This window comes from Chitinophaga eiseniae (assembly GCF_900167135.1).
GTDB classification, from domain to species: Bacteria; Bacteroidota; Bacteroidia; order Chitinophagales; family Chitinophagaceae; genus Chitinophaga; species Chitinophaga eiseniae.
In genome coordinates this window covers 1-57,671 of the sequence record NZ_FUWZ01000005.1, presented here as the reverse complement: position 1 = coordinate 57,671, position 57,671 = coordinate 1, and the positions used below count along the sequence as shown (strand labels likewise).

The 57,671-nt window shown below is 49.2% G+C and carries 46 protein-coding genes and 1 tRNA gene (1 of these 47 running past the window's edge); 18 read left to right on the top strand and 29 right to left on the bottom strand.

Annotated features, from left to right (window positions below; genetic code table 11):
• On the top strand, positions 1 to 1,022 hold the 3' portion of the coding sequence (locus tag B5D63_RS26370) for an NADP-dependent isocitrate dehydrogenase (RefSeq protein WP_078671866.1). It extends 205 nt beyond the left edge of the window; only the last 1,022 of its 1,227 coding nucleotides appear in the window; its start codon lies beyond the left edge, outside the window; the stop codon is at positions 1,020 to 1,022.
• A gap of 162 nt (positions 1,023 to 1,184) precedes the next feature.
• Here B5D63_RS26370 and B5D63_RS26365 read toward each other — a convergent pair whose 3' ends face one another.
• The 8 genes from B5D63_RS26365 to B5D63_RS26330 all read right to left on the bottom strand — a co-directional run bounded on the left by B5D63_RS26365 (position 1,185) and on the right by B5D63_RS26330 (position 9,588).
• Positions 1,185 to 2,813: a L,D-transpeptidase family protein gene (locus tag B5D63_RS26365; RefSeq protein ID WP_159456177.1), complete on the bottom strand. Its 1,629-nt coding sequence runs from the start codon at positions 2,811 to 2,813 to the stop codon at positions 1,185 to 1,187.
• Positions 2,814 to 3,113: 300 nt separating this feature from the next.
• Positions 3,114 to 3,683, bottom strand: coding sequence for a helix-turn-helix domain-containing protein (locus B5D63_RS26360; protein ID WP_235021631.1), 570 nt, complete (start codon positions 3,681 to 3,683; stop codon positions 3,114 to 3,116).
• Positions 3,684 to 3,690: 7 nt separating this feature from the next.
• A complete protein-coding gene (locus tag B5D63_RS26355) occupies positions 3,691 to 4,545 on the bottom strand; it encodes a hypothetical protein (protein WP_143313111.1) in 855 nt (284 codons plus the stop codon).
• A 17-nt stretch (positions 4,546 to 4,562) separates the two neighbouring features.
• On the bottom strand, positions 4,563 to 5,108 hold the full coding sequence (locus B5D63_RS26350; RefSeq protein WP_078671863.1) for a heavy-metal-associated domain-containing protein: 546 nt from the start codon (positions 5,106 to 5,108) through the stop codon (positions 4,563 to 4,565).
• An 83-nt stretch (positions 5,109 to 5,191) separates the two neighbouring features.
• Entirely contained in the window at positions 5,192 to 5,587 is a 396-nt protein-coding gene (locus B5D63_RS26345; protein ID WP_078671862.1) for an HYC_CC_PP family protein, read from the bottom strand.
• 83 nt (positions 5,588 to 5,670) lie between these two features.
• Positions 5,671 to 6,687 carry a hypothetical protein gene (locus B5D63_RS26340; protein WP_078671861.1) on the bottom strand — a complete coding sequence of 339 codons (1,017 nt, stop codon included), beginning with the start codon at positions 6,685 to 6,687 and terminating at the stop codon, positions 5,671 to 5,673.
• An 83-nt stretch (positions 6,688 to 6,770) separates the two neighbouring features.
• Positions 6,771 to 8,693 carry a putative porin gene (locus tag B5D63_RS26335; protein WP_159456176.1) on the bottom strand — a complete coding sequence of 641 codons (1,923 nt, stop codon included), beginning with the start codon at positions 8,691 to 8,693 and terminating at the stop codon, positions 6,771 to 6,773.
• Positions 8,694 to 8,766: 73 nt separating this feature from the next.
• On the bottom strand, positions 8,767 to 9,588 hold the full coding sequence (locus tag B5D63_RS26330; protein ID WP_078671859.1) for a purine-nucleoside phosphorylase: 822 nt from the start codon (positions 9,586 to 9,588) through the stop codon (positions 8,767 to 8,769).
• A 129-nt stretch (positions 9,589 to 9,717) separates the two neighbouring features.
• On the opposite strand from B5D63_RS26330, the gene sucC reads away from it, so the two are divergent.
• Positions 9,718 to 10,929, top strand: coding sequence for an ADP-forming succinate--CoA ligase subunit beta (gene sucC, locus B5D63_RS26325; RefSeq protein ID WP_078671858.1), 1,212 nt, complete (start codon positions 9,718 to 9,720; stop codon positions 10,927 to 10,929).
• Positions 10,930 to 11,031: 102 nt separating this feature from the next.
• Here the strand turns inward: sucC and B5D63_RS26320 are convergent, their stop codons facing one another.
• The 4 genes from B5D63_RS26320 to porW all read right to left on the bottom strand — a co-directional run bounded on the left by B5D63_RS26320 (position 11,032) and on the right by porW (position 19,177).
• Positions 11,032 to 12,189, bottom strand: a complete 1,158-nt coding sequence (locus B5D63_RS26320) for a thioredoxin family protein (RefSeq protein WP_078671857.1) — start codon at positions 12,187 to 12,189, stop codon at positions 11,032 to 11,034.
• Positions 12,190 to 12,335: 146 nt separating this feature from the next.
• Positions 12,336 to 13,364, bottom strand: a complete 1,029-nt coding sequence (locus tag B5D63_RS26315) for a S41 family peptidase (RefSeq protein WP_078671856.1) — start codon at positions 13,362 to 13,364, stop codon at positions 12,336 to 12,338.
• Between the two features lie 125 nt (positions 13,365 to 13,489).
• Positions 13,490 to 15,895, bottom strand: a complete 2,406-nt coding sequence (locus B5D63_RS26310; RefSeq protein ID WP_078671855.1) for a transglycosylase domain-containing protein — start codon at positions 15,893 to 15,895, stop codon at positions 13,490 to 13,492.
• Between the two features lie 243 nt (positions 15,896 to 16,138).
• Positions 16,139 to 19,177 carry a type IX secretion system periplasmic lipoprotein PorW/SprE gene (gene porW / locus B5D63_RS26305; RefSeq protein ID WP_159456175.1) on the bottom strand — a complete coding sequence of 1,013 codons (3,039 nt, stop codon included), beginning with the start codon at positions 19,175 to 19,177 and terminating at the stop codon, positions 16,139 to 16,141.
• 336 nt (positions 19,178 to 19,513) lie between these two features.
• Here porW and B5D63_RS26300 point away from each other — a divergent pair, with 336 nt between their 5' ends.
• The 5 genes from B5D63_RS26300 (at position 19,514) to B5D63_RS26280 (ending at position 21,615) form a co-directional block, all read left to right on the top strand.
• Positions 19,514 to 19,798 (top strand): hypothetical protein, encoded by a 285-nt coding sequence (locus tag B5D63_RS26300; protein ID WP_235021630.1) that lies wholly within the window; start codon positions 19,514 to 19,516, stop codon positions 19,796 to 19,798.
• 194 nt (positions 19,799 to 19,992) lie between these two features.
• Complete coding sequence (locus B5D63_RS26295) at positions 19,993 to 20,412, top strand: bactofilin family protein (protein ID WP_078671852.1); 420 nt, start codon at positions 19,993 to 19,995, stop codon at positions 20,410 to 20,412.
• Complete coding sequence (locus tag B5D63_RS26290; RefSeq protein WP_143313110.1) at positions 20,381 to 20,602, top strand: AtpZ/AtpI family protein; 222 nt, start codon at positions 20,381 to 20,383, stop codon at positions 20,600 to 20,602. Before B5D63_RS26295 ends, B5D63_RS26290 begins: the two co-directional genes overlap by 32 nt.
• The gene (locus B5D63_RS26285; protein WP_078671851.1) at positions 20,602 to 20,988 is read left to right on the top strand and encodes a hypothetical protein; all 387 of its coding nucleotides are present in this window, start codon (positions 20,602 to 20,604) and stop codon (positions 20,986 to 20,988) included. The genes B5D63_RS26290 and B5D63_RS26285 overlap by 1 nt, the downstream gene beginning before the upstream one ends.
• 6 nt (positions 20,989 to 20,994) lie before the next feature.
• Positions 20,995 to 21,615: a SprT-like domain-containing protein gene (locus B5D63_RS26280; RefSeq protein ID WP_078671850.1), complete on the top strand. Its 621-nt coding sequence runs from the start codon at positions 20,995 to 20,997 to the stop codon at positions 21,613 to 21,615.
• Here B5D63_RS26280 and B5D63_RS26275 read toward each other — a convergent pair whose 3' ends face one another.
• The 3 genes from B5D63_RS26275 to B5D63_RS26265 form a co-directional block, all read right to left on the bottom strand.
• Positions 21,616 to 22,545, bottom strand: coding sequence for a M20/M25/M40 family metallo-hydrolase (locus B5D63_RS26275; protein WP_078671849.1), 930 nt, complete (start codon positions 22,543 to 22,545; stop codon positions 21,616 to 21,618).
• Positions 22,546 to 22,620: 75 nt separating this feature from the next.
• Positions 22,621 to 24,465: a membrane protein insertase YidC gene (gene yidC / locus B5D63_RS26270; protein ID WP_078671848.1), complete on the bottom strand. Its 1,845-nt coding sequence runs from the start codon at positions 24,463 to 24,465 to the stop codon at positions 22,621 to 22,623.
• Between the two features lie 239 nt (positions 24,466 to 24,704).
• On the bottom strand, positions 24,705 to 26,357 hold the full coding sequence (locus tag B5D63_RS26265; RefSeq protein WP_078671847.1) for a CTP synthase: 1,653 nt from the start codon (positions 26,355 to 26,357) through the stop codon (positions 24,705 to 24,707).
• Positions 26,358 to 26,695: 338 nt separating this feature from the next.
• Here B5D63_RS26265 and B5D63_RS26260 point away from each other — a divergent pair, with 338 nt between their 5' ends.
• A complete protein-coding gene (locus tag B5D63_RS26260; RefSeq protein WP_078671846.1) occupies positions 26,696 to 27,214 on the top strand; it encodes an acyl-CoA thioesterase in 519 nt (172 codons plus the stop codon).
• A 137-nt stretch (positions 27,215 to 27,351) separates the two neighbouring features.
• Here B5D63_RS26260 and B5D63_RS26255 read toward each other — a convergent pair whose 3' ends face one another.
• The gene (locus B5D63_RS26255; RefSeq protein WP_078671845.1) at positions 27,352 to 28,038 is read right to left on the bottom strand and encodes an HD domain-containing protein; all 687 of its coding nucleotides are present in this window, start codon (positions 28,036 to 28,038) and stop codon (positions 27,352 to 27,354) included.
• 53 nt (positions 28,039 to 28,091) lie between these two features.
• On the opposite strand from B5D63_RS26255, the gene B5D63_RS26250 reads away from it, so the two are divergent.
• Entirely contained in the window at positions 28,092 to 28,433 is a 342-nt protein-coding gene (locus tag B5D63_RS26250; RefSeq protein WP_078671844.1) for a DUF488 domain-containing protein, read from the top strand.
• Here the strand turns inward: B5D63_RS26250 and B5D63_RS26245 are convergent, their stop codons facing one another.
• Genes B5D63_RS26245 through B5D63_RS26235 form a run of 3 tightly spaced genes read right to left on the bottom strand, consistent with a single transcriptional unit; the run spans position 28,434 to position 31,939 of the window.
• Positions 28,434 to 29,024, bottom strand: a complete 591-nt coding sequence (locus tag B5D63_RS26245; RefSeq protein ID WP_235021629.1) for a precorrin-2 dehydrogenase/sirohydrochlorin ferrochelatase family protein — start codon at positions 29,022 to 29,024, stop codon at positions 28,434 to 28,436.
• Positions 29,024 to 29,800: a uroporphyrinogen-III C-methyltransferase gene (gene cobA, locus B5D63_RS26240; RefSeq protein ID WP_078671842.1), complete on the bottom strand. Its 777-nt coding sequence runs from the start codon at positions 29,798 to 29,800 to the stop codon at positions 29,024 to 29,026. Before cobA ends, B5D63_RS26245 begins: the two co-directional genes overlap by 1 nt.
• Before the next feature lie 27 nt (positions 29,801 to 29,827).
• A complete protein-coding gene (locus B5D63_RS26235) occupies positions 29,828 to 31,939 on the bottom strand; it encodes a HEPN domain-containing protein (protein WP_078671841.1) in 2,112 nt (703 codons plus the stop codon).
• Between the two features lie 661 nt (positions 31,940 to 32,600).
• Here B5D63_RS26235 and hxpB point away from each other — a divergent pair.
• From hxpB to B5D63_RS26220, 3 genes are all read left to right on the top strand, one after another.
• On the top strand, positions 32,601 to 33,263 hold the full coding sequence (gene hxpB, locus B5D63_RS26230) for a hexitol phosphatase HxpB (protein ID WP_078671840.1): 663 nt from the start codon (positions 32,601 to 32,603) through the stop codon (positions 33,261 to 33,263).
• Positions 33,264 to 33,279: 16 nt separating this feature from the next.
• Positions 33,280 to 34,041: a cyclase family protein gene (locus B5D63_RS26225; RefSeq protein ID WP_078671839.1), complete on the top strand. Its 762-nt coding sequence runs from the start codon at positions 33,280 to 33,282 to the stop codon at positions 34,039 to 34,041.
• Positions 34,042 to 34,272: 231 nt separating this feature from the next.
• On the top strand, positions 34,273 to 35,730 hold the full coding sequence (locus tag B5D63_RS26220) for a LamG-like jellyroll fold domain-containing protein (protein WP_159456173.1): 1,458 nt from the start codon (positions 34,273 to 34,275) through the stop codon (positions 35,728 to 35,730).
• A 67-nt stretch (positions 35,731 to 35,797) separates the two neighbouring features.
• On the opposite strand, the gene rpsA is transcribed toward B5D63_RS26220, so the two are convergent.
• Positions 35,798 to 37,693 (bottom strand): 30S ribosomal protein S1, encoded by a 1,896-nt coding sequence (gene rpsA / locus B5D63_RS26215; protein WP_078671837.1) that lies wholly within the window; start codon positions 37,691 to 37,693, stop codon positions 35,798 to 35,800.
• Between the two features lie 413 nt (positions 37,694 to 38,106).
• Between rpsA and B5D63_RS26210 the strand changes: the two genes are divergently transcribed.
• Positions 38,107 to 38,907 (top strand): rhomboid family protein, encoded by an 801-nt coding sequence (locus B5D63_RS26210; RefSeq protein ID WP_159456172.1) that lies wholly within the window; start codon positions 38,107 to 38,109, stop codon positions 38,905 to 38,907.
• A 34-nt stretch (positions 38,908 to 38,941) separates the two neighbouring features.
• Positions 38,942 to 40,165 (top strand): 4-hydroxy-3-methylbut-2-enyl diphosphate reductase, encoded by a 1,224-nt coding sequence (locus B5D63_RS26205; RefSeq protein ID WP_078671835.1) that lies wholly within the window; start codon positions 38,942 to 38,944, stop codon positions 40,163 to 40,165.
• A 312-nt stretch (positions 40,166 to 40,477) separates the two neighbouring features.
• On the opposite strand, the gene B5D63_RS26200 is transcribed toward B5D63_RS26205, so the two are convergent.
• From B5D63_RS26200 to B5D63_RS26170, 7 genes are all read right to left on the bottom strand, one after another.
• The gene (locus B5D63_RS26200) at positions 40,478 to 41,245 is read right to left on the bottom strand and encodes a LytR/AlgR family response regulator transcription factor (RefSeq protein WP_078671834.1); all 768 of its coding nucleotides are present in this window, start codon (positions 41,243 to 41,245) and stop codon (positions 40,478 to 40,480) included.
• A 49-nt stretch (positions 41,246 to 41,294) separates the two neighbouring features.
• Positions 41,295 to 43,244, bottom strand: a complete 1,950-nt coding sequence (locus tag B5D63_RS26195; protein WP_078671833.1) for a tetratricopeptide repeat-containing sensor histidine kinase — start codon at positions 43,242 to 43,244, stop codon at positions 41,295 to 41,297.
• A 635-nt stretch (positions 43,245 to 43,879) separates the two neighbouring features.
• Positions 43,880 to 44,569 (bottom strand): (d)CMP kinase, encoded by a 690-nt coding sequence (gene cmk, locus B5D63_RS26190; protein ID WP_078671832.1) that lies wholly within the window; start codon positions 44,567 to 44,569, stop codon positions 43,880 to 43,882.
• Between the two features lie 74 nt (positions 44,570 to 44,643).
• Positions 44,644 to 46,227, bottom strand: coding sequence for a T9SS type A sorting domain-containing protein (locus B5D63_RS26185; RefSeq protein ID WP_078671831.1), 1,584 nt, complete (start codon positions 46,225 to 46,227; stop codon positions 44,644 to 44,646).
• A 9-nt stretch (positions 46,228 to 46,236) separates the two neighbouring features.
• Positions 46,237 to 48,210: a hypothetical protein gene (locus B5D63_RS26180; RefSeq protein WP_143313109.1), complete on the bottom strand. Its 1,974-nt coding sequence runs from the start codon at positions 48,208 to 48,210 to the stop codon at positions 46,237 to 46,239.
• 97 nt (positions 48,211 to 48,307) lie between these two features.
• Positions 48,308 to 49,981: a hypothetical protein gene (locus B5D63_RS26175; RefSeq protein WP_078671829.1), complete on the bottom strand. Its 1,674-nt coding sequence runs from the start codon at positions 49,979 to 49,981 to the stop codon at positions 48,308 to 48,310.
• A 798-nt stretch (positions 49,982 to 50,779) separates the two neighbouring features.
• The gene (locus tag B5D63_RS26170) at positions 50,780 to 53,314 is read right to left on the bottom strand and encodes an ATP-dependent Clp protease ATP-binding subunit (protein WP_078671828.1); all 2,535 of its coding nucleotides are present in this window, start codon (positions 53,312 to 53,314) and stop codon (positions 50,780 to 50,782) included.
• Between the two features lie 307 nt (positions 53,315 to 53,621).
• Here B5D63_RS26170 and B5D63_RS26165 point away from each other — a divergent pair, with 307 nt between their 5' ends.
• Positions 53,622 to 53,996 (top strand): STAS domain-containing protein, encoded by a 375-nt coding sequence (locus B5D63_RS26165; RefSeq protein WP_078671827.1) that lies wholly within the window; start codon positions 53,622 to 53,624, stop codon positions 53,994 to 53,996.
• A 73-nt stretch (positions 53,997 to 54,069) separates the two neighbouring features.
• A complete protein-coding gene (locus B5D63_RS26160) occupies positions 54,070 to 54,978 on the top strand; it encodes a ribonuclease Z (RefSeq protein ID WP_078671826.1) in 909 nt (302 codons plus the stop codon).
• 60 nt (positions 54,979 to 55,038) lie between these two features.
• Here the strand turns inward: B5D63_RS26160 and dapA are convergent, their stop codons facing one another.
• Together dapA and B5D63_RS26150 are read right to left on the bottom strand one after the other, a co-directional pair.
• A complete protein-coding gene (gene dapA, locus B5D63_RS26155) occupies positions 55,039 to 55,914 on the bottom strand; it encodes a 4-hydroxy-tetrahydrodipicolinate synthase (protein ID WP_078671825.1) in 876 nt (291 codons plus the stop codon).
• Between the two features lie 82 nt (positions 55,915 to 55,996).
• Entirely contained in the window at positions 55,997 to 56,950 is a 954-nt protein-coding gene (locus B5D63_RS26150) for an acetyl-CoA carboxylase carboxyltransferase subunit alpha (RefSeq protein WP_078671824.1), read from the bottom strand.
• A gap of 170 nt (positions 56,951 to 57,120) precedes the next feature.
• On the opposite strand from B5D63_RS26150, the gene B5D63_RS26145 reads away from it, so the two are divergent.
• Positions 57,121 to 57,194 (top strand) — tRNA-Asp (locus B5D63_RS26145).
• A 162-nt stretch (positions 57,195 to 57,356) separates the two neighbouring features.
• A partial coding sequence (locus B5D63_RS26140) for an ISAon1 family transposase N-terminal region protein (RefSeq protein ID WP_235021628.1) occupies positions 57,357 to 57,671 on the top strand: 315 nt, incomplete at its 3' end.

The following is a 57,671-nucleotide window of genomic DNA, read 5'->3' as shown; positions in this document are numbered from 1 at the left end:
TAGGTATTAAATGCGCCACCATCACCCCTGATGAAGCCCGCGTAAAAGAATTTAACCTGAAACAAATGTGGAAATCACCGAACGGCACTATCCGTAACATCCTGGATGGTACTGTGTTCCGTGAACCCATCGTGATGAAAAACGTGCCACGCCTCGTGCCTAACTGGACTGCTCCTATCTGCATCGGCCGTCACGCTTTCGGAGACCAATACCGCGCTACCGACTTTGTGACCAAAGGCAAAGGCAAACTCACCATCAAATTTGAAGGTGAAAACGGTGAAGTGATCGAACACGAAGTGTACAACTTCAAAGGCGACGGCGTTGCATTGGCCATGTACAACACCGACGAGTCTATCAAAGGCTTCGCACGCGCTTGTTTCAACCAGGCCCTGATGAAAAAATGGCCGCTGTACCTGAGCACCAAAAACACCATCCTGAAAAAATATGATGGTCGTTTCAAAGATATTTTCGAAGAAATCTACCAGCAGGAATTTAAAACTGCTTTCGATGCTGCAGGCCTCACCTACGAGCACCGCCTCATCGATGACATGGTGGCTTCTGCCCTGAAATGGAACGGTAACTTCGTATGGGCTTGTAAGAACTACGATGGCGACGTTCAGTCCGACACCGTAGCACAAGGCTTCGGCTCCCTCGGCCTCATGACTTCCACCCTCGTTACGCCGGATGGCAAAACCATGGAAGCAGAAGCAGCTCACGGCACCGTTACCCGCCACTACCGCGACCACCAGGCCGGTAAACCTACCTCCACCAACCCTATCGCTTCCATCTTCGCATGGACCCGCGGTCTGGAATTCCGTGGCAAACTGGACAGCAACCAGGAACTGATCAACTTCTGTCAGGCACTGGAACAGGTTTGTATCGAAACAGTGGAAAGCGGTAAAATGACCAAAGATCTCGCAGTTTGTATCCACGGCAACAAAGTGGAACACGGCAAACACTACCTCTACACAGAAGAATTCCTGGAAGAGCTGGACAAAGCCCTGAAAACCAAACTGGCTTAATCAGCATTTTGGAATTTTTTGATGTACAAATTTTCTGATTTTGTAGATCATCAATAAATAAAAGAAAGGACCGAAGCATTTGATCGCTTCGGTCCTTTCTTTTATCCGCTTATGTTATCAAACAAAATCAAAAAATTTGTACATCAAAAAATCTCCAAATCTCTACAGTCCCATTTGTTTGCGTACTACTTTATCTTCTGCGTAGATATCATCGTAAAACACCAACGTACCTTCTTTTCCTTCTGCCGTGAAATAACGGAGGTAGATCGGGACACGGCGGGTAAGGTCTACCTGCCGCTTCTCTTCCCTGTCAATCCAGGCACGGATACTGTCGCCTCTGTGGTTCGCCGTGTCCGGTGAAGATACGAGGTACTGCGCCAGGCTGTCCCACTGCTGCACCCGTACACAGCCATGGCTCATGGCGCGCATCGAGTTTTTGAACAGCCCGCGGTTGTTGGTATCATGCAGGTATACGCTGTATTTGTTGCGGAAATTGAACTTCATAATACCCAGCGAGTTGTCCAGCCCGTCCATCTGTCGCAGTACATAAGGAAAATGCCCTTTCGACAACTTGCTCCAGTCTATCGTATACGGATCTACGGCGTTGCCGGAAGCATCGATCACTTCCAGGTTTTTGGCGGCCAGGTAACCCACGTCTTTCTTAATAGCCGGCAGCATCTCTTTAAACACAATGCTGTAGGGCACACGCCAGTAGGGGAATAACATGAAGTTGGTCATGTAAGAGTTAAGGATGGGCGTACGGGTGCGCGGTGTGCCCACGATCACGCGCGATTCCAGTTTTACCTCTCCGCTATCCACCACCTGCAGCGTATAGCCGGGCAGGTTAACCATAATATACTGCCTGGGCAGCGTATCCGGGAGTTTGCGCCAGCGGTCGAGGTTTACGGCAGCCTGCATCAACCAGTCATGTGCCGAGCGATTGAGGGCCGTCACGGTCCTTCTGCCGGGCACACCATCCGGATAGATATTAAATTCTTTCTGAAATGCTTTTACGCCGGTCTTTATCAAAGCGCTGTCTATTTCTTTACCGGTGGTGTCCAGGTGGCCGCTCTGCACCAGGCGGTCAACGACCAGCAGGCGGAAAGCAGGTGTATCCGTATAATTGAGCGGTAAGGTGTCCCAGTGGTAACCGGCGTACTTTTCCCTGAAGGTGCGGATGCCCTCTTTCAGCGCTACATAGCCGGGATGCGTAGGTTCCAGGTCATGCAGCAGGGTGGTCACTTCGCCCTGTTCCAGCGCCTGGTGAAGCTTGGCCGTCAGTTGGGCGTTGGTGAACAGGGAATCGGCTTTCAGCGTAACGCTGTCACGTGGTGCTGCTCCGAAACGCAGGTCAGATGCCATTCGCATAAAAGCGTCGGTCAGCATAACATCCATCCGCGCCCACATGGCGGCGTCTTTTTTGGCGGCAGGGTCGTTGCTGAGTTGTTCCCAGGCGGTGTTCAGCGCAGGTTCGTGGTAATGCGCCGGCAGCAGGCCTACATCTTCCGCCTGTTTGATAGCATCTATCATAGTGGCGGCGGCAGCATTCGGCACACCGTCTTTCGACCAGCGGCTGGCATTTTCCTTTTCCTTGTAAAACTCCTGTAAGGCCTCGGGCCGGAAGGCGGGAAGACTGTCTTCCATCAAACCATCATTGTCCTGAATGGCTGACAACCGTTCGGTGATACTCTCTTTTACCACTTCATCCAGCTGCCGGATGTTGGCGACAATCTGTTTCTTTTTGGGGGTTGCGTGCTTCTTTCCATGTCCACAAGCTAACAACAAACACATTCCGGAGCCGCATAACAAACTAAAAATAAGAATCTTGTACTTCATCTGAAAAAATCGATGGGTAAAGATATATAATTTCCATGCCAAAAATAAAAATCCCGGAGCGTCAGCTCCGGGACATTCCGGTCGGCACCAGGTATACCGTTAACGGCAACACTCTTTTTTGGTGAACAGTGACTGTATGAATTTCAACACAGACAATAATACTTTTTTCATCTCCCGTGATTTTTTTAAAGAAGAGGCTGCGGTGTGCAGCAGCCTCTCTTTTCAACTAAAACTAAAACAACTAACTTCTAACAACTATAGTTTATCAAGGGGAATACGCTTGGGTGTTTTCAGTTGTTTGAACTGGCTGGGCGTCAGGCCGGTCACTTTTTTGAACTGCGCCGACAGATGCGCCACGCTGCTGTACCCCATCTTATAACTGATTTCACTTAAACTCAACTCGTTGTAGTCCAGCAGTTCTTTCACCCGTTCAATTTTTTGCTGAATGATATACTGCTCGATGGTCACTCCTTCCATTTCGGAAAAAAGGCTGCTCAGGTAGTGATAGTCCTTTTGCAGCTTGCCGGCCAGCAGGGAAGAGAAATTTTCTCTCATGTCATCCAGCTCTGAATAGTGGACGGTTTCTACAACGATATTTTTGATGGCAGCCACCAGTTGTTGCTTTTTATCGTCTATCAGCAGAAAACCTTCCGCCTGCAAAGCAACTGAAACTGCCTGCAATTGTTGTTCAGTCACCTTTCCATCCACTGTGGCTTTGCCCAGCTGAATGTCGGTAACGGTAAACGGTATGGCTTCCAGCACTGATTTGACCACCTTTATACAGCGCGGACAAACCATATTTTTTATGAACAGATCTGTTTTCACGCAGGTGCTATTTTTTAATATTAAAAATATTATGTTCTATACGTACCAAAAACGAATTGAGCGAATTACGCGCCATGTCTCCGGTGAGCTGGGTACGATAAGAAAGGTCCAACCGGGTAGTACTGTTGAAAATAAATTGTACTGCCGGTGCAATATCCAGATACGATCCCTTTCCTGCTGCGTCTGCATTGGTTTTGCCTAACAGTTCCACATACAGGTTCAGGTTGGTCTGGTTAAAGTTCTTATATCTCACCGGAAGCAACAAATATCCTGCGGACAGGCTATAATTTACGGAATTTTTCGGGAATCCCTCCGGGATATTGTCCTTTATATTGTTCATATAACGGGAATACCCCAACGTAGTTGACAACGCCAGTTTATGCAGCAGCTGTGTGGCGATAACGCCGCCGCTCACGCCGGAAGTAGCGCCTTCCAGGTCCAGGTCCGTATTGGCATACGGCTTTTTGGTAGCGGGCGTTGCCGGCAGATAAGGATTGTCGATCACCGAGCCTTTCACGTAGGCAGCCATTCTGAAGTGGGCATGCTGCTGGTCCAGCGACAGGAAACGGTATTTGGCGTAGATGCTGCCGCCCTCCATTCGGATAGAAGACTGCATCATGTTGGCCGCATAACCGATGGCATGTACCATCAGTTTTTTATTGATGCCCCACATGATTTCCGGCTCAAACCGCATGCCTGTGGTCCCGTCATGCTCCATTTTAAAGAACTTGTTGGTCAGTCGGATACCGAGTGAATTGGCCGCCATATTACTGGCAGGCTCTGTGTTGACATATAATTCCTGTGCTGTTGTTACCTGGCTGAAGGCGAAGCACGCCGCAGCCATGATCAAAAATTTGCGCATATACTGAAACCGAAGGATTAAATAGTGACGTGATAAATCCTTTTGGAAGCCTTGGCGTCGTGCGGTGTGCAGCAGTCGGCCATCACCCCTGTCTTATAACAGGGCATAGTGGTTTCAGTTGAATATTTTTTGAACTGTTTGGCAGAAACAAAATCTTTATCGATCACCGTAATGTCTTTGTCTCCGTTCAGCACCTGGTCTTTCACATGCATAAAATGCAGGGTGCTGCCGGCAAAAGGCACGTGGGCGTCATTTTGTACCTTCACGTCGCTGAAGCTGGCGGTCACCACCAGTTTTCCAACGGAAAAACCGGCATCTTCCACTTTCTGTTTGATGGCGTCGATACTAACCGCCGCATCCTGTTTAAAATGCAGAATGAAAGTGGTATTGTTGAGGTCGGTGTCTATTTTGTCTACAAATGGCAGGGTCTGGAGCGATTCCAGGGTAGCCCGTGAACACATGGCGCAGGTGAGGCCGGAAGCCTGGAGACTGGCTTTTTTATATTGCGCCTGAGCGCCAAAGGAGAGTCCTAATGCTACTAAAATAACGGATAATATTTTCATGATCTGAAGATTATAAATTAAAAAAATACAGCAATACCTATAGCTTTCCGCTACGCGGAAAACAGTAACAGGGGAGCTGTTTATCAGATCAGGAAAACGCAGTTGCGCAGGAAAACAGGTGTAGTAGCGCCTATATCAGGGGGATCATGCGGATAGCTATTATGATGCAGCTGTAAGGCGGACAGAGATGGTGTTTGAAGGATTTTTACCGGCAGCTGCAGGTCGGTAGACACCGGCACATCCTGCTGCAGGGCTTTGGCCGCCTGGTGAGAGGTGGTCACCTTACAGAATTTTGCCTCGTTTTTGCAGCAGTCCATACTTTTTACCGGGCGGCCGCACTTCTTGCACTGGTCTTTATCAGAGACGTTCTGCAGCTTTACGGATGCCAGCTTGCCCATGCAATAATGCACGTTTACCGTAAACCCGCTGGTTAACAGCGTGTAGAGGAAAGCAAAAAATATGGCAAAAAAACGTTTCATGTCAGTGCAAAAATACTACAATAAATTGTTTTTTATAGTGACCACTGTCATTTTCAGGATGCGCCGGTTATTTTAACATTCGGTTAGCGTTTGCCGTTTTTTTGTTTTTCGGGAGATGTCAGCCCTTTTTCCAGTTGCTCCACCCTCGCTTTCAACGCTTTGTTCTCCTCCTGCGACCGGATCATGTGCAACGTCAGTTCCTCCACTTTTTGCAGCAGCAGCCGGTTCATCTCGGCAAGGTCCAGCCCGTTCTCTCCTATCTGTTGTGCAGAAGGTATGCCCGGCAGATGACGGTTGCTGGAAATGAAAGCAGCGGTACTGTCCAGTGAAGGGAGTTTGTAATCCGGATGAAATACGTAATCCGGCCAATCGGCAGCATTTTGGGTGACTTTGACTCTTTTTGCATAGACTTCTCCGTTGACAGACAGCGAAGCCCTGGGATTAAAAGTACCGATGCCTACTTTACCGTCTTTTACGACAACGGCTCCTGTGGTACCTCCCATAACGTATTTAGTGGGAATAGCCGCATCTCCATCTGTATTCAGGACCACATCAGCATCTTTTCCCTGGTAGTAGTCAATCGCTCTGAGGTATATACCGGAAATCTTTGCAACAGCAGATGGTACGGCATCACAGCCCGATACGCGGGCGTCTATACGCCAATATCCGCCATATGGATCAGTATTGGCGATCCCGGCCGCCAGGGCCTGTGCCGCAGTTCCCGGAATTTGTACCAATGCATACCCGCCTTCATGCATTTTTCCATTCCACTTCGACACTTTGAACTGATGTCCGGCCTTGTTTTTCCATGAAAACCAAAACCTGAACTGGATTTCACCGCAGGTCATATTATCAGACCGCGCAATCAATATATAATACTGCCTTACATATCCGGGATTTAATGAGCCGCTAAGTAATTGCTCTATGGTAAGATAGCTCCCCTTCGTGATGGTCTGCCACGAATCGCCACCATTCAGCCAGGCAGCCCCTTCTTCATTACCATAAATTTGCAGGATGTTGTGTTCAATTGGCGCCTGAGCATGTGTGGCTGTTGTAAACACCGCCTGTAACAGGCATACGGCAAGGATAAAACGTTTCATAAAATATAGGATCTGGGTTGAACAATAGTAAATCCGGCGTTTATCTGCACCTTGTATCTGCGCAGATACAAGGTGCAGCCTTATCAGTTAATAAACCACCAGCGCAGTCCCAGCCTGAAGGCGAAGTTATTGTAGGGATACAGCGGGGCGGAGTGATTGTTTTCAGCAAAGAACACGTTCAGGTTTTCTGCGCGCACAAATGCGGAGAAAGACTTGATACGGAAATGGGCAAAAGCGGAAATATCCGGTGCGTTGTATTTAACGCTGGTAGTGTTCTGGTAAACGAACTGTCCGAGCAACGGAGAATAGTCGTCGGCATTATAAGAGGTATTGTAGCGAAACTCCAGTCCTGTCATCAGGTTCAGGTTCCGGTACAGTAGTTTTTCAAAGGAGAAGCGGTGGCGTGTCCAGATGGTGGGCACATTCAGCGGTCCTTCGCCATGGCGTTGCTGGAAAGCTACTTCCGCATACCAGGAGAACGGACGGATGTTGAATTTCTTACTGAATACTACCTGCAACAGGTTAAACAGGTTGGTAGCCTGGGCGCTGTGGTAATAGTCTGAAAGATAAGTGTAGTTGGTAAACAGGAAGTAGTTTACCGCCAGGTTATACTGCAACTTTCTGTTTTCCGCGGCAAACTGCAACTGGGTGGTATTTTCTTTGGACAGCGTGCTGTTGTACCAGGTATTGCGGTTACTGTTGAAAAACTTATAAACGTAGGAAGGCTCCCGGTTAACGTTGCTGACGGAGAGTTTAACATCGCCCAGCAAATCGTTGATATGCCGGCGCAGGCTGCCGTAGATACCATAATCCCCGATATTCTGGCCCACTACATAGAACTCGCCGCGGGCAGAGAAATCCCATAGTTTGTTACGGGTTTTGTTACGGTATTCTCCATGCAGCGCCAGGTTGGTGAAGTTGATGTCTGCATCGAGGAAAGTACCGCTAATCGTCTCAAACCGGGCGCCCAGATTGATAAAGTGCCCCAGGTTGCCCAGTACGGGGAACTGTATCAGCGACAGGTCGTTGGATATTGTTTTCCACTTGTGCTGCGCGTGAATGGTATCCCGGGGGATGAAATCGAACCCGTAATGCCGCGAATAGAAGGAAGTATCCTGGTTATTGTCGATGAACTGATAGTTATCGTTCTGGTAGTTGAACGTATACTGCACCCGGAAGATGGGCCGGTAGCGGTAGTAGTCCGTTGAGTCGTTGATATGGAGGGTATCGCCGCGGCCCCAGTCGTACTGTTGCTGGACCAGCAGTCCTGTTTGCTGGTACTGCGATTTCACGGGGATTTTGGTACCGAAGAAAGCATACTGGCCCACTTCCTGGTTACCGAGGTTTACATCAATGCTCTGGCGGTTTTTATACCGGTCGTTAGCCAGGAAAGTATCGCTTTTAATCCCCCCGTTTTCGCCACCCTGGAGCTTATTATAATAAAAGCTGAAATAGGTATTGGCTCTTTTATTTTTACTCTGGTAACGGGCGGTAAGCCGGTAGGTATCGTGGTTGGTGGTTTGTGAGCGGTAAAAGCCGGGTGCGTTCACTTTGCGGTAATCGAAGGCAAAGTTAAAACGGTCAGTGCGGTTTTGGGTGTGCGTCACCCCGATCACCTGCTCCTGTTTACTGCCTACGAGGTAGTTCAGTTCGGAATAGGGCCGGTTGGTGTTATAAAACCGGGCGTTGGCGTGGGTGTTGCCATAGATATCGTACGCATGAAAGCCGGCGTCGAAGCCCGGTTTCATCAACGGCGTAAAGATAATATTGCGGGCCGCCGAACCACTGTTGCCCAGCGTCATGTAGTTGGCCGGCACTTTCAGGAAGTCGATATTGAAATCAGCCACAGAGGAGTCGATGGTAAAATCTGTCGGCTCGCCGAGGTAGCGGTAAGTCAGGGTAAGTGTGTCCGGCTCTTCCTGGTGATGCATGGTATCGCGCTGCATTTTGCTGGAACCGCCGCCGCCGCCCATACCTCCAAAACGTCCGGTATTGAACTGTGCCATTAAGGAATGACTACCTGCCAACAGCAGGGCTATGAAAATAAGAAGATGCCTCATCCGAAAATGACAAAAACGTTTATAGTTGCCGGATTAATTCACTAAAGATAAGCGTTAGCTTGGGTTCTGCCGCATTGGCTGCTTCCAGTACCTCCTCATGGGTGATCACATTTTCTTCCTCACGGATGCCAATATCGGTAATAACGCTCATGGCAAAGACTTTCAGCCCGGCATGTGCCGCCACGATCACTTCGGGTACAGTGCTCATCCCTACTGCGTCGCCGCCGATGATGTGCATGTATTTGTATTCCGCCCTTGTTTCAAAGGTAGGGCCCTGTACGCCCACATATACGCCTGTATGCAGTGAAATATCGTTGGCAGCGGCAATTTCATGGGCTGCCTGGATCAGCGCTTTGGAATAAGGTTCGCTCATATCCGGGAAACGGGGGCCCAGCGTATTTTCATTGCGGCCACGCAACGGATGCTCCGGCTGCAGGTTGATATGGTCCCTGATCACCATCAGATCACCCACCTTAAACTGGTGGTTCATCCCCCCGGCGGCGTTGGAAATGAACAGGGTATGAATGCCCAGTTCTTTCATTACTCGCACCGGGAAAGTAACCTGTTTCATGGAAAAACCTTCATAATAGTGGAATCTGCCGGCCATGGCCACAATGGGCTTGCCCTGCATATATCCCAGGATCAGTTTGCCCGAATGCCCTTCCACAGTGGATTCCGGGAAATGGGGAATATCACGATAAGATATTTCGATGCTTTGTTCTATTTCTTTGGTCAGGTTACCCAGCCCGCTTCCCAATATCACCCCCGCCACAGGCGCTTCCTGCCAGTGCTTCCGGATATAATCACCAGCTGCTTTGATCTGGTCCGTTAATTCACTCATCTTTTTATGTAATTAATTAAAAGTCGGATTTAAAAATCAAACCCGCGCAAAGTTATTTTTTAATTCACAAATGACTGCAGTTTTATATTTAAATCATAATGACCTATTTTAGCGGCAAATTTTATTGCGATGAACTTACACGAGTACCAGGCTAAAGAACTGTTGAAAAAATATAATGTACCGGTTCAGGAAGGTATTCCGGTAGAAACACCGGAAGCAGCTGCCGAAGCTTACAAGCAACTGAAGGTGCAATACGGTAACGAGTTTGCAGTGGTTAAAGCGCAAATTCACGCTGGTGGACGCGGTAAAGGTAAAATCCGTGGAACTGAGCAGAGAGGCGTAGCAGTTGGAAAAAATGCGGAAGATGTGAAAACCATTGCAGGTAACATCCTGGGTGGCACACTGGTAACTATCCAGACCGGAGAAGCAGGCAAACTGGTAAACAAAGTGCTGGTAGCACAGGACGTATACTACCCGGGCCCTAACCCGGTAAAGGAATTTTACCTGTCTATCCTGCTGGACCGCGCCAAAGGCCAGAATGTGATCATGTATTCCACCGAAGGCGGTATGGATATCGAAGAAGTAGCTCACAGTACTCCCGAGAAAATATACAAAGAGTGGGTAAAACCAAACATGCCCCTGCAGCCATTCCAGGCCCGTAACATCGCTTTCAACTTCGGTCTGAGCGGCGAAGCGTTCAAAAACATGGTGAAATTTGTGACCAGCCTGTACAACGCTTACGTAGGACTGGACTGCAGCATGCTGGAAATCAACCCGTTATTCAAAACCAGCGACGAGAAAATCATCGCCGTTGACGCCAAAGTAAACCTGGACGACAACGCCCTGATGCGTCATCCCGACCTGGAAGCGCTCCGCGACATCACCGAAGAAGATCCGACCGAAGTAGAAGCAGGTAAATACAACCTCAACTTCGTAAAACTGGACGGTAACGTAGGCTGTATGGTTAACGGCGCCGGTCTGGCCATGGCTACCATGGACATGATCAAACTGAGCGGCGGTGATCCGGCCAACTTCCTGGACGTAGGAGGTACTGCCAACGCACAAACGGTAGAAGCAGGCTTCCGTATCATCCTGAAAGATCCGAAAGTAAAAGCCATCCTGATCAATATCTTCGGCGGTATCGTTCGTTGCGACAGGGTTGCACAGGGTGTTATCGACGCTTACAAATCCATCGGCAACATCAACGTTCCGATCATTGTGCGCTTACAGGGCACCAACGCCAAAGAAGCAAAAGAACTGATCGAAGCCAGCGGCCTGAAAGTACAGTCTGCGACCCTCCTCAGCGAAGCTGCTGACCTGGTAAACAAAGCACTGAACTAATCATTTGAGGCAGATATTTAAAAAAAGCGGAGATCACGATGTTGATCTCCGCTTTTTTATGCTCAAATAGATAAATAATTAAATAATAAAATACTTAAATACTTAAATACTTAAACCCTTCAGTTCCGCCTCTTCCCTGGTGGTATCGTCGCCCCAGGCTTTTTTCCTGGCTATCACCCAACCCAGGAACTTTTTGGTCGCCGCCGGGTCCACCCCTTTGCTCATACGCACCAGCCCCATCAGGTTCTCCAGGCTGGCATCGGCGGTAACCACCGCAGACGCCCATTTCAGGTACTGCGCCTTCAAAGCAGCGTCCTTCGCCAGTTCCGCACCCAGGTAAAACTGCATATACCGCACCCTGTTTTCGTTCCCGTCCGGATGGGCGGCAGCAAACTCGAGAAAAGCACGGGTATCCTTACACTTTTTGAAAAGATAGTTTTCTGCATAATACATCTGTGCATCCGCCCAGTCCTCCGGACGGTACACCGCCTGCTGCTTTTGCAGGAAAGCCTCAAAAGCGGCTTTGTCCAGCGTGGCCGGCAGCGCAGCGATATCCTGCCGCAGCAACTTCTCCATGATATTACCGTTCAGCTCCCGGCCGAAGCGGTCCAGGTAAGCCTGCCGGTTCCCGAGATAAAACACCCGGTAGTCGTCCGGCAACGTCGCGGCCATCTGCATGACTTTGAACGTCGATTCTCCCGTTTTGTCTTTCTGTTTAGCCAGATACCCGAAGATCTGATCTTTGTCACCTCCCTGGTAACCCTTGTCCCACATGGCCTTGTAGAAGTCCGGGTCTTTGGACGCCAGGCTGTTACCGAAACCGGACAATGTTTTGCCGGCCTTATGGCTGGCAACGGTGCCTTTCAGGAAAGCCATAAATTTATCGGGCTCCTGGTAACCGGAACTGCGGTCCAGCAGCCGGCCATCGCCGGAAATCACCAGGTAGGTGGGAAACCCACGCATATAATACTTGCGGCACAGGTCCATCCCAAATTGTTCCTTGAACACATCGTAACCGGTACAGATGAAGTTTTCTTCCATGTACTTTTTTACTTCCGGCCGTGGAAACACTTTCACCTCCATGTCTTTACAGGCATGGCATCCTTCAAAATACGTGTCGATAAAAATTGGTTTTTGCTCTTTTCTGGCCCTGCTGGTGAGTTCATTCCAGGTGCCTTTGATAAATTGGGTACTGTCCTGCGCAATCGCCATGACCGGCAATAACGCAGCGACCAGCAAGGCTTTGGTTAGCTTTTGCATACGCTTTTTAATGGTTTGGTTGTTGGTTGGTTGATTTGGTTTTCTCTGACCGCAATAGTAAATAATATCCCTGTAATCCTATAGGATATTGGATAAACGGCAAGCCGGGGCTGTGAAAGCATCAGGGCAACAAGTCTTCTTTTCTGTTAGTAAACCCAGTTTTTACTTTTTTTAAATAGCTGCAGTGCTTTACGGATCTTGGCATCCTCATGAACGTTTTCAAAATTGTCTCCGTTGAGTATTTCGAAATCCGGAACAATGCTGGTTTTATAAACTTTATGATTTCTATCTATAACATAGTCTGTGGAGAGATTGATGGCAGCTGATTTTCCAATCTCAAATCCCTGCACCGCAGTCGTATAATTAGCAGTCGGTTCCCCTACTAAATACAGGTTGGGCCTTCCGATAAAGGAAATGGCTGTCATTTCACCTGCACTTGCTGTATAACCACTTATCAGCATAACAACTGGAATACGGGCTTTGTCGGGATACGCCAAACCGGATTTCCTTTCCAATCGGGTCCCATCAATCAAAAGATGATGGTCCTTTATCTCCCAATTGCCGCTGGGTTCATTCTGAGCATTTCTAAATCCTCCAAAAACCACATCATTACCAATAAATTCTTTAAGGGCCAATAATATCGGGTACATATTTCCCCCGGTGTTAACCCTCAGGTCAATTATCCATCCTTTAATATTCTCACCGTCAATGGCATTAATATTTGAGACGATATCATTTGCAATGCTGTCTACTTTCTTAAAACCGAAATCATTATTTCCCGGAATCCTGATGTAGCCATAATTACCGTTAATGAGCCGGCTGCTGACGTTGGTTGCTGTTTTTAATTTTGCTTTTAGATACGGATTAACATAGGAAGACTTCTTCGTCCAGCCGTAGGTTTTTCCTTTATATTTTAAGCTCCCATGATAATCATCAAGGCCTTTGAACACATCTTCAAACAAAGGCGCTACTTCATCAATGGAGGTCAGGTTTTGCGATTTTTCGTAGAGAACATTTTTTATCAGCGCTATATTCCCTGCATTAATTGAATTCGATTTTATTAACGCTATAGATCTGTCCAGGAATAATTTAACACTATCATTCTTAAAAGTCTGAGCATTTGAAAATTGGGGGAGGAAGAAAAAAAATAAAACTACTACAATGTATCTGCGCATTACTGAATATTTGTGTGGACTATGGCTGACAAAGCTATCGAATTAATTGAATTGAATTTCAGTAAAAGGATAACCGGATTTGTATTATGAAGAAGGGCCGACCTTTTGGGTCAGCCCTTCTTTCGTTAACTATCTTTTTTAGGAGGATATATTGCTTTAGGTGTGGAGGCAGGCGTTCCTTTGTCTTTATTATCTTCTTTAGGTTTGGGTGGCGCCGGCTTTTCTTCTTTCGGCTTCGTGGTTTCCTGCGCCGGCTTGTCAGCTCCCGGCGAGTACATATCTTCTTCGCCGGTCTGGTAGTCGGACTCAGAACCATTACCGATGTCTTCCGCTTCTGCACCGGGTTTCACGTTGGTGTCGAAGTTGGAATACGTTTCATCGGTCATATTGGCCGGTACCTCGAACTTGTCATTGCTGGATACTTTCAGCGTATTATCGGCAAATACTTTTTGCATGAAATAAGCCCAGATAGGCAGGCCGGTGTTGGCGCCCTGGCCGATACCCGTGGTGGCAAAGTGGATAAAGTTGTTTTCGCAACCTACCCAGGCGCCTGCCAGCAGTTTGGGTGTATAACCCATAAACCAGCCATCCGTATTATCGTTGGTGGTACCGGTTTTACCGGCCATTTCACCCTGCATCTTATAAGTGCCGCGCATACGGGCGCCCGTACCGCCGGGCTGCAATACGCCTTCCATCATCTTCACCATGGTGTAAGCTTCTTTCTCGCTGATCACCTCCCGTTTCACCGGGGCGAAAGTTTCGAGGATATTGCCATAGCGGTCTTCTATGCGGGTAATGTAGATCGGTTTGGTGTTGATACCTCTGCCGGGGAACATGGTGTAAGCCTGTAACATCTCATACAGGGAAATTTCAGATACCCCGAGCGCGATGGATGGATAAGGCTCAATTTTACTGGTAAAGCCGATTTTGTTCTGCGCAAAATCTGCGAAAGCTTTGGCGCCGATCTGTTTGATCAGGTACGCAGATACCAGGTTGAGCGACCTGGCCAGCGCGCCTGCCATAGAGATGCTGCCGCCAACGCTGCCTTCAGAGTTGCGGCTCAGGGTCCAGTTACCGATGGTGATCGGTTCGTTGGGCAGCATGGTATTGGGCGACATCCCATTCATGATGGCAAAGCAATACAGGAAAGGTTTGAAGGTAGAGCCTACCTGGCGGCGCGTTTTAGCGACGTGGTCATTTTTGAAGTAGCGGAAATCCGGACCGCCTACCCATGCTTTCACCTCACCGCTTTCCGGGTCCATGGCCATAAAGCCGGCCTGTAACACGGCACGCATGTATTTGATGGAATCCAGCGGCGTCATCACGGTATCGATCTCGTTCAGGTCTGGTTCGGTATAACTTCTCCAGGCAAATACCTTCATTTTGGTAGGTGTATTGAACGATTTGGTGATCTCTTCATCAGACGCCTCCGCTTCTTTCATATTGTGGTAACGGTCAGATTCTTTCGTGTATTTGTCGAGGTACTGCGGCCATTTTTTCCATACGCTGCCTGTTTTTACATCATTCTGTTTAGACAGGTATTTCTGCAGGGTCTGCAGGTGACGGGATACCGCTTCTTCCGCATACAATTGCATACGCGGATTAATAGTGGTATATATTTTCAGGCCGTCACGGTAAAGGTTATACGGAGTACCGTCTGCTTTATTATGATTTTTACACCAGGCTTTCACCTCGTCGCGCAGTACTTCGCGGAAATAAGGCGCCAGTCCTTTGTTGTGGTCTATCTTATTATAGTGCAATACAATAGGCTTGCTTTTAGCAGCCGCTGCTTCCGCGGAGGTGATGAAGTTGGCTTCCACCATATTATCGATCACTGTATTGCGGCGGGCCAGGGCCAGTTGCGGGTTACGGCGCGGGTTGTAAAGGGTGTTGCCTTTCAGCATGCCCACCAGTATAGCGGCTTCCTCGATGGAGAGGTGGCCGGCATCTTTGCTGAAGAAAGTGCGGGCGCCGTTTTCAATACCATATACGTTATCACCGAAAGCGACGGTGTTCAGGTAAAGCGTCAGGATTTCCTGTTTGGTGAAGTTCCTTTCCAGTTTCACGGCGATGATCCATTCCTGCAGTTTCTGAAAGCCCCTGCTGATAGGATTGGTAGCACGTTGCTTACCGAGGTTATCAGTTTGCAGGTTGAGCGCCAGCTGCTGGGTGATGGTGCTGGAACCACGTTTTTTACCAATCAGCAGGTAAAAAGGAATAGCCATTGTGCCTTTGGCATCGATACCGGAGTTCTGGTAAAAGCGGGTTTCTTCGGTAGCGATCAGGGCGTTGATCACATTTTTGGAAATTTCATTGAAGTCGCTGCTGGAGCGGTCTACCTGGTAATATTTACCCAAGATGGTCCCATCATCGGCGATCACTTCGGAAGCCAGCGCAGCGCGCGGGTTTTCCAGTTCCTCCATAGACGGCATATTACCAATGACTCTGAAGTTGATCAATAAGATAAAGAGAACAAACAGTGCTAAAATACCAAACGCTACACGCCACAATATTTTCACCGATTTTTTCATGCGCTATATAAATTTGTTTTGCGGCGTACGCCGAGTTTTTTGGACAGTTGCTAGTTGGCTGTTAAACTAAATATTTAATAAACGGCCTCTAACAGCAATAAACAGGCCTGTTTACTAACAGTTTGACCCACAAATCTATTAAATATTTAGGGATTTACTGATTTTGAGATTTCGGGATTTCGGGGTATTATGGCGCAACAACCATTAAATCAAAAAATCACCAAATCACGAAATCCCTAAATATCATTGTGTTACATAATTGTCAGTAAAAAACTTCCTGTAACCCATCAGGTCTTTGGTGCTGTTGAGCAGGATGAAGTTATCCCGTGAAATGACAAAAAAGGAATAATCGCTTGGCCTGATCCGCGGGATGATGCTGATGGCAGCCTCTTCCCTGATTTCATCAAAATAGTTCAGCGCTTTGTCTTCATTCGGGAAGATCCTGAAAATCAGCATCGTTTCAGAAGGAGACAATACAAAGCTGCCCACCTCGATTTTGTCGGTAGCGTGTTTACTGGCGTTGTACCGGGTGAACTGGTTGAGCCCTTCGTCCATCAGTTCTTTGGAGACGCGCTGGAATGCCAGCACGACGAAGTGCGGGTTATCTGCTGAAAGTTTATAGGGTGTCACGGGTTTGGGTGGCGGAGGCGGCGCCACGGTAGCGATGGGCGCAGTGGGCACGTTGCCGGCTATTTTGTTGGAAACATGCGCGGAATCTGCCAGGGCGGCGGGCGTTTTGCTGCCGTTGAGGCGGTCTACCAGCACCGGCTGCGGGTTTTGCCAGGGGTACCGCATGGAGATGTTTTCATCTACCAGCGGACCGCCATCGGCGTCTTTCCGGATTTCCAGTTTAGCGAGATAGCTGACCAGTTCGTTGCGGTGGTCGAGTGCGTCCAGCAGGGCTTTTGTTTGTTGCTGGATACCGTCGTCGCCGGGATATTTGTCCATTACGGCCAGTACGGCTCTGCGGGAGGCCTGTGTGGAGTCCACCCCGATGAGGGTGTCCTGTTTCACCAGTGCCATGGCTTCGAGCAGGTCAAATTTGCCCTGCATGAAATTGGTGCCATAGGTGCTGTCGGCGCGGCGTTTGATGGCCAGTGCGCCGGCCACGTCTCCGCTGCGGAAAGCCGTATAGGCGGAGTCGTAAGTAGCGCTGATCGTCTTTTTGCGGGCCAGATCGGTATCACGGTTGCCGCCGGAGCGAATGATATCTGCGTAGTTGGTGTTACCGTACTGCGTGAGTATCATGTTTTTATAGCGGGCGGCTTCTGCCGGATGGTTCAGTTTGCCCTGCCATACGTAGAGCGAGTAGAGTATCTCGGGTTTACGCGGATGGTCGGGATATTTGAGCAGCAGCGAGTCGTAGGTTTCTATTGCCAGCGGATAATTTTCGAGTTTATCGTAGTACAGTTTACCCAGTTCGAAGCGGGCATCCTGGTCCATTTTGTGGGAGTTGTCCAGTTTCTCCGGCGTCAGGGGCAGGCCTGCTGCGAGGCGTTCTGCGGTGATGCTGTCTGCCGGCAGGTTTTCCGGCGTGGCGGCAGCGGTAGCCGCGTCTGTGCTCACCTGTACGGGAGCGTCGTTATTATTGCCGGCAGTGTTGAGGTTACCGGCCTGGCTGCGGCGCCAGTTGTCGGCCACCTGGCGGCTGCCCCAGCGGCGTTTAAATTCGGAATAACCGGTCGATTTACTGGCCGGGTTATAAAAATACCAATCCCCTTTTTCTTCTTTGGGGCTATAGGCGCCGCCGTTGTTGTTCATTCCGAAAGCCGGGTTGTCGTACGAATTGGCGGCCTGCATGGCATCCTTCTTTTTCTTTTCGGCAGCAGCTGTTTTGAGGGTGGCTGCCATTTTCGCGAGGAAGATGTTGCGGTCGGATTCCGGCATGGCGGCGATACGTTGCAGGCTGTCCTCCCGGTGGATGATGGTCTGTTTGGCGGCCACGTCAGTAAGTACCGTTTTCCGGACGTTGACGGTGGCGGCGTCCACGAATTCGGCGGTCATGGTGCCGGCGGTGCTGTCATAGTATTTTTTGGCGTCCAGGTACTGGCGCTGTTCGTAGTAGATATCGGCAATGGCTTTATAGGTCAGCGTACGCTGTACCATATTATCACCTCCTTCTTTAAGGGATTTACGAAGGTATCCCAGGGCCACGGCGGTGTCTCCCGGGTACGAGAGGGTGCCCATGGTGTAGAGGATGGCGTCGCGGAAGTGGCTGAAACGTTCTTTTTTCAGCATATGGCGCAGGCCTTCCAGGCTGCGGGCCAGTCCGCCTTCTTCTTTCGCGTTGATTTTAGCGATCTGGAGGCGGGCCTGGAAGTCCATCATGGGATCGGGTTTGCTGGCGATCACGTCGCGGAACTTGTCCATGGCCGAATCGGCGTGGTGCAGCTGCAGGTACAGCTGACCAAGGATGAAGGACATCCTCGCTCTGGCCACACGATCGCGGCTTTTATCGATCGCTGCTTTCAGTGGTTCTATGGTTTCCGGGTAGCGGGCCTGCACATAGTTGCTGTAGGCTCTTACCTCTGCCAGGCCGCCATCGAGGCGGTGCGGGAAGTTGGGGTCGGAGCTCAGGATGTTGAGCAGCGCCTGTACTTCATCGTAGTCTTTTTGTTCCAGCAGGGTTTTAGCGCGCCAGAGGAAGGCGTCGTTACGGGCGGCCACGTGTTTGAAGCGGCCGAAGAAGCCTTTGCGTTTTTCGCGGGTGGCGATGGAGATATGATCGTTTTCACTGGCGCCCACCACGGTTTTGTATTCGTCTTTTTTCTTGGGGGCGAAAGTGAGGTTGATGTATTGGAAGGTTTTGTTGGCATTTTCCAGGTCGCCTTCATAGAAGTAGGCGCGTCCCATGAGGAGGAAGCAGTCGTCGATCCATTTGCCCCTGGGGTCGTGCAGCTGGATGGCCATATTGGTTTTTTCGATCACCGAGTCCAGCTCTGTTTTGCTGAATCCCTGGCTTTGCAGGCTGGTAGGGTAAAACGGCAGCAATACGTTGTAGTTGTCCTGACCGTCACGGCTGACCGTCTTCACTACCTTGTCCAGTTTTACCCGGGCATGGAAGTAATAGTTATAGCGGGTCGCCAGGTTCTGGAAGAACCTGCGTTTGAAATTCCAGTGCTTCTTTTCCAGCATCACTTCGGAAGGAGGTCTCCTGTCCTGTATCCGCGGCTCTTTTGATTTGAAGAGCGGCTTATTGAGTAGCGGCCTTGGGGACTGGCCCTGAGGGTCCTGCTGTGGTTGCTGCTGCTGTGCCTGGCTACGGGGCTTGATTTGAGCCAAAACCGCCGGAGATCCCATGCACAATAAAAAAAATAATACCGGATAAAGACGTAGCGATTTATAGCAATTCATGGATGCCAGGGTGTATAGGCTATATATATAACTGTAAGTTTGAAAAAATATTTTAAAGATAGGATAAAATAGTGGATTGATTGGTGGGATTGATTAACTTTAGCCGCCTGAAAACGAATAAATCTCTATAAGCACACTGAAAAAATGGCCAGGAAGGGGAAAAAAAACAACAGACGAAACCTTGAGAAACTCAGTCATAAGTACCGTCTGGTAATTATGAATGAGGATACCTATGAAGAAGTGACATCCTTCAAATTGTCCAGAATGAGTGTGTATATTGCCTTGAGTACCCTGTTTGTATTACTGGTGGCCATTACTGTGGCGACGGTAGTATTTACGCCTTTACGTTATTATATCCCGGGCTATGGAGACCTGAAACAGCGCAAGGAGTTCATCCATCTCAAAATGAGGGCGGATTCCCTGGAAACAGCCATTAATCAGCGGGACCTCTACCTGAAAAACATCAAACAAGTGATCAATGGAGATTTTACCGGCAAACTGGACACAACCATGTTAAAAGTGCCGAAAGTAGACAACAGCACCTATTAAAATCAACGACTTAGAAAGTATAGAGCATTGCGGACGAATCACAACTAATTGGACATTGTTATTTGAACTGGATTGTTAAAGTGTTCGGGATAAACCATATCCGGTAGTGACCAAAAAATAACCAAAACATTCAAATAACAAAATAATTATATATTTTTATCTTACATTATTAAAGCTGAAAAACCTGAAAACCTATGTTTAATAACAAATCAAACTCTAAGGGTGACAACAAGAACCTGTTACCCACATCGACTGTTAACATTATAGGCAGCGGCACTTCTATCCAGGGCGATATCGTATGTGAAGGGGATATCCGGATAGACGGCCAGGTAAACGGGCTGGTATCCACCAAAGCTAAAATCGTGGTAGGTCCGGAAGGCGACATTACCGGCGACCTCGTATGTCAGAGCGCGGACATCCTCGGTAAAGTGACCGGTATCATCAAAGTGGAAGAACTGCTGTTCCTGAAAGGAAACGCCCTGGTAAAGGGAGATGTGTACACTGCTCATTTTGAAATGGAGCCGACAGCCAAATTCAATGGCCGCTGCTACATGGATGAACAGCAGCCAGAAACACAGAAACATGGAAAATCCGTCCTCCAGGAAGCCGAATAAACGCAATAATCCGGTACTGCGCTATGCCGGGCTGGCGTTTCAAATGATGGCCACATTAGGATTGGGAGTATTTGCGGGATATAAACTGGACCAGAAAATGGGCTGGCGGTTCCCCGTGTTCCTGATCATTTTTTCTTTACTGGCTTTAGCCATACTTTTGTGGCAAATTATAAAAGACACCCGTCGGTAATGAGCGATAGATTTTTAATCAGATTATTTTCGATTTTCGGCGTATTGAACGGCCTGATCATATTTTTCAAACCCAGATTGCTGGACAATGGCATCCACTTTTATGTGCTGCTGGCCGGCAATCTGGCTATGGCTTTGATCTCCCTGGCCTCCTACCTGATGAGCCGCAAAGGGCTCGCTTCTGCCAACCACAATGCCTTCATCCGCGCGGTATACGGTTCTACCCTCAGCAAACTGATGCTGTGCGTGATCGGTATTGCCATTTATGTGCTCATTTACCGGCCCAACGTCAGTAAAGTGACCATCTTTTTGCTTTTGTTCCTGTACCTGTTGTATACCGTATTTGAAACATGGAGCCTCTTCCGGCTTACCAGGCTTAAAAAGTAATTGGCATTGAAAAAAGAGGCGCCCCTGCATGCATTAGCGTCCTATTTGCCCGAAGGCACCTTTGACCAGGTGATGGCGTTTCTGCTCCTGTATAAAGTGCATCTCACCATCACCCGGGAAAGGCAAAGCATACTGGGTGACTACCGTCACCCCGATGGAAATGGAAAAGGACACCGGATCAGCATCAACGGATCGCTGAACAGGTATTCTTTTCTTATCACCCTGCTACATGAAATAGCCCATCTCACTACTTTTAATAAATACGCCAACCGCGTGCCGGCACATGGCAAGGAATGGAAACAGGAGTTCTCCACTATTCTCCGTGACTTTGTAGGCAAAGGTTACCTGCCTCATGACGTGGAACAGGCAGTACGCCAGAGCATGAACAACCCGGCTGCCAGCAGCTGCGCCGACGAAAACCTGATGCGCGTGCTTCGTAACTACGACGACCGCAAAGAGACACATTTCCTGGTGGAACAACTCCCGCTCCATCAGCTCTTCAAAACCAAAGACGGCCGCATCTTCCGCAAAGGGGAAAGAATAAGAAAACGCTACCGCTGTGAAGAGGTAGCGTCTAAACGTATTTATCTGTTCAGCCCCGTTTACGAAGTGGAAGTGCTGAACTGATTATTGTTCCCCTACATACTGTAATGCAGGAAAAGTCATCGCTTTATTGATCAGCTGAATACCCAGCTGCAGAATAGCCGCTTCAGAGGCCGCCTGTAATTTGGGCGCATCGTCGGTAGGCTTGTGGTAATCGTCGTGCCCGCCGGTGTGGAAAAACAGGACCGGCACTTTATTCACATAAAAATTATGATGATCGGAAGCCCCTTTGCCGGCGGCGTCCGTGAAATATTTGATACCCGGTTGTTGTACATCCTTAAACACTTCCGGCCACTCCTGCGCGCTGCCGAAACCACCGATGCCAATGCCTCTCTCCGGGTTGTAGCGGCCAATCATGTCCATATTGAGCATAAAATGCACTTTGTCCAGCGGCATCAGCGGATGTGCAGTGTAGTATTTGGAGCCCTGCAGGCCCAGTTCTTCCCCGCCGAAAGCGATGAACAGGAAGTTGAAAGGTTCTTTACCGGCATTTTTTACGTAATGACGGGCCAGTTCCAGCAGGCCGGCCACACCGGAGGCGTTGTCGTCGGCGCCGTTGTGTATCTGCCCGATCGGGTATTTGCCGTCAAAAAGACCGGCCGTACCGAGGTGATCGTAGTGCGCACCGATGACAATCGTATGGGCGGCGCCGTTATCCAGGAAACCCGCCACGTTGCGGCTCGGGATATTCTTATGGGCGTTGCGGTCGAACGTAAAATCCTGGAAATAGCTGCTGCCATTGGCAGGTTTCAGTCCCAGTTTCTTAAACTGCCGTGCCACAAAGCGGCTGGCAGTGCGACCACCTTTTTCGGCGGTACCTCTCCCCTTTAGTTTGTCCGAAGCCAGATAATTTACTGTCTCCTGGATACGGCGGGCGTCAGGAATGGTGTCCTGTGCATAGGCGGCAGACATTCCTCCTGCCAGCAACATCATCAATAACAAGCTTTTCTTCATATGACTATCAGTTGAAAAAAGCCCCCGGCGGATGGCCGGGGGCTTTACAATATATTTTGAATAATGATCGGCTACTTATTTCTTGCGCTGTTGCATATCCTGCTGACGGCGCTGTACTTCTTCCAGTTTCTCCTGCCATTTGGATTTGGAGACCGGCTTTTTCTTGTTTTCCTGGATCTGAGCGTGGATTTTGTCATGGTTGATGACAAACGTCTGGAGCACCCATTGCAGCAGGATGCTGATCACGTTGGACAGGAAGTAGTAGAACGTAAGAGCGGCAGCCAGACGGTTGAAGATACCCAACAGCATGATTGGCATCATGTAAGGCATGTACTTCATTACCGGGTTGCTCTGATCGGTCATACCACGGTTGTAGAAGGCCAGGATCAGGCTGGTGATGGTCATCAGGATGGTGAACAGGCTCACGTGGTTACCATAGAAAGGTATATTGAAGCCCAGGTTCAGGATGGAGTCGTAGGTAGACAGGTCCTTTGCCCACAGGAAACTTTCCTGACGCAGCTCGATGGAAGACGGGAAGAAGCTGTACATGGCCACCAGGATCGGCAGCTGCAGCAGGGCTGGTAAACAGCCGCCCAGCGGGTTCACCCCGGCGCTCTTGAACAGTTTCATCTGGTCCATACCGAAAGCCTGCTGGTCGTCGCCATGTTTGGCCCGCAGTTCATCGATTTCCGGTTTCAGCACTTTCATTTTAGCCTGAGACACGTAGCTCTGGTAGGTGAAAGGCAATATCAGCAAACGGATAAAGATGGTGAGCAGGATGATGATCATACCGTAGTTGCTGATAAATCCGCTGAGGAAGTTAAACACCGGGATGATGATCCATTTGTTCACGTATTTCACGAAGGCGAAGATACCGGAGCCCAGCGGGATGATTTTCTCGAGGCCCAGATCAAAGGACTTCAGTGTTTTGTAGTGGTTAGGGCCATAGTAGATATCAATCGGGAAAGAGAAATCATTGGCGCGATTGTAAGGGATCTGTATGGTCGTGAAAGCCTGACCAACGATGTTACCGCTCTGTGGCACTTTGGTGTTCACGTCTGCCGCGTCGAAGCTGCCGCTTTTAGCGATCAGGGTGGTATTGAAGAACTGCTGTTTTACGCTGATCCATTTCAGCTTGTTGTCCAGCTTCTCGTGGCTGCTGCGTTGCAGGGTGAAATAGTCATGTTTATCGTTGGCATACATGTAGTGCACCTGGTTGTTGAGGCGCTCGTTTTCCATGTCATGCTCCTGTTTGTCGTTCTGGCTGTTCCACTGCAGGTTCAGGTAGTTCTGATTGCCCGGCAGGATGTTCTGGAAACCAACAGCGTGCACATTATAGTTCACCACGTAGCTGCCCGGTTTGATACCGTAAACGAACTCCAGGTAGATAGCAGGATTGGAAGTATTGAGGCGATAGCTGATGGACTGTCCGCCGTCTGCCAGTTTCTGTACAGGACCGGCAGTAAAGAACAGGTCAGCGCTGTTCAGCACTTTTGTTGCGCTGGCCGGTACTTCCAGGGAGAGGCGGTTAAAAGAGCCTTGTGCCAGCATTAAAGGCGCCCCTTCAGAAGTTTTGAATTTTTTCAGTTGAACACTGACCGGCTGGCCACCTTTATTAGAGAAAGTAACTTTAACATCGTCGTTTTCCATCACTGTGGTCTGTACCGGCGCCACCGCAGCGGCGGCAAAAACGCCAAATTCGCCTGCCAGTTGAGCCTGGTGGGTTGAATCCAGTGTTCCTCCGTTGGCGATGGCTGTCAGTGAATCGGCAACAGGCGCTTTAGGCTTGTTCAGATTGGCAATGGAATCCTGCCGGGCTTTCTCCCTGGCGATATTTCCCTGTTGTTTCTGGTTATAGAAAATATATCCCACCAGTAAAACACCTAACATTAAAAACCCAATAACCGAATTTCTATCCATGAAATGCAATTAAAAATTTAGGCAGCAAAGGTAAGCATGATTTATGATTTGCCGCCCCCGTTTATTTGATTATTTGATTATTTGGTTATTTATACATTTTAAATTTTGTTATTTCCTGATTTTTTGATTTCAGGGCTTTTGGACTTTTATTAAATCCTTGCGATTTAATAAAAATGCAGCAGATAATTATATCCGCTGCATTTCAAATTCATAAATAACAAAATATTTAAATATCTAAATTATTGTGCGATCTTTTCCTCTGCCATCTTCGTTTTACCGTTTTTATTCTCCGCATATTGTTTAGCGGCTTTGATAAACGATACAAAGAGGGGCGCAGGGCTTTCCACGGTGCTTTTCAGCTCGGGGTGGAACTGGGAGCCCACGAAGAACGGGTGTCCGGGGATTTCGACCATTTCCACGAGGCCGCTTTCAGGATTTTTACCGGAAGGGATCATACCGGCTTTTTCGATCGCCTCGAGGTATTCGTTGTTGAATTCGTAGCGGTGACGGTGTCTTTCGCTGATAGAGGTGGCGCCGCCATAGATTTCAGACGCTTTGGAACCTGGTGTCAGGTCGCAGGTGTAGGCGCCCAGGCGCATGGTACCGCCTTTGGCCGTAATTTTCTTCTGTTCTTCCATCAGGTTGATCACCGGGTGGGAAGTGTCCGGGTTCATTTCCACGGAGTGCGCGTCTTTCCAGCCGAGCACATTGCGGGAGAATTCCACCACGCTCATCTGCATACCGAGGCAGATACCGAAGAAAGGCAGGTTGTTTTCGCGGGCATACTGAATAGCCACGATTTTGCCTTCGATACCGCGGTGACCGAAGCCGGGCGCTACCAGCAGGCCGTCGAGGTTTTTCAGTTTCTCGCACACATTTTCCTGTGTAATATGTTCAGAGTGAATATTCTGTACAATCACCTTGCACTCGTTGAGAGAACCGGCATGTATAAAAGATTCGAGGATAGACTTGTAAGCGTCCTGCAGCTCCACGTATTTACCGATCAGACCGATGGTCACCTTGGATTTCGGATATTTCAGTTTATCCAGGAACTCGCGCCATTTGGTGAGCTCCGGCTCTTTTTCCACGGGCAGGTTCAGTCTTTTCAGTACGGAAACATCCAGTTTTTCGCGCATCATTTCCAGCGGTACTTCATAGATGGTCGGTACGTCGTTCGCTTCGATGACAGCATCCACCTGTACATTACAGAACAGGGCGATTTTCTTTTTCAGATCGCGGTACATCGGTTCTTCCGTACGGCAAACGATGATGTCCGGATGCACGCCGTATTCGCTCAGCAGGCGCACAGAGTGCTGTGTAGGCTTGGTTTTCAGTTCCTTAGCCGCACGCAGGTAAGGGATGAGGGTGAGGTGTACTACCAGGCAGTCTTCTTCGCCCAGTTCCCATTGCAGCTGACGTACCGCTTCAATATAAGGGAGTGATTCGATGTCACCCACGGTGCCACCCAGCTCAGTAATCACGATATCATATTTACCATCTTTACCCAGCAGGAGGATACGACGTTTGATTTCGTCGGTGATGTGCGGGATCACCTGAACGGTTTTGCCCAGGTAGGCGCCTTCTCTTTCCTTGTTGATAACGGTCTGATAGATACGGCCGGTGGTAACGTTGTTGGCCTGAGACGTAGGCGTGTTCAGGAAACGCTCATAGTGCCCGAGGTCCAGATCGGTTTCCGCGCCATCTTCTGTTACGTAACATTCCCCGTGCTCATAAGGGTTTAACGTTCCCGGATCCACGTTGATATATGGATCGAACTTCTGAATAGTCACTCTAAAGCCACGCGCCTGCAAGAGTTTTGCCAGCGAAGCAGCTATAATTCCTTTACCCAAAGAGGAAGTAACACCTCCCGTAACGAAGATATATTTTGCCATAAAAACTAAAATTCAGCTAAAAATACTTGACCTAAATGGGGGAAGTGCCAGATTGCGTTTGGTGTTATACCTGTCAAGTAAACTACTTCCGGAGGTCATGCAAAGTTACACAAATTTGCTTCGCTCCCAAGTTTTTTACGCAGTGGCTTTATTTGTTTGTTAATTTTTGCGGGTTTCTTTTCAGCTCTTATCATTGAACCACAGCGCGTTTTAAAGAATTTTCAAGTGAGGGAAATTATTTGTTAAAAACCTGCATTACCATCAATTGTTATTACAGAGACTTTCGTTCCTAACAAATAGAAACTGTAAATTTGCGTCCGAAATACATAAATAAAAAGATGACTTTAACGCCTAAGAGAGCGCAGGATTCGCTCATACAGATGACGGAACTGGTTCTGCCCAACGATACCAATACTTTCGGCAACCTCATGGGGGGCCGCCTGATGTACTGGATGGACATCGCTGCCGCACTGGCCTGTATGAAACATTGCAGCGCCCCTGTGGTCACCGCCTCCGTTGATAATATTTCTTTCGAGAATCCCATTAAACTGGGCAATGTGGTGCATATCGAAGCCAAGGTAAGCCGCGCCTTCAATACTTCCATGGAAGTACACATGCGCGTGTGGGGGGAAGATCCGGTACAACAATACCGCTACAAATCCAATGAAGCGTTCATGACCTTTGTGGCCCTCGACCCTAACGGCAATTCCCGTCCCGTGCCTGGCATCGTGACCGACACAGAAGAAGAAAAAAGATTATATGATGGCGCCCTCCGCCGTCGTCAGCTCCGCCTCATCCTCGGTGGCAAGATGAAACCGGAAGATGCCGACGAGCTGAAAGCATTGTTTTTTGAATAACTGTAATGACCGTGATTTTCGCTGATCAGCGGAGATCTGAGCGGAGCGTGTAAACATATTATAAATATAAGCAGGCATCCCGTTTGATATCATTATCAAACGGGATGTTTGCTTATTATATTCTTGAATTTTCGGCTTTATCTCTGCTGATCAGCGAAATCAGCAAAAATCCTGTCCATCATGGTTTCTTTATAAAACTGTTCCAGGAACGCTTCCATAAACCGGTGCCGTTCGGCCGCCATGGCCTTGCCGGTTGGGGTGTTCATACGGTCTTTGAGCAGCAGCAGCTTCTCATAGAAGTGGTTGATGGTGGGAGATGCGCCGTTTTTATACTCTTCCCGCGTCATGTTCATATTGGGTTTAATGGCCGGGTCATAGATGGCCCTGTTTTTAAACCCGCCGTAGTTGAAGGCCCTGGCCACCCCGATGGCGCCGATAGCGTCCAGCCGGTCGGCGTCCTGTACCACGCTCAGTTCCGGTGAACGGAAAGCGTTGTCATTATGTCCGCCTTTAAAGGAAATATACCGGATAATGTTTTCCACATGGACAATGACAGCTTCCGACAAGCCCTGTGATTCCATAAAAGCGCGGGCGCGGGCGGGGCCGATGCTTTCGTCGCCATTGTGGAATTTGGAATCTGCAATATCATGCAACAAAGCGCCCAGCTCTACCACCAGCATATCTGCCGTTTCATGCGCGGCTATCTGCCGGGACAATTGCCATACCCTGTAAATATGCCACCAGTCGTGGCCTCCCTCTGCTCCTTCCAGGGAGGTTTTTACATATGCTACCGTAGCATCGATGATTTCCTGATTATTTTGCATAACGGTAAAGATAATACGTAAAACTTTTCCGGCCTTTTGGCCGTTATGAGAATATGATACAGACCAAACGTGTATATGAAGATTTTTCCGAAAGTGACGGATACCGCATCCTGGTAGACCGTTTATGGCCGCGGGGGGTATCCAAAGACAATGCTCATGTGGATGAATGGCTGAAAGATATTGCGCCGAGTGATGCGTTGCGGAAATGGTTCCATCATGAGGACGGGAAATTTAACGAGTTCCGTACCCGTTATCTGGCGGAGCTGAAAGACAAAAAGGAATTACTGGAGGGTATCCGGCAGCGGGCAAAACATCACCGGGTAACGTTATTATATGGGGCTAAGGACGAGGTCCACAACCAGGCGCAGGTATTGCTGGAAGTGTTAAAGGGGTGATCAGGCGTCTTCTTTTTCCGGTTTCACCAGCACATCGGTAATATTATTCAGCTGTTTTACTTTGGCGGCGAAATCTCCTTTCAGCTTGTCACGGATGATGTGCAGCTTTTGCAATACTTCATCGAGGGTATCAGGGATGGCCTCCTGCAGCACCTGTTTGAGGCGTTTGGCCACGGTGGGCGATTTTCCGTTGGTGGAGATGGCAATTTTCAGGTTCCCTTTCTGTACAATAGATCCCAGGTAGAAATCGCACAGCTCGGGGGTATCTGCCACATTGATCAGCACCTTCGCTCCTTTTGCTTTTTCCCACACGGTATAATTCAGTGTTTTGTCGTTGGTGGCGGCGATCACCAGGTCTTTTCCCAGCAGGTCGCCGCAGGAAAAGGGTTTGCGGATCAGTTCCACATTGGGGTAATGCCGGGCGATGTCTTCCAGTTCCGGCAGGAAGTCCAGCGAAACGATGGAGATATTGCTTTCCGCGCAGTTTTGCAGGATGGCGTTTGCTTTCTCCAGTCCAATATTGCCACCGCCTACCACGAGGACGCGGAGGCGGTTGAGCTTAAAAAAAACCGGAAACAACTGATTTTCCATTATACAGCGATTTTAAGTTCTTCGGCTACTCTGGTTTGCAGGGTGGCAAAATCTTCATGAAATCGTACTACCTCCCCTACCACGATGATGGCGGGATTGCAGAGCTGTTGCGCAGCGGCGATCTCCTGCAGGTCAGCCACGCGGCCCATGCCGATCTGTTGATTGGGCAGGGTGCCGTTCTGAATGATGGCGGCGGGGGTGTCTCCTCTGCCGCTTTCAGCAAATATACCAGCTATTTCCGCCAGTTTGCTCATTCCCATGAGGATGACTACGGTGGTGTTGGCCTGGATGGCGTATTGGAGGTCGCGGGAGAGGTTGCCGTTGCGGGTATTGCCGGTGATCACCCAAAAGCCTTCGCTGACGTTGCGGGCTGTCACCGGGATTTTATTGACACCGGGGACAGAAATAGCACTGGAGATGCCCGGTACTACTTCTGCCGTGATGCCAAATTGTTGTGCAAATGCTATTTCCTCCTGACCGCGGCCAAACACGAAAGAGTCGCCGCCTTTGAGCCTTACCACGCTACCGTAGCTGAGCGCATATTTTACAATCATGCGGTTGATTTCTTCCTGGGTATACACATGCATGCCGGCGCGTTTTCCAACGAAACGGCGGAGGCAACCGGCAGGAGCGTAATCCAGCAGTTCGTTGCTGGACAGCGCATCGTAGAGGATTACTCTGGCTTCCTGAATGGCTTTCATGCCTTTTACGGTAATCAGTTCCGGATCGCCGGGACCGGCGCCTACCAATGTGAGTTTAGGTTGTATCTGTTGCATGATGTGTAGTATTAAATGATGATCAAATTATGCCTGCGCCGGTTCGGCGGTTTTTTGCCGGTAAACCTGTGCTGCATTGTAAAAAGACAGTGCCTGCCGGAAGTAGTTGTTAGCGAAACTTTCCGTAGGCTCGTTCCCGTTAATCTGCAATACCTGTGTTTTGAAATCTGTTTCGAAGCTGAATTTACCGGTGGCCACGAAGTGTTTATCGAAATCGTTGATAATGCCGATCTGGGTGTTGCCGCTTACGCCTTCGCCGAGCAGCAGCGCTTTAGCGCCCTGTACAAAGGAAGCGTAGGCGTGATAGATACCGTCTGCATAAGCGCCTTTGCTGATGGAGAGGGTAGCGAGTTCAATTTTCTCTTCCGCTTCCAGCAGCAGGGTGGCCACCAGGTCGATGATGACGCCGGCGCACTCGCCTACGCCGATGGCGGTGGCGTAGTTTTCCACCTGGCCCCAGTCGATAAAATCCGCGGGGGTAAGCGTAGACAGGTCGGCCAGGGGTTTCAGCAGTTCGTAGAAATACTTTTCACCCTGACGGTCATAGTAATCGTTGAACAGTTCATTTTCCGTACCGTTGATTTCGTAATCGTGCAGGAGGCTGCGCAGTACGTCGGGACCGCGGCGGCTGGGCACTTTGATCACTTTATCCGCTACGCGTCCTACGCCGTCGCCTACGATGCCACCGCCCAGCAATACCTGGAGGGCTGGCAGCACTTTACCGGCGCTTTTCATGGAGGAGCCATGGAAGCCGATGCTGGCGATACCATGCTGGCCGCAGGAGTTCATACAGCCGCTGATTTTTATTTTGATGTCTTTGTTATAGATCAGGTCGGGGAATTCATCGGTGATAACGGATTCCAGGACTTTGGAGATGCCGGTGCTGTTGGAGATACCGAGGTTGCAGGTATCTGTGCCGGGGCAGGCGGTAATGTCCGCGATGCTGTCAAATCCCGGTTCAGCGAAGCCGGCAGCTTCCAGCGCGCTGTACACGTACGGCAGGTGTTCCGGCAGGATGAACTTCAGCAGCAGGCCCTGGTTGGCGGTTACTCTCACATCGTCCGCGATCACCGGGCGCAGCGCTTCTATCAGCTGGCGGCTGACAGCAGAACCGATATTGCCGAGGGTAATTTTCACGTAGGCGCCGTAGTAACCTTTCTGTTTCTGTTCGAATACGTTGGTTTTTTTCCAGGCTTCGTATTTTGCCGGGTTTTGGATCGTGTAAGCGGGTATGTCGCCAATCACCGGTGGCTGTGTTGCCTGCCATGCGGCGGCATCCACCGGTACGCTTTTCACTTTCACGGCTTTGTATTCTTCTTTTACCAGCCGTTCAAATTCCTCCATGCCTATTTTCTGGATGAGGAATTTCATGCGGGCTTTATTGCGGCTGGTCCTTTCGCCGTAGCGGTCGAACACGCGCAAAACGTTTTCGATGTAGGGGATGAGGAGGTCTGTTTCCAGGAATTCATATACCGGTTTAGCCAGGAAGGGCTGTGCGCCCAGACCGCCGCCTACCAATACTTTAAAACCTCTGACTTCCTTGCCGTCGATGATTTTTACTTTGGGGATCATGCCGAAGTCGTGCATGAAAGCCCAGGCAGTATCTTTATCAGAAGAAGAAAAAGCGATTTTTATTTTACGGCCCATTTCCTGGCTGACGGGGTTGCGCAGGAAGTAGCGGAAGGTAGCGTCTGCGTAGGGCGTTATGTCAAACGGTTCATCCGGATCGATGCCGGCGCGGTCGGAAGCGGTGATGTTACGGACGGTGTTACCGCAGGCTTCGCGGATGGTGATTTCGTCCTGCTCCAGCGTATGCCACAGCTCCGGTGTTCTGTCGAGGCTTACGTAGTGTATCTGCACGTCCTGGCGGGTGGTCAGGTGCAGGTTGCTGGTAGCATATTCGTCGGATACTTCTGTAATACGTTTCCACTGTTGCAATGTCATTTTACCATAGGGTAATTTGATGCGCACCATTTGCACACCGGGCTGACGCTGACCATACACCCCTCTCGCCAGCCGAAGGCTACGGAATTTTTCGTCCGTGATAGCCCCTTCGCGGAACAGGCGGATCTTTTTCTCCAGGTCGATGATATCCTGTTGTACAATGGGATTTTCAAGTTCTGTTCTGAAGCTTTGCATATAAAGTATTTTCAGGTGGTGGTAAAAATCGTGGTACTTGGTTGTGAAAAAGCCTCCGCTGTGGGCGGAGGCTGTGTATAAACTGAGATGAGTGTTATTAAAATAAAACTATCTGTGTTGCATACTACACGCGTTCCGCTGCTGCTGCCCTGCAACAACAATTATAGTGGCTGTCCATCCGCTGCGCTTCCTTATTACCCATATTTCCTATAATTTTAGTAGAGTAATACAAAGATAAAAATGCCCTTCATCTTTCCAAAAATTTTTTTGCCCGAAAGATGCGGGGAACGCCCAAAGCCAAAACATACAAAAAGTGGCAGAATTGCAACTTATTAATTGATAATCAATAAGATAATAATATATCGTCAGCTTCACATCATAACCTGTGCTTATCGCGGATAACATTTTGTTATGGAGAAATTGGCATCGTATTTCTATTTCCAGAGCCTGTATCCGGCATTATCAAACCCAATCCCGCGATCCGCATTGCACGGGTTGTGACAGCGGTGACAGCCGGGCTAACACACTGACAAAACTGCGGCGTACCCTCACTTCGAAAGTTGCTTTCCCGCCGGTTTCTGATGGCTTCCCTTCTTTTATCCTGCAAGAATTCGGCGGTGGTCATCTTCCCGTGATTATCTTTGCGGCGTAAAATGGCATTATGATCAATACGGTAATATTTGATATGGATGGCCTGCTGGTGGACTCTGAACCACTGTGGGGCGTAGCGATGAGAGAAGTTTTTGCGACGGTGGGCGTCAGCCTGTCTCCCGAACTGACCCACAAAACCACCGGGCTACGTACCCGGGAGGTGGTGAGCTACTGGCATAGTTATTTTAAGTGGGAAGGCAAAAGCGCCGAGCAGGTCACCAACGAAATCATTGACAGCGTAACGGCCAAGATCATCGCGGAAGGCAAGGCGATGGAAGGACTTCTCTATATCCTGGAGTTTTTCAAAGCAAAAGGTTTTAAAACAGGACTGGCCTCCTCCTCTCCCCTACGGTTGATTGAGGCGGTGCTGGCGCATCTTGACATCCGGGAATACTTCCAGGCGGTATACTCCGCAGAATTCGAGGATTATGGCAAACCGCATCCGGCCGTATACCTGGCCTGCGCCAGGGCGCTGCACGCCGACCCGCTGGACTGCATCGCTTTTGAGGACTCCGTTACCGGCATGACCGCCGCCAAGGCAGCGCGTATGACCACTGTGGTGGTACCGGAACCGCATAACCGGCATGATCCGCGTTATGCGCTGGCCAATATGCAGCTGGATTCCCTGCTGGACTTCAACGATCAGCGGTTGACGCTGCTCCTGCAACACTAACCCCCTTGTAATTACCATGAAAATCATTGACCTGTCTAAAACGATCGAATACAATAAGCAGGACCCCTGGTTTATGCGTATCCGTGTCAAACACAAGTCCCACCGGCAAAGCCGGGCGCTGATCCGTTTTTTCCTGGGCCTGCCGGCGAAGCTGTTCCCCAAAGGGTTTCAGGGCTGGGCAGACGATAAGATCGTGAGCATGGGCGTTCATGCCGCCACCCATATTGATGCACCGTGGCATTATGCGCCGGAAGTAAACGGTCAGCCTGCCAAAACCATCGACCAGATACCGCTCGAATGGTGTTATGGCGACGGTGTGGTGATCAACATGACCCATAAAGCAGATTTCGAAGAGATAACGCTGGCGGATATACGGCAGGACCTGCAACAATCTGGTGCTGTTATTCAACCGGGCACTATTGTATTGATTTATACAGGACGCGACCAATACATCGGTACCCGTGAGTACCCGATGCGGGGCACCGGTATGAGCGCGGAGGCCACCCACTGGCTGATAGATCAGGGCGTGAAAGTAATGGGTATCGATCAGTGGGGGTTTGATCTCCCCCTGAAATATATGGTGCAAAAAGCCAAAGAAGAAGGCAAAGAAGATTATTTCTGGCAGGCACACCTCGTAGGTCAACAGAAAGAATACTGCCATATGGAGCAGCTGGTAAACCTGGGGGCGTTGCCGTCACACGGTTTCAAAGTAGCGGTGTTCCCGCTGAAGATCAAAGGCGCCAGCGCAGCGCCGGCACGGGTGGTTGCTATGATGTAACCACGGTATTTTCCATGTTGATATTTTTTAATGGATATTGGAAATACAGCGAAAAACATTGGTTGTTCAGAGAATTCTACGTTGTAATATCAAAATAACCCTATCTTTATTATATCTGAATTAGTTTTAACAATCCGCATGTTCCCTCACATGCCGGTGTCGTTACCTCCTTCCTGAAAATTTCCTCCCCTTTCAGATAACCAAAATACCCCGATGATGAATACTCTCTACATGAAACAAGTACCTTTAAAATGGGCACTGCCGGCGCTGATCCTACTTTTCAGCCATTTTTCCCTGTCAGCACAGGATACTCTGTACGCCAATTCGCAACTGACGAATTCGAACGGACTATGCCTTACGTGCAGGGTGCTGGACAGAAATAATGCTGTCAACGGCTATCATAACGACTACACTACTTTATTACTGGGCGCCAGCCTGCTGGGCGCCGGCATTTCACAAACGTTGATTTTTCCAAAGTTGCAGACAGACCCCAATGCGGAAATCACCATTGAAATAGCCAATAATGACGGGCTTTCCATTAGCCTGCTGGGTTCTGTATCCGTCACTACCGCCTCTCCCGGCGACTATAACAGTGACCGGTACATTATAGCCGATGATGACTTTGAACGCAAGCCCAATTCCAACCGGCTCACCTACACCTTCAGAACAAGGAAGCCTTTTGACCGGGTCACGATACAACTGAATGCCGGGCTGTTGGCATTAGGCTCCGGACTAAGGATTTATGGTGCTTATACGGCTGTTCGTCCACTTTCCAACTGTATTGAGGCCCCGGCTGATGTTTATGCCTACTATCCGTTGGACAGCACTGTAAAAGACCTGGGGCCCCGCCGGCTTCACGGTATTACCGGCAATATGGCCTACACTGCAGACGCGGTATGCGATCTGGCCGCCATTGACAGCTTTGCCGGTGGAAAACAATTCCTGGTGCCTGCTTTCACTATGGCAGATTCTGCAGCGGCTTTTTCAGTCTGGGTAAAAAAACTACCTGGCCAACAGGGAGGGAAAGTTTCATTCGCAACAAACAAATATACCTTTGAGATATCCCCGGACGAAGCCATCTTCAGGTATCAGCTTAATTTTTCAGAAGAAATTCTGGCAACACCACCGAAAGCTTCAGCGCAACTTTATTCAGATACAGGATACACGCACATTACAGCTAATTATGGAGACCGGAAGCTGGACATCTACATCAACGGGGTTTGGGCGGCAAGCTCCGATAAGATGGAGCCTTACATATCAACATCAGGCATGACGGCAGGACCAGCCGTTTTCCGGATAAAAAACATGATAGCGGACGAGCTGACCGTCTACAACCGTGCGTTGAGCTTTGCGGAGATCCAAAGGTTAGCGGGGCAACAGGATGATTCAGTAACGACATTACCTGCGGCAGCAGCCTCGTTAACCCCAACCGGTCATCTGTCTTCCGGCAAAAATATACTGACCATAGCACCCAACCCTGTTTCCGGTAGTTTTCGTATACATGGTGATATTCCGATAGAGAACAGTATACTGATATTGACAGACCTGTCGGGCAGGGAGGTATTCAGGACCTCTCCTGCTTCGGCGACGTTAACATTACCGGCAAATGTATCGCCGGGGGTATATGTACTCCGGTTGCGGACGAAAGAGGGAAAAATGTATGGTGCCAAATTGGTTGTTCATCGTTAGCAGGTACGACCAAAAAAAGAGGCTGTCCTTGCGGGACAGCCTCTTTCGTTATATTCCAAAACGGATCTTATTGTGCGCTTTTTTCTTCGCCACCTTCAGATTGTTTCAGTTTTTCTCTCAGTTCAGCTAAAGCACCCAGGTCACCTAAAGTAGCTTTTTCTACTTTACCCTGAATGTTTTTCACTGCTTTACGGGTTTTGTCAGCTTCAGCTCTTTTCTCTTTCACAACAGCTTCTTTCTCTTCAGCCTGTGCTTTTTCCCATACTCTGGTGTGAGAAACCAGGATACGTTTTTCGCTGCGATCGAATTCGATGATCATGAATTCTTTCACGTCTTCAACGTTGATTGGTTTTTCGTCTTCTGTTCTCAGATGACGGGCAGGAGCGTAAGCTTCCAGGCCGTATTGCAGTTGAACAGTAGCACCTTTTTCATCTTTCTTCACAACAGTACCTTCGTGTACGGAGTTGATCGGGAAGATAGTTTCGAAAGTGTTCCACGGATCTTCTTCGATCTGTTTGTGACCGAGGCTGAGTTTGCGGTTTTCTTTGTCAATACCCAGGATCACTACATCTATTTCGTTACCTACTTTAGTGTATTCAGATGGGTGGTTGAAACGTTTGATCCAGCTCAGGTCGGAGATGTGGATCATGCCACCGATACCAGTTTCCAGTTCAACGAACACACCGTAAGGAGTGATGTTTTTAACGATGCCTTTGTGACGGCTGTCAACCGGGAATTTGGTTTCGATAGTAGACCATGGGTCTTCTGTCAATTGTTTGATAGACAGAGACATTTTACGCTCTTCTTTGCTCAGGGTAACTACCACTGCTTCGTATTCTTCGCCTAATTTGAAGAATTCTTTAGCGTTGATAGGAGTAGAAGCCCAGGAGATTTCAGAAACGTGTACCAGACCTTCTACGCCCGGCATAATTTCCAGGAATGCACCGTAGTCTTCGATGTTAACCACTTTACCTTTAACTTTAGCACCTTCGGTGATAGTAGCTGGTAAAGTATCCCACGGATGCGGGGTGAGTTGTTTGTAACCCAGGCTTATGCGACGTTTTTCGTCGTCGAAGTCCAGTACAACCACGTTGATTTTCTGGTCCATCTGGAGCACTTCGCTCGGATGGGAGATACGGCCCCAGGAGATGTCTGTGATGTACAGCAGACCGTCCAGACCGCCCAGGTCGATGAACGCACCAAAGTCGGTGATATTCTTGATGGTACCTTCCAATACCTGGCCTTTTTCCAGTTTGGAGATGATGTCCACTCTTTGTTGTTCGATATCGCTTTCGATCAGCGCTTTGTGGGAAACTACGGCGTTGCGGATGGTTTCGTTTACTTTCACCACCTTGAACTCCATGGTTTTGCCTACAAACTGGTCGTAGTCGGTTACTGGTTTCACGTCGATCTGAGAACCAGGCAGGAATGTTTCCATACCGTATACGTCCACGATCAGGCCGCCTTTGGTTTTGCTGGTAACAGTACCTGTAACCACTTCGCCTGTTTTGTAAACTTCCACGATTTTTTCCCATGCACGTTTCTGGCGAGCCTGTTTACGGCTCAGGTGCAGGTTACCGTCGCGGTCTTCTTTTTCTACCACCAGCACTTCCACTTCGTCACCGATTTTCAGGCCCGGTAAGTCACGGAATTCGTTCAGGGAGATCAAACCGTCGGATTTGAAACCGATGTTGATCACCACGTCTGTGTTGGTAATACCTACCACAGTACCGCTCAGCAGGGTGTTTTCATCGAACACTTTGAAGGTGCTGTCGTAAGTCTGATCGTACTTTTCTTTCTCTTCTTTGCTGTAGGAAGAAACGTTACGTTTGTCCACGCTCCAATCGAAATCGTCGTGGGCAGTTGCTACTACAGGAGCCTTTGTTGTCGCAGTTTCTGCCGCAGCTGCCTGCGGTGCCTGTTGTTCTGCGTTTTGTTCGTTAATAATGTTGTTTTCGCTCATAAAAAATTGAAATTTTAAATCCGGAATACCCGAACTCCCTGTTTTATGGGACGGCAAAAATACGAAAAAATACCCGGTTAACCTTATTTTTAGCGAAGAAATCCCCTTTTCCAGGCCTCATTTAACGTTCTTTTTGAATATTTTTTAATCATATTCAAAATAAAAATACTACAAGCTACGAAAAGCTTCTTTTTTTATCCTCTTCGTTCAACCAGAATAGCGAAAATTTGTTATTTATTCAGCGTCCAATTGATAATTTTCTGCAGTAAAAAAAGTTAAATTTCATCAACTGAAAATCTGCCCTGTAAAGGGTTCCAAATCCCGGATTTTTATTTTAATTTGTGTATATGAACGGGACCTCATTTCAATCGGATATTCGCTTTTGGCTCAGACAAGGCAACACAGTCAATCATTTGCTTCTCTGGAACATTGTCATTTTTCTCGGGATCAACCTGATGTATCTTATCTCTCCCGGTACCGCCTTTGCATGGACATTTGACCAGATCGCCCTTCATTCCCTGCCGGCCGTTTTTATCCGAAAGCCCTGGGGACTGATCTCCTACATGTTTACCCATGTGGAGTTTTTCCATGTTCTTTTTAACCTGATCAACCTGTACTGGTTCGGTAATCTCTTTCGCGATTTCCTGGGCAACAAACGCGTGCTGCCGCTCTATCTGATGGGGGGCATCGCCGGCGGCCTGTTGTACCTGTTATCCTATATGCTCATTTTCCCGGGCCTTGAATCTACCATGATCGGCGCCTCCGCCTCCGTGATGTGCATGCTGGTGGCCTGCGCCACCCTTATGCCCAACTATGAGATCGGCCTGCTGTTCCTCGGCAACGTTAAACTGAAATGGCTGGCCCTCGGCCTGATCGTACTGGGGGTGATCTCCATTCCGCGGGGCAACGTCGGCGGCATCATCGCCCACATGGGCGGCTCCCTCTTCGGGTTCTTCTATATCCGTTCCCTGCAAAGCGGAACAGACCTCTGCAAACCCCTGATCTGGCTCTTCGACGCCGAAACCCGGAGAGAGCGGAAACGGACGCAGACAAGGTCGAAACCTAAAAAATCACCCCTGAAAGTGGTGAAGAAGCCGGACGACAACAACCAACTGCGACTGGACCAACTGCTGGATAAAATCAATGAAAAAGGCTATAACAGCCTCAGCGCGGAAGAAAAAGCCTGGTTGGATAAGGTGAGCAAAGAAAACTGATTACCTTTGCCTTTCAATTTTTCGCCCTTTTAAGATGAAAACGTTCAATGTTCCGGTCATATATCGCAGTCCGCTGATCAGCGCCATCAAAAACCAACGCAAGCAGCAGGACCGCATGAAAAAGGACTTTACGCCCACCACACTGGATTTTGGTCCGCTGAAAATACTGCTTGCCCGTCACTTCGGCTTTTGCTACGGCGTGGAAAATGCGATCGAGATCGCCTTTAAAACGGTGGATGAAAATCCTGACAAACGTATCTTCCTGCTGAGTGAAATGATCCATAACCCGCATGTCAACAACGACCTGCTGGAACGCGGGGTACGGTTTATCATGGACACTGCCGGCAACCAGCTGGTACCCTGGGAAACCCTGCAGTCTGACGATATTGTGATCATCCCTGCCTTCGGCACCACCATCGAAACGGAAAATAAACTCGCCTCCCTCGGTATTGAACCGCTGAAATACAATACAACCTGCCCTTTTGTGGAAAGAGTATGGAACAAGGCGGAGCAAATCGGTAAAAAGGACTATACGGTGATCGTGCATGGCAAACCCAAACACGAAGAAACCAGGGCCACTTTCTCTCACAGCCAGTCCAACACTCCCACCATCGTGGTAAAAGACATGGCCGAAACAGAAAAACTGGCCCGTTACATCACCGGTGAAGCTGCCCCCGATACCTTCTACGAAACATTTAAGGGCCAGTATTCACAAGGGTTCGACGTTACCAAAGACCTGCAGCGGGTAGGTGTGGTGAACCAAACCACCATGCTGGCCACCGAAACGCAGGCCATCGCCGACTATGTCCGCCAGGTGATCGTTACCCACTACGGCCTGACAGAGGCCAATGCAGGCGAACGTTTTGCCGATACCCGCGACACTCTCTGCTACGCTACCAACGACAACCAAACCGCTGTTATGGGCATGCTCGAAGAACCGGCCGATCTGGCGATCGTGGTAGGCGGCTATAACAGCTCCAACACCTCCCACCTGGTAGAACTCTGTGAAGAAAAACTGCCTACTTATTTTATCAGTGCGCCAGAACAGATGCACAGCACCAACCAGGTTGACCATTGGGATTTCCACCACAAGCAGGAAATACACAGTGATACTTTTTTACCGGAAAAATCACAGGTCACCATCCTGCTGACGAGTGGCGCATCCTGCCCTGATGCCCTGGTGGAAGGAGTCATTCGCCGGCTGCTGTCTTTTTACGGACTGGAGCACAAAGCCGACGAACTGACTTCGGTTAAGTAATAAATACTATCTGTAAACAGGTTATCCTAAAATATTTCAAAACAAAAAAGACACCAGAAGGTGTCTTTTTTCTTTGGGGCTAATCACGCTAGTAATGCAGAGAATAAAATTTATATATAGCGCTAAAATTGAAATCGTAACTCAAAAATAAATCTTCCTGAAAAGGCATACAACAGCCATTTATTATCTGGTAGTTTATTGACTATAAGTGGCATAAAAAAGCCTAAAATCGGAAAGCGTTTTTTGCCGGTTATGAAAAGCAATCGTTTTCCATAGAAGCCGCATCCTTACCGGGCATACACCTTTTGCCGGTCAGAACTGCATGGCCCGTTTCAGGAAATCGGCCTTCCGTCGTCTGGACACTTCCACCTGTGCGCCATCGCTCATCAGCGCAAAGCCGCCTTCTCCCTGGATATAGGATTGCATCTGCTGCAGGTTGATCAGGTGAGAATTATGTACCCGAAAGAAATCCACGTCTGCCAGTAGTTCTTCAAATTCCTTCAGCGGCCGGGACACCATCAGGTTCTTTTTGTCTGTAAAAAAGATGCGGGTGTAGTTGCCGGTGGATTCACAGCGTACAATATTCTGTACGGGCATAAATACGAGTCCGTTGATGGTAGGCAGGGCTATTTTTTTATGTGATTGCTGCAGTGTTTTCATGTTTTGCAGAAATACATCCATAGGAGACAGGCTGTTGGTATCCCGCTGCCGCTGTTGTTTTTTCTCCCGGCATTTGTCCAGAGCATCCTGCAACTCCTTTACACTGAAGGGTTTGAGAAGATAATCCAGCGCATTGAATTTGATGGCCCTGAGGGCGTATTGTTCATAGGCAGTGGTAAAGATAACGTCAAACCCGATCTTCTCGAACTGTTTCAGTAACTCAAACCCGTTCTGGTGAGGCATTTCAACATCCAGGAAAACCAGATCGGGGTGAAGTTCATCCACCAGTTCCTTTGCTTCTTTGACTCCTTTGGCTGATCCTACTACCTCTACTCCCGGGCATTTCCTGACTAACATGGTTTGCAAGGCATCGATACAATGTTGCTCATCATCTACGATGATAGCTTTTATGTCGCTCATGCTATGGTAGGTTTAGTGGTACGGCAACGCCGTCCGTTTTTTTGTTACGCTAAAATATGAATTCGGCTGGTAAAATAATAGTCACCATGGTGCCGGCCGGTTGTCCGGCAGTATCTGCCAGGTCGGTGACGGTTACTTTGGCTTCTTTGTTATTGATTTTGCGGATCAGATCGATCCTGCCTTCGGTCACTTTCATACCGACGGAATTATGTCCCTTTCCTTTCTTTTCCTTGATCTCCATGGCTTTCTGCCGGCCGATACCATTGTCGGTAATGGTACACACCAGGCTTCTGTCTTTCAGTAAGATGTCTATTTCGAGCAGGCCTTTTTCATTGTGTTTGTGCACCAGGCCGTGCCAGATGGCGTTTTCCACATAGGGCTGCAGGATCATGGGAGGTATCAGCACTTCCTCGTCATTGATATCTGCTCCCACGCGGATATTATATTCGAAGATACCGTTGCAGCGGAGGGATTCCAGGTCGAGGTAAAGGCGGAGAGATTCCAGCTCTTTGTTAAGCGTCACGAAAGTGTGCTGCGTATTATCAAGGATAAGGCGCATCAGACGGGAGAACTTGGTCAGGTAATCGGAAGCTTCTTCCTGGTTATTGCTCCAGATATAACGATGTATGGAGCTCAGGGAATTGAAGATGAAATGCGGGTTCATCTGGGAGCGCAGCGATTTCAGTTCCAGCTGGAGGGTTTGTTTATTGGCTTCCAGGTTACGGTGACGGATATAGAAAAAGCCGCCGATCATCGCCATTAGCAGGAATCCGGCCAGGGCAAAGATGAACATCACGTTACGTTTTCTTCTCAGTTCACCGATCACCTTATCATGCTCCAGTGTTTTGATCTGGTTATCTTTCCGGTCCACCTCATAGATGGTCTGCATTTGTTGGAGGGCCATGGCAGATTTTTCGTTGAGGATACTGTCTTTGTACAACAGGGATTTGTCGGCCGCCTCCAGCGAGCGGCGGAAATCGCCGCTGGCCTTATAATCAGCCGCGAGCGCCTTATAGGCTTCCATGAGCATGGACTTAAAGTTCCAGAACATGCTCAGTTCTATGGACTGCTGCATATGTTTACGGGCCTCTTCGTGTTTGTTCTGCGCGCTGAGGAGTTTGCCGATGTTGAGGTAGCTCTCTGCCACATGGACTTTGTCATCTACCTTATCATTTACCACGAGTGCCTTCCGGAGATATTCCATGGCGGTGGCATAGTCTTTTTTTTCTTTGTAGGCGGCGCCGAGGGCATTATAGCATATAGCCATTCCCGTAGGGCTGCCTATTTTCTGGTTCACCACCAGGGAGCGGTGATAGTATTGAATGGCGAGGTCCAGTTTGTTCTGGCCCTGATAGGCATATCCAAGGTTGCCGAGGTTGATGGCTACCCCAAGGTCGTTATGGCTTTGTTCTTCCAGTTTCAGCGCACGGTCGAAATGGCGGATGGCGTCTTCATAGTTTTCTGCCGTCAGCTGGATGTTACCGATGCTGTTGGTGGCTACGCAGATGTTGCGGATGTCGTTGATTTTTTCCGCCAGCTGCAGGGCGTGGAGGTGATAGTCGAACGCCTGCTGCAGTTTGTCCTGCCGGCGGCAGTCTACCCCGGTGTTATTGAACGACAGGCACATCAGCAGGGTATCATTGGCTTCTTCCGCGTATTTGATGGCCTTTTCATGATAATCTTCCGCCACCAGATACTGGGATTTGTTCCTTTTGGAGGTGCCCAGTTCATTGTATACGAGGGCGAGGCCCTGGGCGGAGCGCAGTTTATGGGCCAGCGGGAGGGCTTCCTGCCAGAAGAGGTTCTCCAACCGGTGGTTATCGAAATAGCGGCTGTATTGTTTACCTGCCCTGATCAGCAAGGATACCTTGGCGGTATCATTGGGTAATGTCCGGATAGAATCGAGGGTGTGATACACCCGCAGAGAATCCTGCGCATCAGCGGCCCAACAGGCCCCTAACAGGAGCAAGCCCAAAAGACACAGACTTTTAATAGACATTGGCTGAACAGTGTGACCACACAATTTAAGAAGAATTACGAATTACGGATGATGAATTACAAAATTAGGGGCTGTTTTCGGGGATAAATTCTACAAAGTGAGCTTTAAGGGGGATAAAAAAGCGAAAGGGCGAAAGAATTCGCCCCTTCTTCCTATTAACCGAATACACCTACTGAAAATATGGAACAGCTATGGCAAGCCATGCCATCCCACATTTCTCTTTATGCCAGACAAAGCGCCATGAGGCGGCCGGGCGGAATTTATTTATAGTCAAGTTCAATAATCGGTTAATAGCAAAGGTTTTGTGGATATAGTTACAAATAAGACTTTCATATAGACAGCAATATCTTATACGCTTCTGCGCTCACAATTTCAATGGTTGTCTTATTGCATGTTTATGCGGGCAGGCATCAGCCGGTCGCGCAAAAACATTGCCCACTTCGGTAACCTTGGCAATATTTCAGGTCAGATAAGGTTAAAGCATGGAAAACCCCGTCAGTTGTTGACATTGTTTCACATACGAACAAGTAGCAGGAAATTCTTCAGGATGTGGAAAATTATTGGGATGATCCGCTGGTGGTTAGGCAGGGACAAGGCAAATGTATAAAAGACTTTTAATAAAAGAAAATATTATTTCACGAAGTGTGGGCCAACGTGGCATCTTCCACCCATTGCATCACGAGATCCATCTGATCTTCCCGGCTTAACTGGCTGTTATCCAGTATAATAGCATCTTCGGCTTTACGAAGGGGGCTTATTTCCCGGTTAGCATCAATATAGTCTCTCAGTTCGAGGTTTTCTTTTACCTCTTCAATGCTGATGTTTTTATTTTTTTCGTAGAGTTCTCTGAAGCGGCGTTCCACCCGGATGGCGATATCAGCGGTCATGAAGATTTTGAGTTCGGCATGGGGGAAAACGACCGTACCGATATCGCGGCCATCCATGACGATGCCTTTGCGGGCGCCCATCTTTTTCTGCTGGGCAACGGCGAATTCGCGTACTTCTCTCACGGCGGCTACTTCGCTGACTTTTTCCGCCACGAGCATTTCACGGATCATGTGTTCCACATTTTCTCCGTTGAGGTGCATTTCGCTGGCGCCGGACTTCGGGTTGTATTCAAACTCGAGGTGAATATCTGCCAGTGCTGTCACCACAGCCGGCTGGGAGGTCCAGTCCACGCGGTTTTGCAGGAAATAAAGCGTAATTGCACGATACATGGCGCCACTGTCTATATAGACATAATCCAGCTTCTTAGCCAGTTGTTTTGCCAACGTACTTTTGCCACAGGAAGAGTAGCCATCTATCGTGATAATGATTTTTTTCAATTTCGCTTATTTAACCGCCTGATGAGATAACCTCACAAAATTGAGGGAATTATGCGAAAAAAGCAAAACAAACCTTATGGCACCACCACTACTTTGCAGGTGTAGGCTACTTTCTGCGTGTCTTTATGATAGAGCACCATGAAGTAAGTACCGGCGGGCAGGTCGCTTACGCTCAGGTCATTATCCTGGCGCACGTCGTACTCACGCATCACCTGGCTCCAGGTATCGCGGAGCTGCATTATCAATGCCCCTCTTATACCACGGATACGTACTTTGAATTTACCGTTGTTCGGGTTAGGGAATACATCGATCTGTACAAACGGGGGTACAGCGCGGATTTCCGAATATACTTCCTTGCCATTGCGGGACACGGCTTTGATGCGGTAGTAGGTCCAGCCGTCGTAATCGTTAAGATCTTGCATGGTATAGCTCAGTGGTACGTTACTGTTGCCATTGATGGCTTTCGTAGGCACGATGGCTATACGGGAAAACACCTCTTCCCGTTCATACCGCCGTTCCACTTCAAACAGCAGGTTGTTGACTTCGCGGCTGGTGGTCCAGTCGAGCTGCACCATGAGCGGTGCGATCCGATAGGCTTCAAAGCTGAGGAAAACAGCGGGTTTCGCTTTGCTGATGAGGGTTGTTTTGGCGAAATATTCGTTGGCTCCGAGGCTGGTAAAAGCGCGCATATGCATGGTAGCCGGCGTAGCGAGGCCGTTGGTCGTAAGAGTACCGGGTTTGGGCAGGGTGGCCAGGTAAGGCACCTGGTCCCATACGCCGCCGGTGAAACGGGTGATATAGCTGCTATCGCGGGCAGCGGTGTAGGCAGGCTGTTCGTCGGCATCCATATGTTGCAGGATGACCGTTGCCGTTCCGCCGGAAGCGGCACGGGTGACCTGCCAGGTCTTATTTACGAAGCTGTCGGGGTAGGCGCGTCCACTGATCGCGAGGCTGTATACGCTGTCATATGCGCGGACGCTGAACATATCCGTGGCGCCGTCCAGCAGGAGCGCCGCGGGGGAATAGCTGCTGATGGTTGTTCCTACCGGAAACACGACTTTATTGGCGGCATCGCTGATGCCACTGCGGTAGAGTGCGCCACCAGCGGCAGCGGTACCATTTACGACAAAGCTCTGGTCGCTGTAGCCGGTAATGGTGCCGGGACTGTTTTCTCCTACGAGGAGGTTCCAGCCGTTGAGAAATATATGTCCGTCAGCGAAATGCAGGTTGTTCCTGATTTTGAGATCGCTGAGATCATCCAGGAGCAGCCCTGCGCTGTTATTGATTTCGAGGTTGGGGAAACTGCTGCCCTGCCGGGTGGCCAGGCTGTAGTTGCCGAATATGACCTGCCGGCCGACGTTACCGTACAGCGGGTTCTGCCCCATGAAGAGGAATTTGCCACCCGTACCGGAACGGCCGTCAGCGCTTTCGTCGGGCAACGTAGCAGCGTTGCCGTTAGTCCATTTTTTACTGAGAAAATAGAGGGTAGCCGTTGGGTTGGAACCGAGGATACCATTGTTGGTGAGATCAGAAAAAACGCCTGAGTTACCGGACAGCCATACGGATGCGCCATCAGGGATGTAGATGCCCTGTTGCGCAGTTGCCGGGATGATGAACCCCAACAAAATAATAACGATCGCCAGTAACTGTTTTTTCAAAATGGAATTTTATTGAATGATGGTAACATTAAACCTGGTTGAGCTAAGACTCGCGTTGCTGTTCCCTATATTGATAAAGCCCACTCTGATCCTGGTGCTGCTGATAACTTTTACCCAACTCACGGATACGGATCCGGTCATCTCATCAACGGGGTTGAGAATAACGGTTGCATTGGTAACAAGGGATGGCGTACCTGAAGGCACTGTAAAGTCGGCATAAGTTTGAGTTTGCCTGGCAAAGGAGCCGATATTGAGATTCATCTGAAATTTGAACATTCCATTGAACACCGTTCCGTTGGCGCCCATTTTAAAATCTCCGTTTACATCCAGCGTCGCCTGAGGGTTATTGGTTCCAAGCCCCAGTTCTTTACTGCTGTTATCCCAATAGAGATTACCCGCATCCTGTGCCGTTTCGGTGGAAGCGTCGCTGGTTTTGTAACCGAACAGCAGACCGCCGGCGGTAAAAGAGTTATCACCGTAGGTTGTCACCACCTTGTACCATGGGTTAAGGGGCGGACCGGCATTGGGGGTCAAAGGTTTTTGGCTTCCCTCCCATTCGCGTATCGCCAGTGTATTTTTATCAAAATACAGATGAGTTGTATAGTCTCCGGACCTGAAGGCTAACACGCTCCAGGCGTAAGCGCTGGTACCAAGGGGGCCATTCTGCACAGTTCCGGCACCGGTGGCCGAGGGAGACGGGCCTTGCCAGATTTTCATACGGTAACGTTCATCCGGCGCGTCAGCGTTACGGATATCGCGCGAACTCAGCGTACCATAGGAGGCGCCGCCGGTAATATCTTCAGCGGGGATATACATTTGTGTGGCGGCGTTCCATTTCAGCACATCACCGTCGGCGGGCGCGGTGGTAGCGACAGCATTGTTCTGGATTTTATTGGCATTCCAGATATTTTTGGCGCTGTCGACACTGATCTGCCATGTTCTGTCGGCGGAGAGGTCCTGCTCTCCGGCGGCGCCGAAGTTAATGACGCCGCTGCCTGCCACCAGTTTTATTTTTCGGGTGCCGGGCAGTGTTTGGGTAACGATCACGTCGCCGGTGGCGTTCAGGGACAGTACTTTACCGTTTGAAGCGCCCGGGGTAGCCAATGCGAGGCTGTTTAAAGTTAGTTTACCCATCATCAGTGAATTACCGGCTACCTGCAGGTTGCTTCCGATATCACCGGTTCCGCTAATGTTAAAGCTGGCGCCGGCTTGCAGGGAAGTACCGTTATTGATGAAGTTGCCGGTGGCGCCCGTGGGCGCTTTGGGTTCCCATTGCGTACCGTTGAAAGTCAGCACCTGGTTGGTGGCCGGTGCGGTTGTGGACACCGGCACAGACGCCAGTTTGTTGGCGTTCCAGATAGCCGATCCGTTATCCGCATCGATGGTAAAAGCGGGATTGGTATTGAGATCTTTGGTAGCTGTGGTGGTCGTTTTCATGCCGGTGCCGGCGGTTAGTGTCAGCTTGCTGGCCCATGGCAGGTAAAAGGAAGCATAGTCCGTTGCGGCTGGTGCGATATTACCGGCAGCATCGGGGGTACGGCCAGCGAAGGTGAGTACGCCGGTGTTACTGATAACGCCGGTGGCGCCTATATTGATGCCGTTGCCGGCGGAGAAGGCCGCTCTGGCTCTTGCCTGTGTAAAATACAGGTTGGTGGTTCCTTCGGGAATGTTATCCGTGGTGATGCCTGAGAAGTCGGCTACTTTTTTCCATGCACCATTTGCTTTGATGTAAAGGCATTTTTCTCCAGGGTCTGTTACGTATACGAACATACCGTCAGTGGCGTTGAACAGCGGGCCGCCGGCGCTGATGGCACTTTTAGGCACCCTGTTCAGCAGCAGCCCCTGGCTGTCGCTGTTCAGTTCCAGCAATGCTTCTTTTTTGAGCAATGTTGGCTGAAGCCCCAGTTTCATTTGTTGCGCGGAGGTCCGGACTGAAAACAGGAGTCCCAGTCCCAGTACGGGTAAGTATCTTAAAACAGTCATCTTCCTAAATTAATTACATGGAAATGGGCAGGGCCGGCAAAGGCAGATAACGGTCAGGACTATACGCATTTTAACGTATACCCCTGACCGTTATTTCTTAGTGTCTGATGATAAACCAGTTGGCTCCGTCAGATTGCAGGGTTACGAACGTCCAGTCGTTATAAATGAAGTAGTCTGTACCGTCTTCGATCTTTTCACCGCCTGTTGTGATGATTTGTAAAGATTTAGCCAGCGTACCGCCAATTTTTTTGACAGTGATGACTCTTCCTTTTCTGCCGGCGGCAGAGAGGAGCGTTACAGTAAGATCACCGCTGGCGCAGTTCATGAGGATGGTATTGTCATTGTCCGTCATGGTATAGCTCGCGTTCTGGCTAACGATATTGAGAGACAGGGAGCCTGCTACCTGGAGGGTAGAGTTAGCAGCAGCGAGGGTGTCACCTACAACTAATTTAGTGCGCACCGCCACATCGTCGTTGAATTTTTTAGCGCCTTTGAAAGTCTGGCCGAGATTGGTTACCAGGCCTCTGTCGGCCACGAGGGAAGCAGAAGGAACGTGGAGGGTAAGGGAGTTGGTGGCTGCATCTTCGGTGTAGTGTACGTCCGGACCATCGCTACCGTTTTTGAAATCTCTGAAGGCGGCAGTAGGCAGTGTCTTTTTGATCACTTCGCCACCGGCGCCTAACATCAGTACTTCCTTATCAGCGTCAGTACCAGCGGCTACGCTGCCGAGGGTTACTTTGCCTTTCAGCTCGGAGGTGGTACCTACCTGAAGGGATTTTTTCAGTATCGCGTCGTCGTTCAGCGTAGTAGTGCCGGTAACCGTCAGGCCGTTGTTGATGGTACCGCTACCGTCTACGATGACATTGTTTTTAAAGGTTTTGTTACCGCCGATGTTCTGTGCCACGGCAGTGAGTGCGCCCGGGTTGTTTTCATCTGCCGCGTGGAGAGACAGGGACGGGTTGCCTAAGGCATCTGTACCGATGCTCAGACCATTGGCTGTAGGAGTAGTATTTAAAGTACCGATCACCATCGCTTTAGCTGCGTTATTCAGGCGTATCCAGTCGGCTTTCGTCAGCAAACCCACGTTTTTGGTACCGTCCTGCTCTACGATCGTCAGTTTATGATCGCTGCCGGTGGAAGTGAAGGTATAGTCGGTTCCGCCTGCGGTGGTGAGGGTCTGGTTGGCGCCAGTCAGACCGTTGATGGAGTTGATGGCGGAGGTGAAGGCTGTCTCGCTGATTTTGCGGGAAGACACTTTGCCGGTGGCAGGATCTACCAGTAATACATCCAGACCAGAAGTCACTACGTCCAGTCTTTTCAGGAAGGCGTAACCGTTGTCGATGATCAGGCCTTCTACGCCCTGGCCTTTCAACACCAGTGGAACACTGCCCGCGTTGGTACCGATGAAATCCCCGGCTACGGCGTCGTTGCCGGTGAGTTTCCAGTTGGCGGTAGCGTCTTTATCGTTTGCCATTTTCTCCCAGGCGTTGTTCCTTCTGATGTAGAGTCCTTTTTCAGCAGCCTTGGCCGGGTCTGTGGGCGCGTAATAAACGATCATACCGTCCGGAGGGGTCAGGGCATCGATGTCGGTAAAGGAGGTAAGGCGTGGGAGCAGGAGACCTTGTCTGTCGGATTCCAGTTCCAGTACTGAAGATTTGTTGATCTTGGTGGGCTGGTTACCTACTTTAAGCTGAGCGTAGGCGTCTGTGGCCAACAAGGTAATGCTTCCCAGTAGAATACCGCGGAATGCGACTTGTAAAGATTTAGTCATTGGTATAAGGATAAATAGTTAAAACGATCTTCCAGCAGGCCGCGCATGGGGCGGACAGTAATATTTCTGTGTGTTCGGTTATAAGGAAGTCAGGATAAAGATATAGGCAATTTTATAATATATATAAGAGTTAGATGTATATCTAATTCTTATACAAAAAATAATAGAGGTAGATATTATTTTATGTGACAAAAGTATGTATTATAAAAATTATAAAAATGACATTATTATGCTATATTTTATATTTTAATAATATTTCTCATACCTGCATTTCAGACAGCATAAAGGCCTGGACATAGATTTCGAAATGCAGCAAGGACAAAGGAAATCGCCTGCCGACCATGAACTTATCTTGAAAATCAACTGGTTAACATTTTCATGTGAGAAAGGGGTGATTACGGCAGCGTTTAGGGGGTGAAGCGTTCGGACTGGCCGGGGGAGCAAAGATAGGGACTTGAAGCGGAAGCCAGCGGCGTAGGCCCGGACGGGGGAAGCCCGGAGGTGGAAGCCTGGAACAGGGGGTTAGTATCCGGGGGAGCCTGAGGTGGAAGCCCGGAACAGGGTTTAGTATTTGGGGAAACCTGAGATGGAAGCCCGAAGCAGGGTATAGTATCCGGGGAAGCCCGGAGCGAGCCTGAGACGGAAGGCGGTACGGGCGGGAAGGCGCCGGAAAAAGCCGGGTACAAGAGCATGAGGCGCGTGTCTGGAGAAAAATAGTGACGAAGATAAAAAAGCAATAAAAAAACGGCTGCCTCTAAAAAGGCAGCCGTTTGTAGATAAATATATGCGTTGTTTTACTTACGCTTCAGATTTTTCTGATTTGCTTTTAGAAGAGTTGTTCTTCAGGGTGAACACCAGTTTCTGGTTTTCCTTGTCGAGGTCAGCGACGAGGATATCTCCATCATGGATGTTCATATTGAGTATTTCTTCTGCCAGCGGGTCTTCCAGGTATTTCTGGATGGCCCTGTGGAGCGGTCTTGCGCCGAACTGCTGGTCGTAGCCTTTGTCTGCCAGGAAGCCTTTTGCGTCGTCGGTCAGTTCCAGGCTGAAGCCCAGGTTGTTGAGGCGTTTGAGTACGCTCTTCATGGTGATATCGATGATGGTGTAGATGTGTTCTTTGCTCAGGGAGTTAAAGATGATCACATCATCGATCCTGTTCAGGAATTCCGGAGAGAAGGTCCGTTTCAGTGCTTTTTCGATCACCGATTTGGTGTTTTCTTCTTCGCTCATGGCCTTTGCGGAGGTGGTGAAGCCTACGCCGGCACCGAAGTCTTTCAACTGGCGGGCGCCGATGTTGGAGGTCATGATGATGAGGGTATTTTTGAAATCCACTTTACGGCCGAGGCCATCCGTGAGGATACCGTCATCGAGTACCTGCAGCAGGAGGTTATAGATATCCGGGTGTGCTTTCTCGATTTCATCGAGCAGGATCACGGAGTAGGGTTTGCGGCGAACTTTTTCCGTCAGCTGACCACCTTCTTCATAACCTACGTAGCCCGGAGGCGCGCCAATGAGGCGACTTACAGAGAATTTCTCCATGTATTCGCTCATATCGATACGGATGAGTGCCTCATCGGAGTCGAACATGTAGCGGGCCAGTGATTTGGCCAGTTCGGTTTTACCCACGCCGGTCGGGCCGAGGAAGATAAAGCTACCGATTGGTTTTTTCGGGTCTTTCAGGCCTACGCGATTACGCTGGATGGCTTTGGTGACTTTGCTGATAGCATCATCCTGTCCTACCACAGCGCCTTTGAGGTCTTCGCCCATGCGGCGCAGTTTCTCTGTTTCGGCCTGTACCATCCTTTTAACGGGGATACCGGTCATCATGCTCACTACTTCCGCGATGGCTTCTTCGTCAATCGGGTAGCGTTTATGCTTCACCTCTTCTTCCCACATGGCTTTTGCGCGTTCCAGGTCTTCACCCAGTTTCTTTTCAGTATCACGCAGTGCAGCGGCTTCTTCGAAGCGTTGGCTTTTAACGACTTTGTTTTTCTCCTGTTTGATATCTTCTATCTGTTTTTCCAGATCGAGGATATTTTGCGGCACGTTGATGTTTTTGAGGTGAACGCGGGCGCCTACTTCATCCAGTACGTCGATGGCCTTATCGGGCAGCAGACGGTCGGTCATGTAGCGGTCGCTCAGTTTCACGCAGGCATCGATGGCTGCGTCGGAGTAGCTGACGTTATGGTATTCTTCATAACGGGGCTTGATGTTGTTGAGGATCTGTATGGTTTCCTCCACGCTGGGTGGTTCTACCATTACTTTCTGGAAACGGCGGTCCAGCGCGCCGTCTTTTTCGATATACATGCGGTATTCGTCCAGGGTGGAGGCGCCGATGCATTGGAGCTCGCCTCTTGCGAGGGCGGGCTTAAAGATATTGGAGGCGTCCAGAGAGCCGGAAGCGCCGCCTGCGCCTACGATGGTATGTATTTCATCGATGAACAGGATCACATCCCTGTTCTTTTCGAGTTCATTCATGATCGCTTTCATCCTTTCCTCGAACTGGCCGCGATACTTGGTACCGGCCACCAGGGCTGCGAGGTCGAGGCTTACCACCCGTTTGTCGAACAGTACGCGGGACACTTTACGCTGCACGATGCGCAGTGCGAGGCCTTCCACGATGGCTGTTTTACCCACGCCGGGTTCACCGATCAGGATGGGATTGTTCTTTTTACGACGGGACAGGATCTGCGAAACGCGTTCAATTTCCTGCTCGCGGCCTACTATCGGGTCCAGGCTGCCACTTTCGGCGAGCTTGGTGATGTCCCTGCCAAAGTTATCCAGTACAGGTGTCTTGGATTTGGTGTTGGTCTGTTTGGCTTTGGATGCAAAACTCTTGCGTTCATCTTCGAACTCCTCTTCACCCGGATCATCAAATTCGGATTTGGGATCGGCAGATTTTACAAAGCCCAGTTCGTTTTTAAAAGTATCGTAATCCACGTCAAATTGTTGTAAGATTTGAGTACAAACGTTTTCCTTGTTCTTGAGTATGGAAAGCATGAGGTGTTCGGTTTCCACAGTAGCGCTTTTGAGCGCTTTTGCTTCGAGTACCGTTACCCGGATGACTTTCTCAGCCTGTCTGGTCAGGGGTAGACTGTTAATATTTGCGATATTCTTTCCAGTCTTATCTTTAACAGCTAATTCTACTTCTTTACGTAATTCGTACAGGTCTACGTTTAAAGCTTGCAGAATCTTTACGGCCGTGCCTTCGCCTTCGCGGATAATACCTAACAGCAGGTGTTCAGTACCGATGAAATCATTCCCCAGGCGTAAAGCTTCCTCTCTGCTGAACGAAATGATCTCCTTAACTTGCGGTGAAAAATTCTGGTCCATTGTGAGAATATTAAATGATCAAAAACCCTTACGGGGGCTTGCTTATACAATAATAACGAATAATTCTGAACTTAGATTATCACGCTATTTACTTTAGATGAAGTTATTCCTTTTTTGCACTTAAACAACTTACACTTTAATAGTATAAGATTTATTTTTGTGGTGAAGCGGGGATAGCGTTCAAAATTACTTACGAGGAAAAAGCGGCTTTTGTTTTTGATCTCCTTTTTATTTTAGTTTTTAATAGGCTGGGTTTCCCTCTTTAAATTGATTTTTTTAACTAAATGTATAAAACAACGTCCAACGCATGAAATTCAAAATTGATACCAAAGAAAAAATTGTTGTTTTTTGTCCTGAAGAACCTGCTTTGGATGCTAATTTGTCAGCCGAACTGATTTCCACGCTCGACGCCCTGCCGGAGCTGGAGACCCGCAATCTTATACTGGACCTGACATTGGTCGAAAAAAACGACCCCGCGGGCATTCAAGCCATTTTAACAGTATATCAAAATATCTATGACAAAGGCCGCTCCTGCGCGCTTACCGGCGTTAACAGTGCATTAACAAAGGAACTGAAAGCGGAAGGCGGTGACATGCTGAACATCGCGCCCACTATGGCCGAGGCCATAGACCTGGTGATGATGGAAGAACTGGAGAGAGAGCTTCTGAACGGACTGGATTGATAAAAAGCGACCTTGTTTCCGCCTTTAGCCGTTGGGGTTAGGGCCAGAAGCGGGTAGCGAAACGTTTCACATTATGTTTGCAGTAACAATATTAGGTAATAACTCAGCGATCCCCACGCTGGACAGACACCCCACCGCACAGATCGTTACCTGTGATGAGCAGCTGCTGCTGGTCGACTGTGGCGAAGGCACGCAGCTTCGCATCGCCCAATACCGCATCAAACGCAGTAAAATCAGGTATATTTTTATCAGCCACCTGCATGGCGACCACTATTTCGGGTTGATTGGCCTGCTGAACACCCTCAGCCTGATGGGGCGGACAGAACCTCTCAGCGTATATGCGCCACCGGAGCTGGAACCCATTATTCAGCTACAGCTGGACTGCTCCGGCACCCAACTGCATTATGAGCTGTCCTTTGTGCCGCTGCAACCGGGTTACAGCGGTATCATCCTGGAAGACAAAGAGCTCACCGTACGCTGTTTCCCCACGCAGCACCGCATTTCCTGTTTCGGTTTCTCCTTTACCATGCAGAAAAAGAAGCGGAAACTGATCCCCGAACAGGCGCGGGCCTATGAAATCCCCGCCGCCTACTATGGTAAACTGCAGGAAGGCGCCGACTACGTGCGAAAAGACGGCACCATCGTCAAAAACGACTGGGTCACCCTTCCCCCTGCCAAAGGCAAGCGGTATGTGTATTGCGCCGATACGATTTACGATACCGGCCTGCTTCCCATGTTGCAGGACGCCGACCTGGTATATCATGAAACCACCTACCTGCATGACCTGGAGACCCGTGCAGCAGAGCGCTACCACAGCACCACCGTGCAGGCGGCTTCCCTGGCTGCGGCAGCTGCCGCTAAAAGGCTGCTGATCGGGCATTTTTCTTCGAAATACACGGATTTACAGCCTTTCCTGGAAGAGACAAGGCCGGTGTTTGCGGCCACGGACATCGCGGAAGAGGGCGTAACCTACTACGTATAAAAGACGAATGGCGAAGGAAAATCCTTCGCCATTCGTCTTTTTAAATCTTTTATACGCTGGTTAGTACTGTTTCAGGTATTCACCAATCTGACGGTAAAGCGCATCAGTAGCGGGGAGCACCGGCAGACGGAAATAGTTTCCGATGATGCCGGCGTGCGCCAGGAACCCTTTGATACCCGCAGGATTATTTTCCGAGAACATCAGATCGAAGCCCTGCATCATTTTGTAATGCAGTGCGCGGGCAGCCGGATAGTTGTTCTCCAGCGCTGTTTTTACCATGGCGGAGAAGTCCTTCGCCAGGAAATTGGCCGCCACGGAGATCACCCCATCCATTCCGCAGGCCAGCTGAGGCAGGGCCAGCGCATCGTCGCCGCTGATCACGAGAAAATCTTTCGGTTTGCCCTGGATAATCTGCATACACTGCGCCATATCGCCGGAAGCTTCTTTCATGGCCACGATGTTCTCCACGTCGTGCGCCAGTCGCAGTGTGGTATCGGCAGTCATATTACGGCCGGTTCGGCCAGGCACATTGTAGAGGATAATGGGCTTGGGAGAAGCCGCCGCGATAGTTTTATAGTGCTGATAGATCCCTTCCTGTGTCGGTTTGCTGTAATAAGGCGCCACGCTGAGGATGGCAGCAGCCTCGTCCAGCGGGCATTTTTCCAGTCTTTTTACCACATCACGGGTATTATAATCGCCGATGCCGACCACTACCGGCACCCGCTTCGACACCTTTTCGAAAGTGAATTTCATCAAATCCAGCTTCTCGTCTGCAGAAAGCGTGGGCGTTTCACCGGTGGTACCTAAAGTCACCACGTAGTTTACGCCGCCATCAATTACATAATTGATCAGGTTCTCCAAAGCATTCCAATCTATGCTTTCATCTGCTTTAAAGGGTGTTACCAAAGCCACCCCGGTGCCTTTTAATTGTTCCATGTGTGTTTTTACGGGAAAAAAATAAAAATTCGAATTCCGAAGGCCGAAATTCGAATTTTTTATTGTGATCTCTAAATTTTTTTTAGTGTTCTTCGTAAAAACCCATGCGGGAGAACTTGTCAATCCGCTGCTCAATACGCACGTCCGGATCGATTTTCTTCAGTTCTGCCAGTGTTTCTTTGATTTTAGTCTTCAGGATGGTAGCCATTTCATCCGGGTTTACGTGGGCGCCGCCCAGTGGTTCCCGGACAAGGCCGTCTACCAGGCCAAACTGGCTCATATAGTCAGAAGTGAGTTTCAGCTCTTCAGCTGCTTTCTCCTTGAAATTCCAGCTACGCCAGAGGATGGTAGAGCAGTTTTCCGGGGAAATAACGGTATACCAGCTGTTTTCCAGCATTAACACGCGGTCGCCGATACCGATGCCCAGTGCGCCACCAGAGGCGCCTTCGCCGATGATGATGCAGATAACCGGTACGCGGAGCTTCACCATTTCAAAGAGATTGCGGGCGATAGCCTCTGCCTGGCCTCTTTCTTCCGCTTCCAGGCCCGGATAAGCACCGGGAGTATCAATGAGGGTTACAATGGGCTTGTTGAATCTTTCCGCCAGTTTCATGAGGCGGAGCGCTTTACGGTAGCCTTCGGGGTTGGCCATACCAAAGTTCCTGAGCTGGCGCATTTTAGTGTTCACCCCTTTCTGCTGACCGATAAACATCACGGTTTCTCCATCCAGGTCAGCAAAGCCACCTACCATGGCTTTGTCGTCTCTCACATTCCGGTCGCCGTGCAGTTCCATAAAATTGGTGCACATTTTTTCGATATACGCCAAAGTATAGGGCCTATCCGGATGGCGGCTGAGCTGTACACGCTGCCAGGCGGTGAGATGGGTGTAGATGTTGAGACGGGTGTCTTCAATTTTCTGCTCGTATTCCTTTACGGTAGCAGAAACATCTACCCCGGATTTTTCACCATTCTCCTTCAGCTTCGCCAGCTGCTCATATAAATCCGCGATAGGTTTTTCGAAATCCAGGAATTGCATAATTAGTTTAATTGGTTAAAGATCGGGTGTAAAGATAGTGCTGAAAATTTTTTTTAAAAAAGATTTGCTTAATTGGGAACTTTGTTACTATCTTTGCAATCCCAAAACGGAACAACCCAACGTCTTGGGACACAAAAAGATAGCTGGTCAACAGCATTTTTTTTTTGAAAGGATTGGTAGTTCAGTCGGTTAGAATGCCGCCCTGTCACGGCGGAGGTCGCGGGTTCGAGTCCCGTCCAGTCCGCGAAAAGGGACAAATCATCATCAGTATGGTTTGTCCCTTTTGCATTTTCGGGTGGATTGCCCGACAGGTGGGCGATTAACGCGAATACTTCATGGATCAAGTTGAAAAGTTGGGGGATAGCGTAAAAAATAGTTTTTTTACGTCCAATTAAGATTGATAGCCGTGGATAAGAATTTTAGCCTTCTGATTGAGGCCCTGCTCCCAGAAGGGATTTTATATTATTTTGAGATAACTGATGCTTCTCAAAATGAGACTGAGATTAGTATTTATTTAGAAGAAAAGAATATTGTTCCCGCTGAGCATCAGCATAAAAAACTTCACGCCAAGGACTTCCTTCCTCCCGTTGCAGTCCAGGATTTTCCTATCCGCAGAAAGAAGGTTACTTTATATGTAAAACGCCGCCGGTGGGAGGTTGTAGCTACCGGAGAAACAGTAACAAGAGATTGGGAAATAGTAAAAAAAGGGACGCGAATGACA

Coding starts and splice junctions, on each gene's coding strand:
- B5D63_RS26165 (WP_078671827.1), top strand. CDS start 53,622: ATGAAATTCAAAATTGATACCAAAGAAAAAATTGTTGTTTTTTGTCCT.
- B5D63_RS26320 (WP_078671857.1), bottom strand. CDS start 12,189: ATGCAAAAGCTAACCAAAGCCTTGCTGGTCGCTGCGTTATTGCCGGTC.
- B5D63_RS26175 (WP_078671829.1), bottom strand. CDS start 49,981: ATGACTAAATCTTTACAAGTCGCATTCCGCGGTATTCTACTGGGAAGC.
- B5D63_RS26310 (WP_078671855.1), bottom strand. CDS start 15,895: ATGAAAAAATCGGTGAAAATATTGTGGCGTGTAGCGTTTGGTATTTTA.
- B5D63_RS26220 (WP_159456173.1), top strand. CDS start 34,273: ATGAAACAAGTACCTTTAAAATGGGCACTGCCGGCGCTGATCCTACTT.
- B5D63_RS26355 (WP_143313111.1), bottom strand. CDS start 4,545: ATGCGCAAATTTTTGATCATGGCTGCGGCGTGCTTCGCCTTCAGCCAG.
- hxpB (WP_078671840.1), top strand. CDS start 32,601: ATGATCAATACGGTAATATTTGATATGGATGGCCTGCTGGTGGACTCT.
- B5D63_RS26315 (WP_078671856.1), bottom strand. CDS start 13,364: ATGCGCAGATACATTGTAGTAGTTTTATTTTTTTTCTTCCTCCCCCAA.
- B5D63_RS26350 (WP_078671863.1), bottom strand. CDS start 5,108: ATGAAAATATTATCCGTTATTTTAGTAGCATTAGGACTCTCCTTTGGC.
- cobA (WP_078671842.1), bottom strand. CDS start 29,800: ATGCAACAGATACAACCTAAACTCACATTGGTAGGCGCCGGTCCCGGC.
- B5D63_RS26285 (WP_078671851.1), top strand. CDS start 20,602: ATGAGCGATAGATTTTTAATCAGATTATTTTCGATTTTCGGCGTATTG.
- B5D63_RS26265 (WP_078671847.1), bottom strand. CDS start 26,357: ATGGCAAAATATATCTTCGTTACGGGAGGTGTTACTTCCTCTTTGGGT.
- B5D63_RS26150 (WP_078671824.1), bottom strand. CDS start 56,950: ATGCAATTCCTGGATTTCGAAAAACCTATCGCGGATTTATATGAGCAG.
- B5D63_RS26170 (WP_078671828.1), bottom strand. CDS start 53,314: ATGGACCAGAATTTTTCACCGCAAGTTAAGGAGATCATTTCGTTCAGC.
- B5D63_RS26345 (WP_078671862.1), bottom strand. CDS start 5,587: ATGAAACGTTTTTTTGCCATATTTTTTGCTTTCCTCTACACGCTGTTA.
- B5D63_RS26160 (WP_078671826.1), top strand. CDS start 54,070: ATGTTTGCAGTAACAATATTAGGTAATAACTCAGCGATCCCCACGCTG.
- dapA (WP_078671825.1), bottom strand. CDS start 55,914: ATGGAACAATTAAAAGGCACCGGGGTGGCTTTGGTAACACCCTTTAAA.
- B5D63_RS26200 (WP_078671834.1), bottom strand. CDS start 41,245: ATGAGCGACATAAAAGCTATCATCGTAGATGATGAGCAACATTGTATC.
- yidC (WP_078671848.1), bottom strand. CDS start 24,465: ATGGATAGAAATTCGGTTATTGGGTTTTTAATGTTAGGTGTTTTACTG.
- B5D63_RS26300 (WP_235021630.1), top strand. CDS start 19,514: ATGAGTGTGTATATTGCCTTGAGTACCCTGTTTGTATTACTGGTGGCC.
- B5D63_RS26260 (WP_078671846.1), top strand. CDS start 26,696: ATGACTTTAACGCCTAAGAGAGCGCAGGATTCGCTCATACAGATGACG.
- B5D63_RS26275 (WP_078671849.1), bottom strand. CDS start 22,545: ATGAAGAAAAGCTTGTTATTGATGATGTTGCTGGCAGGAGGAATGTCT.
- B5D63_RS26335 (WP_159456176.1), bottom strand. CDS start 8,693: ATGGCACAGTTCAATACCGGACGTTTTGGAGGTATGGGCGGCGGCGGC.
- B5D63_RS26205 (WP_078671835.1), top strand. CDS start 38,942: ATGAAAACGTTCAATGTTCCGGTCATATATCGCAGTCCGCTGATCAGC.
- B5D63_RS26330 (WP_078671859.1), bottom strand. CDS start 9,588: ATGAGTGAATTAACGGACCAGATCAAAGCAGCTGGTGATTATATCCGG.
- B5D63_RS26245 (WP_235021629.1), bottom strand. CDS start 29,024: ATGGAAAATCAGTTGTTTCCGGTTTTTTTTAAGCTCAACCGCCTCCGC.
- B5D63_RS26195 (WP_078671833.1), bottom strand. CDS start 43,244: ATGTCTATTAAAAGTCTGTGTCTTTTGGGCTTGCTCCTGTTAGGGGCC.
- B5D63_RS26235 (WP_078671841.1), bottom strand. CDS start 31,939: ATGCAAAGCTTCAGAACAGAACTTGAAAATCCCATTGTACAACAGGAT.
- B5D63_RS26255 (WP_078671845.1), bottom strand. CDS start 28,038: ATGCAAAATAATCAGGAAATCATCGATGCTACGGTAGCATATGTAAAA.
- B5D63_RS26290 (WP_143313110.1), top strand. CDS start 20,381: ATGGAAAATCCGTCCTCCAGGAAGCCGAATAAACGCAATAATCCGGTA.
- B5D63_RS26340 (WP_078671861.1), bottom strand. CDS start 6,687: ATGAAACGTTTTATCCTTGCCGTATGCCTGTTACAGGCGGTGTTTACA.
- B5D63_RS26295 (WP_078671852.1), top strand. CDS start 19,993: ATGTTTAATAACAAATCAAACTCTAAGGGTGACAACAAGAACCTGTTA.
- sucC (WP_078671858.1), top strand. CDS start 9,718: ATGAACTTACACGAGTACCAGGCTAAAGAACTGTTGAAAAAATATAAT.
- B5D63_RS26365 (WP_159456177.1), bottom strand. CDS start 2,813: ATGTGTTTGTTGTTAGCTTGTGGACATGGAAAGAAGCACGCAACCCCC.
- B5D63_RS26180 (WP_143313109.1), bottom strand. CDS start 48,210: ATGACTGTTTTAAGATACTTACCCGTACTGGGACTGGGACTCCTGTTT.
- B5D63_RS26225 (WP_078671839.1), top strand. CDS start 33,280: ATGAAAATCATTGACCTGTCTAAAACGATCGAATACAATAAGCAGGAC.
- rpsA (WP_078671837.1), bottom strand. CDS start 37,693: ATGAGCGAAAACAACATTATTAACGAACAAAACGCAGAACAACAGGCA.
- B5D63_RS26250 (WP_078671844.1), top strand. CDS start 28,092: ATGATACAGACCAAACGTGTATATGAAGATTTTTCCGAAAGTGACGGA.